Origin of the sequence: Brevibacterium sp. HMSC22B09, assembly GCF_001806795.1 — a bacterium.
GTDB classification, from domain to species: Bacteria; Actinomycetota; Actinomycetes; order Actinomycetales; family Brevibacteriaceae; genus Brevibacterium; species Brevibacterium ravenspurgense.
The window spans coordinates 1-57,671 of the sequence record NZ_KV785992.1 but is presented as its reverse complement, the minus strand read 5'-3'; the positions used below and the strand labels follow the sequence as shown (position 1 = coordinate 57,671).

General features: G+C 63.0%; 48 protein-coding genes (1 of these 48 running past the window's edge). 26 read left to right on the top strand and 22 right to left on the bottom strand.

All coding sequences use genetic code 11. The annotated features are described in order from the left end of the window. Nucleotides 1–753, top strand: the 3' portion of a protein-coding gene (locus tag HMPREF3087_RS00240) for a peptide MFS transporter (RefSeq protein WP_256172971.1). It extends 429 nt beyond the left edge of the window; 753 of the gene's 1,182 nt are visible here — the last part of the coding sequence; its start codon lies beyond the left edge, outside the window; its stop codon occupies nt 751–753. 104 nt (nt 754–857) lie between these two features. Here the strand turns inward: HMPREF3087_RS00240 and HMPREF3087_RS00235 are convergent, their stop codons facing one another. Next, nucleotides 858–2,159 (bottom strand): MFS transporter, encoded by a 1,302-nt coding sequence (locus tag HMPREF3087_RS00235; protein ID WP_070424837.1) that lies wholly within the window; start codon nt 2,157–2,159, stop codon nt 858–860. Nucleotides 2,160–2,297: 138 nt separating this feature from the next. Between HMPREF3087_RS00235 and dxs the strand changes: the two genes are divergently transcribed. After that, nucleotides 2,298–4,229, top strand: coding sequence for a 1-deoxy-D-xylulose-5-phosphate synthase (gene dxs / locus HMPREF3087_RS00230; RefSeq protein ID WP_062020902.1), 1,932 nt, complete (start codon nt 2,298–2,300; stop codon nt 4,227–4,229). Nucleotides 4,230–4,283: 54 nt separating this feature from the next. On the opposite strand, the gene HMPREF3087_RS00225 is transcribed toward dxs, so the two are convergent. Both HMPREF3087_RS00225 and HMPREF3087_RS00220 read right to left on the bottom strand, forming a co-directional pair. Further along, nucleotides 4,284–5,516: an HRDC domain-containing protein gene (locus HMPREF3087_RS00225; protein ID WP_070427638.1), complete on the bottom strand. Its 1,233-nt coding sequence runs from the start codon at nt 5,514–5,516 to the stop codon at nt 4,284–4,286. Then, complete coding sequence (locus HMPREF3087_RS00220) at nt 5,513–6,121, bottom strand: DUF3000 domain-containing protein (protein ID WP_019175226.1); 609 nt, start codon at nt 6,119–6,121, stop codon at nt 5,513–5,515. The genes HMPREF3087_RS00225 and HMPREF3087_RS00220 overlap by 4 nt, the downstream gene beginning before the upstream one ends. Nucleotides 6,122–6,224: 103 nt before the next feature. Here HMPREF3087_RS00220 and HMPREF3087_RS00215 point away from each other — a divergent pair, with 103 nt between their 5' ends. The 4 genes from HMPREF3087_RS00215 (at nt 6,225) to hemQ (ending at nt 9,956) form a co-directional block, all read left to right on the top strand. Beyond that, nucleotides 6,225–6,710 carry a flavin reductase family protein gene (locus HMPREF3087_RS00215; RefSeq protein WP_062020911.1) on the top strand — a complete coding sequence of 162 codons (486 nt, stop codon included), beginning with the start codon at nt 6,225–6,227 and terminating at the stop codon, nt 6,708–6,710. Between the two features lie 77 nt (nt 6,711–6,787). Further along, a complete protein-coding gene (gene hemE, locus HMPREF3087_RS00210; protein WP_070427637.1) occupies nt 6,788–7,831 on the top strand; it encodes a uroporphyrinogen decarboxylase in 1,044 nt (347 codons plus the stop codon). Next, nucleotides 7,828–9,243 (top strand): protoporphyrinogen oxidase, encoded by a 1,416-nt coding sequence (hemG, locus tag HMPREF3087_RS00205; protein ID WP_070427636.1) that lies wholly within the window; start codon nt 7,828–7,830, stop codon nt 9,241–9,243. The genes hemE and hemG overlap by 4 nt, the downstream gene beginning before the upstream one ends. A gap of 2 nt (nt 9,244–9,245) precedes the next feature. Continuing rightward, nucleotides 9,246–9,956 (top strand): hydrogen peroxide-dependent heme synthase, encoded by a 711-nt coding sequence (gene hemQ, locus HMPREF3087_RS00200; protein ID WP_061941214.1) that lies wholly within the window; start codon nt 9,246–9,248, stop codon nt 9,954–9,956. 138 nt (nt 9,957–10,094) lie between these two features. Here the strand turns inward: hemQ and msrB are convergent, their stop codons facing one another. Further along, nucleotides 10,095–10,496 (bottom strand): peptide-methionine (R)-S-oxide reductase MsrB, encoded by a 402-nt coding sequence (gene msrB, locus HMPREF3087_RS00195; RefSeq protein WP_070427635.1) that lies wholly within the window; start codon nt 10,494–10,496, stop codon nt 10,095–10,097. 128 nt (nt 10,497–10,624) lie between these two features. Here msrB and HMPREF3087_RS00190 point away from each other — a divergent pair, with 128 nt between their 5' ends. Beyond that, nucleotides 10,625–11,854: an alpha/beta hydrolase family protein gene (locus tag HMPREF3087_RS00190; RefSeq protein ID WP_070427634.1), complete on the top strand. Its 1,230-nt coding sequence runs from the start codon at nt 10,625–10,627 to the stop codon at nt 11,852–11,854. Here the strand turns inward: HMPREF3087_RS00190 and HMPREF3087_RS00185 are convergent. Together HMPREF3087_RS00185 and HMPREF3087_RS00180 are read right to left on the bottom strand one after the other, a co-directional pair. Continuing rightward, nucleotides 11,798–12,568, bottom strand: a complete 771-nt coding sequence (locus HMPREF3087_RS00185) for a dihydrofolate reductase family protein (RefSeq protein ID WP_062020920.1) — start codon at nt 12,566–12,568, stop codon at nt 11,798–11,800. The genes HMPREF3087_RS00190 and HMPREF3087_RS00185 overlap by 57 nt on opposite strands. Before the next feature lie 10 nt (nt 12,569–12,578). Further along, on the bottom strand, nt 12,579–13,385 hold the full coding sequence (locus HMPREF3087_RS00180) for a L,D-transpeptidase family protein (RefSeq protein WP_070427633.1): 807 nt from the start codon (nt 13,383–13,385) through the stop codon (nt 12,579–12,581). Between the two features lie 113 nt (nt 13,386–13,498). Between HMPREF3087_RS00180 and HMPREF3087_RS00175 the strand changes: the two genes are divergently transcribed. From HMPREF3087_RS00175 to HMPREF3087_RS00160, 4 genes are all read left to right on the top strand, one after another. Next, nucleotides 13,499–14,578: a DUF6636 domain-containing protein gene (locus HMPREF3087_RS00175; RefSeq protein ID WP_070427632.1), complete on the top strand. Its 1,080-nt coding sequence runs from the start codon at nt 13,499–13,501 to the stop codon at nt 14,576–14,578. A 171-nt stretch (nt 14,579–14,749) separates the two neighbouring features. Further along, on the top strand, nt 14,750–16,510 hold the full coding sequence (gene leuA, locus HMPREF3087_RS00170) for a 2-isopropylmalate synthase (protein WP_070427631.1): 1,761 nt from the start codon (nt 14,750–14,752) through the stop codon (nt 16,508–16,510). A 73-nt stretch (nt 16,511–16,583) separates the two neighbouring features. Continuing rightward, nucleotides 16,584–17,309 carry a DNA repair protein RecO gene (gene recO / locus HMPREF3087_RS00165; RefSeq protein ID WP_061941201.1) on the top strand — a complete coding sequence of 242 codons (726 nt, stop codon included), beginning with the start codon at nt 16,584–16,586 and terminating at the stop codon, nt 17,307–17,309. Nucleotides 17,310–17,334: 25 nt separating this feature from the next. Next, nucleotides 17,335–18,117 carry an isoprenyl transferase gene (locus HMPREF3087_RS00160; RefSeq protein WP_070427630.1) on the top strand — a complete coding sequence of 261 codons (783 nt, stop codon included), beginning with the start codon at nt 17,335–17,337 and terminating at the stop codon, nt 18,115–18,117. 88 nt (nt 18,118–18,205) lie between these two features. Here the strand turns inward: HMPREF3087_RS00160 and HMPREF3087_RS00155 are convergent, their stop codons facing one another. Next, nucleotides 18,206–19,978: a DEAD/DEAH box helicase gene (locus tag HMPREF3087_RS00155; RefSeq protein ID WP_070427629.1), complete on the bottom strand. Its 1,773-nt coding sequence runs from the start codon at nt 19,976–19,978 to the stop codon at nt 18,206–18,208. A gap of 301 nt (nt 19,979–20,279) precedes the next feature. Here HMPREF3087_RS00155 and HMPREF3087_RS00150 point away from each other — a divergent pair, with 301 nt between their 5' ends. After that, on the top strand, nt 20,280–21,656 hold the full coding sequence (locus tag HMPREF3087_RS00150; protein WP_070427628.1) for a glycine--tRNA ligase: 1,377 nt from the start codon (nt 20,280–20,282) through the stop codon (nt 21,654–21,656). 77 nt (nt 21,657–21,733) lie between these two features. On the opposite strand, the gene HMPREF3087_RS00145 is transcribed toward HMPREF3087_RS00150, so the two are convergent. After that, the gene (locus HMPREF3087_RS00145) at nt 21,734–22,405 is read right to left on the bottom strand and encodes a TenA family protein (RefSeq protein WP_070427627.1); all 672 of its coding nucleotides are present in this window, start codon (nt 22,403–22,405) and stop codon (nt 21,734–21,736) included. Nucleotides 22,406–22,482: 77 nt separating this feature from the next. Then, the gene (locus tag HMPREF3087_RS00140) at nt 22,483–23,919 is read right to left on the bottom strand and encodes an L-lactate permease (protein ID WP_070427626.1); all 1,437 of its coding nucleotides are present in this window, start codon (nt 23,917–23,919) and stop codon (nt 22,483–22,485) included. 56 nt (nt 23,920–23,975) lie between these two features. On the opposite strand from HMPREF3087_RS00140, the gene dusB reads away from it, so the two are divergent. The 3 genes from dusB (at nt 23,976) to dnaG (ending at nt 28,557) form a co-directional block, all read left to right on the top strand. Continuing rightward, nucleotides 23,976–25,199, top strand: a complete 1,224-nt coding sequence (gene dusB, locus HMPREF3087_RS00135) for a tRNA dihydrouridine synthase DusB (protein WP_370919308.1) — start codon at nt 23,976–23,978, stop codon at nt 25,197–25,199. Between the two features lies 1 nt (nt 25,200). After that, nucleotides 25,201–26,484 (top strand): deoxyguanosinetriphosphate triphosphohydrolase, encoded by a 1,284-nt coding sequence (locus HMPREF3087_RS00130; RefSeq protein WP_019175207.1) that lies wholly within the window; start codon nt 25,201–25,203, stop codon nt 26,482–26,484. Between the two features lie 93 nt (nt 26,485–26,577). Next, nucleotides 26,578–28,557 (top strand): DNA primase, encoded by a 1,980-nt coding sequence (dnaG, locus tag HMPREF3087_RS00125; RefSeq protein WP_070427624.1) that lies wholly within the window; start codon nt 26,578–26,580, stop codon nt 28,555–28,557. A gap of 9 nt (nt 28,558–28,566) precedes the next feature. Here dnaG and HMPREF3087_RS00120 read toward each other — a convergent pair whose 3' ends face one another. Both HMPREF3087_RS00120 and HMPREF3087_RS00115 read right to left on the bottom strand, forming a co-directional pair. After that, the gene (locus tag HMPREF3087_RS00120; protein WP_070427623.1) at nt 28,567–29,175 is read right to left on the bottom strand and encodes a response regulator transcription factor; all 609 of its coding nucleotides are present in this window, start codon (nt 29,173–29,175) and stop codon (nt 28,567–28,569) included. Continuing rightward, nucleotides 29,172–30,431, bottom strand: a complete 1,260-nt coding sequence (locus HMPREF3087_RS00115; RefSeq protein ID WP_070427622.1) for a sensor histidine kinase — start codon at nt 30,429–30,431, stop codon at nt 29,172–29,174. Before HMPREF3087_RS00115 ends, HMPREF3087_RS00120 begins: the two co-directional genes overlap by 4 nt. A gap of 142 nt (nt 30,432–30,573) precedes the next feature. On the opposite strand from HMPREF3087_RS00115, the gene HMPREF3087_RS00110 reads away from it, so the two are divergent. Beyond that, a complete protein-coding gene (locus HMPREF3087_RS00110) occupies nt 30,574–31,194 on the top strand; it encodes a TetR/AcrR family transcriptional regulator (RefSeq protein ID WP_070427621.1) in 621 nt (206 codons plus the stop codon). After that, entirely contained in the window at nt 31,191–32,804 is a 1,614-nt protein-coding gene (locus tag HMPREF3087_RS00105) for an MDR family MFS transporter (RefSeq protein WP_070427620.1), read from the top strand. Before HMPREF3087_RS00110 ends, HMPREF3087_RS00105 begins: the two co-directional genes overlap by 4 nt. A 30-nt stretch (nt 32,805–32,834) precedes the next feature. Here HMPREF3087_RS00105 and glpK read toward each other — a convergent pair whose 3' ends face one another. The 6 genes from glpK to HMPREF3087_RS00075 form a co-directional block, all read right to left on the bottom strand. Continuing rightward, nucleotides 32,835–34,310: a glycerol kinase GlpK gene (gene glpK / locus HMPREF3087_RS00100; RefSeq protein WP_070427619.1), complete on the bottom strand. Its 1,476-nt coding sequence runs from the start codon at nt 34,308–34,310 to the stop codon at nt 32,835–32,837. A 2-nt stretch (nt 34,311–34,312) separates the two neighbouring features. After that, nucleotides 34,313–35,746, bottom strand: a complete 1,434-nt coding sequence (locus HMPREF3087_RS00095; protein WP_070427618.1) for a glyceraldehyde-3-phosphate dehydrogenase — start codon at nt 35,744–35,746, stop codon at nt 34,313–34,315. 39 nt (nt 35,747–35,785) lie between these two features. Further along, complete coding sequence (locus HMPREF3087_RS00090) at nt 35,786–36,466, bottom strand: DNA-3-methyladenine glycosylase (protein ID WP_070427617.1); 681 nt, start codon at nt 36,464–36,466, stop codon at nt 35,786–35,788. Further along, nucleotides 36,466–37,503, bottom strand: a complete 1,038-nt coding sequence (locus tag HMPREF3087_RS00085) for a YhjD/YihY/BrkB family envelope integrity protein (protein WP_062020970.1) — start codon at nt 37,501–37,503, stop codon at nt 36,466–36,468. Before HMPREF3087_RS00085 ends, HMPREF3087_RS00090 begins: the two co-directional genes overlap by 1 nt. Nucleotides 37,504–37,513: 10 nt before the next feature. Next, on the bottom strand, nt 37,514–38,623 hold the full coding sequence (gene ppk2, locus HMPREF3087_RS00080) for a polyphosphate kinase 2 (RefSeq protein WP_218078840.1): 1,110 nt from the start codon (nt 38,621–38,623) through the stop codon (nt 37,514–37,516). A gap of 86 nt (nt 38,624–38,709) precedes the next feature. Next, entirely contained in the window at nt 38,710–40,512 is a 1,803-nt protein-coding gene (locus HMPREF3087_RS00075) for an AMP-dependent synthetase/ligase (RefSeq protein ID WP_062020972.1), read from the bottom strand. 135 nt (nt 40,513–40,647) lie between these two features. Here HMPREF3087_RS00075 and leuS point away from each other — a divergent pair, with 135 nt between their 5' ends. Together leuS and nadE are read left to right on the top strand one after the other, a co-directional pair. Then, nucleotides 40,648–43,521, top strand: coding sequence for a leucine--tRNA ligase (leuS, locus tag HMPREF3087_RS00070; protein WP_070427616.1), 2,874 nt, complete (start codon nt 40,648–40,650; stop codon nt 43,519–43,521). A gap of 119 nt (nt 43,522–43,640) precedes the next feature. Then, complete coding sequence (gene nadE / locus HMPREF3087_RS00065; protein WP_070423556.1) at nt 43,641–44,468, top strand: ammonia-dependent NAD(+) synthetase; 828 nt, start codon at nt 43,641–43,643, stop codon at nt 44,466–44,468. A 19-nt stretch (nt 44,469–44,487) separates the two neighbouring features. Here the strand turns inward: nadE and HMPREF3087_RS00060 are convergent, their stop codons facing one another. Genes HMPREF3087_RS00060 through HMPREF3087_RS00050 form a run of 3 tightly spaced genes read right to left on the bottom strand, consistent with a single transcriptional unit; the run spans nt 44,488 to nt 45,955 of the window. Next, a complete protein-coding gene (locus HMPREF3087_RS00060; protein WP_070427615.1) occupies nt 44,488–44,847 on the bottom strand; it encodes a fluoride efflux transporter FluC in 360 nt (119 codons plus the stop codon). Beyond that, on the bottom strand, nt 44,844–45,263 hold the full coding sequence (locus HMPREF3087_RS00055; protein ID WP_070427614.1) for a CrcB family protein: 420 nt from the start codon (nt 45,261–45,263) through the stop codon (nt 44,844–44,846). Before HMPREF3087_RS00055 ends, HMPREF3087_RS00060 begins: the two co-directional genes overlap by 4 nt. Beyond that, nucleotides 45,260–45,955: a hypothetical protein gene (locus tag HMPREF3087_RS00050; RefSeq protein WP_070427613.1), complete on the bottom strand. Its 696-nt coding sequence runs from the start codon at nt 45,953–45,955 to the stop codon at nt 45,260–45,262. The genes HMPREF3087_RS00055 and HMPREF3087_RS00050 overlap by 4 nt, the downstream gene beginning before the upstream one ends. Before the next feature lie 72 nt (nt 45,956–46,027). Here HMPREF3087_RS00050 and HMPREF3087_RS00045 point away from each other — a divergent pair, with 72 nt between their 5' ends. The 5 genes from HMPREF3087_RS00045 (at nt 46,028) to holA (ending at nt 52,525) form a co-directional block, all read left to right on the top strand. Then, entirely contained in the window at nt 46,028–47,383 is a 1,356-nt protein-coding gene (locus tag HMPREF3087_RS00045) for a UDP-glucose dehydrogenase family protein (RefSeq protein WP_083271934.1), read from the top strand. A gap of 109 nt (nt 47,384–47,492) precedes the next feature. After that, complete coding sequence (locus HMPREF3087_RS00040) at nt 47,493–48,455, top strand: DegV family protein (protein WP_070427611.1); 963 nt, start codon at nt 47,493–47,495, stop codon at nt 48,453–48,455. A 109-nt stretch (nt 48,456–48,564) separates the two neighbouring features. Then, on the top strand, nt 48,565–49,281 hold the full coding sequence (locus HMPREF3087_RS00035; protein ID WP_061941152.1) for a ComEA family DNA-binding protein: 717 nt from the start codon (nt 48,565–48,567) through the stop codon (nt 49,279–49,281). A 46-nt stretch (nt 49,282–49,327) separates the two neighbouring features. Then, nucleotides 49,328–51,529 carry a ComEC/Rec2 family competence protein gene (locus tag HMPREF3087_RS00030; RefSeq protein WP_070427610.1) on the top strand — a complete coding sequence of 734 codons (2,202 nt, stop codon included), beginning with the start codon at nt 49,328–49,330 and terminating at the stop codon, nt 51,527–51,529. Nucleotides 51,530–51,538: 9 nt separating this feature from the next. Beyond that, on the top strand, nt 51,539–52,525 hold the full coding sequence (gene holA, locus HMPREF3087_RS00025) for a DNA polymerase III subunit delta (RefSeq protein ID WP_070427609.1): 987 nt from the start codon (nt 51,539–51,541) through the stop codon (nt 52,523–52,525). 115 nt (nt 52,526–52,640) lie between these two features. On the opposite strand, the gene rpsT is transcribed toward holA, so the two are convergent. After that, nucleotides 52,641–52,907 (bottom strand): 30S ribosomal protein S20, encoded by a 267-nt coding sequence (rpsT, locus tag HMPREF3087_RS00020; RefSeq protein WP_061941135.1) that lies wholly within the window; start codon nt 52,905–52,907, stop codon nt 52,641–52,643. Nucleotides 52,908–53,156: 249 nt separating this feature from the next. Further along, nucleotides 53,157–53,888 (bottom strand): type II toxin-antitoxin system PemK/MazF family toxin, encoded by a 732-nt coding sequence (locus HMPREF3087_RS00015; protein WP_070427608.1) that lies wholly within the window; start codon nt 53,886–53,888, stop codon nt 53,157–53,159. A gap of 71 nt (nt 53,889–53,959) precedes the next feature. Between HMPREF3087_RS00015 and lepA the strand changes: the two genes are divergently transcribed. Both lepA and hemW read left to right on the top strand, forming a co-directional pair. Continuing rightward, complete coding sequence (gene lepA / locus HMPREF3087_RS00010) at nt 53,960–55,822, top strand: translation elongation factor 4 (RefSeq protein WP_070427607.1); 1,863 nt, start codon at nt 53,960–53,962, stop codon at nt 55,820–55,822. 15 nt (nt 55,823–55,837) lie between these two features. After that, on the top strand, nt 55,838–57,052 hold the full coding sequence (gene hemW, locus HMPREF3087_RS00005; protein ID WP_070427606.1) for a radical SAM family heme chaperone HemW: 1,215 nt from the start codon (nt 55,838–55,840) through the stop codon (nt 57,050–57,052). Nucleotides 57,053–57,671: the final 619 nt, after the last annotated feature.

Here is a 57,671-nt window from a genome sequence, read left to right as displayed (position 1 = left end):
CTGGCCAGACGAGACGCGGGATTCTCCTATTTTTACATGGCCATCAACACCGGTTCCGTCATCGGACCGCTCGCGACGGGCTTCGTACAGGAGGAATGGGGCTTCCACCCGGGGTTCGCGCTTGCGGCAGTCGGCATGATCGCCGCCGTGATCCAGTACGTCTTCTCCTCCCGCCGCCTGCCCAAGAGGGCCGACCAGGTCACGCGGCCGCTCTCGCCGCGGGGTGCGCGCACCGCCGTCGTCCTCACCGCGGCTGCCATCGCAGTCGTCGGCATCGCCGCATGGAGCGGACTGCTGCGCGCGGAGATGCTCTCGACTGTCGCTACGGTCGTCGCCGTCGTCGCTGCTGCGGCGTATTTCGCCGTCATGCTCACGTCGAAGAAGGTCACTGCGACCGAGAAGCGCCGCGTCGCGTCCTTCATTCCCCTGTTCTTCGTCTCCGGCCTGTACTTCGGCTTCCTGTTCCAGAAGTTCACCGCCGTGTCGATCCTCATCCAGGAGAGAGTGGACCGCAGCCTCGGCGACTGGTCCTTCCCCGTCGGATGGGTCTCGATGTTCAGCCCGCTGGCCGCGGTCAACTTTCTGACTCTGGCGCTCGGCTCGTCGCTGTCCGGTCTGCTCGGGCAGCTCTACGCCGCGATTCCGAACAGCGCCTACTTCGTCATCATCGGCGCCTCGGCGGTCCTCGTCGGCGTGTGCCTGCTGCTCGTGCGCAGGCCCCTACAGAGGAGCCTCTACGCCGGCCTGAGCTGACCGGCTCTGCACACGAGCCGCCGCTCAGGTGAGTTCGAAAACTCACCTGAGCGGCGCCTCGTCATATGGGGAAGCTCAGCCCCGCAGGGGCTGCGGCGCTGCCGTCAGTGGCTGAGGTCTGAGCCTGCGGTTTCCTTCATGGTGGAAATCGTGATGCACGAGACGATCAGCAGGAACACCGAGTATCCGGCGAAGATCCAGGGGTTGCCAACGGCGGCGAGAACCATGCCGGCGGTACCGCCGAACGCTGCAATGGCCACGGCGTAGGGGATGCCGAAGCCCGCGGTGCGCTGGGCGGTGGGGAACATTTCGGCGTAGGTGGCCGGGGCGTGCGAAAGGAATCCCGCCAGCAGGATCAGCTGCGTGCACACTGCTGCGACCAGCAGCGGGAACGATCCGGTGGCGATGATGCCGATGGCGGGGAAGTACAGAAGTGCACTTCCGCCCAGGCCGATGAGCATAGTGGGTTTGCGGCCCCACTTGTCAGACACCCAGCCCCATACCGGAAGTGCGAAGCAGAAGACGATATTGCCGATCAGGCCGGCAACGAAGCCCTGCTGTTCCGTGAAGCCGAACGACTTGTGCGAAATAGATGCGATGGTGACTGACCAGATGTAGTACGAAACCGTCAGACCGGCGGTCATGCCGATGACACGCAGGCCGATGGGCCAGTTCTTGAACACTTCGATGAAGACGTTCTTTGACAGCTCTGGTTTGGGCTGTTCCTGTGCTTTCCTGCGCTGCTCTTCGAAGATTTCGGATTCTTCCATGTGGCGACGGATCCACAGCGCCACAAGTCCGAGCACGGCGCCCAGGGCGAACGGGATTCGCCACCCCCATGCGCTCATGGCCTCCGGTGACAGTGTTGCCTGCAGGGTCAGGCCGAGAGCCAGGCCGATAAGCTGGCCGCAGGTGCCGGACACGTAGATGCTGGAGGAGTACAGGCCCCTGTGCTCACGAGGTGCCTGTTCGGCAAGGTAGGTCTGTGCGGCTGGGAGCTCACCGCCGTGGGCGAGACCCTGAATGAGCCGGGCCACAAGGAGCAGTGCTGAGGATAGCCAACCCACCGATTCATAGGTCGGGCAGATCGCGATGAGCAGTGAGCCGCCGGATGCGGCGACGACTGACAGGGTGAGTGCGTGTTTGCGGCCGATTCGGTCGCCGATCCAGCCGAAGACAACACCGCCGAATGGCCGGGCGACGAAGCCGACGGCGAAGACCGCCATAGTCTCCAGGAACGCTGACTGCGGGTTGTCGCTGTTGAACAGCTGGCTGGACAGGTATACGGCGAAGCTGGCGTAGACGTTCCAGTCGTACCATTCGAGCGCGTTTCCAACACTCGTGCCGATGATGGTTTTGGCGTTTGTATGCGGACGTGCTGTTGCTGATGTTGGTGGTGTGCTCACGGGCACCTACTTCGAATCGTGTTTTTTGATGTGAGCCAGACTACGCCCATTGAAAGGTGCTGACGGGCAGTTTCTGTCATTTTTCTGTAGGCGGTTAGACTGGACTGCTGACACCTACACGCACTGGAGGACCACGCGGTGACTTTTCTTGAGGGGCTGAGAGGCCCTGATGACCTGCGGGAACTCAGCGACGCAGAATGTGACGTTCTGGCCAAAGAGATCCGCGACGAACTGATTTCGAAAGTCTCAGCCGTCGGCGGACATCTGGGTCCCAACCTCGGCGTTGTCGAACTGACCATGGCGATTCACCGCGTGTTCAAGTCCCCGCGTGACACCGTGCTGTTCGATGTGGGCCACCAGTCCTACGTCCACAAACTTCTCACCGGCAGACTCGCCGGCTTCGACACGCTGCGCCAGTGGGGCGGCATGTCCGGCTACCCCTCGCGGGAAGAAAGCCCGCACGACGTCATCGAGAACTCGCACGCTTCGGCCGCGCTGTCATGGGCTGACGGCATCGCCAAGGCGAATCAGCTGCGCGGCAAGAACGACCGCCATGTCGTCACCGTCGTCGGCGATGGTGCGCTGACGGGCGGTCTGGCGTGGGAAGCGCTCAATACAATCGCAGCGGACGAATCGACCCCACCGCGCAAAATGGTCATCGTCGTCAACGACAACGGCCGCTCCTACGCGCCGACCGTCGGCGGCTTCGCAACGCACCTCGATTCCCTGCGCACTTCGTCGAGCTACGAAAAGATCCTGTCCTGGGGCAAGGAACGCCTGCAGGAGGGCGGGATCCCCGGCCGCTACGCCTATTCGGCCATGCACGGTATGAAAAAGGGTCTGAAGGACATGGTGACGACGCCGTCACCGCAGGCCGGCATGTTCGACGAACTGGGGATCAAGTACATCGGCCCGGTGGACGGGCATGACCTCGAAGCCCTCCAGCGGGCGCTGACTCTGGCCAAACAGTACGATGCCGGTCCCGTCATCGTGCACGCGCTCACCCAGAAGGGTCACGGCTACGCTCCGGCGTATAACGACGACGCGGACCAGTTCCACGCCGTCGGCGTCATTGACCCTTCAACGGGCAAGGCCAAGCCGACAGTCGGCACCTCGTGGACCGAGGTGTTCGGCAAGGAAATCGTTGAGATCGCGCGCAAGCGCGACGACATCGTGGCAATCACCGCCGCCATGCTGCAGCCGGTTGGACTGAAAGAATTCGCAGACGAATTCCCCGACCGCGTTTTCGACGTCGGCATTGCCGAACAGCATGCAGTGGCCTCGGCCGCCGGTCTGTCCTTCGGGGGGCTGCACCCCGTGGTCTGCCTGTACGCAACCTTCCTCAACCGCGCCTTCGACCAGGTGCTCATGGACGTTGCACTCCACAAACAGGGTGTGACTTTCGTCCTTGACCGCGCCGGCGTGACAGGCCCGGACGGAGCAAGCCACCACGGCGTGTGGGACATGGCGATGCTGCGGATCGTCCCAGGACTGCAGCTGGCAGCCCCGCGTGACGCCACACGACTGGTTGAAGAACTGCGCGAAGCCGTCGAAGTGGAAGACGCCCCGACGGTCGTGCGTTTCTCCCGCGGCAAAGTCGGCCGTGAATTCGAAGCGCTGCGCCGCACAGAAGACGGCGTTGACGTGTTGGCCGACGTGCCTGAGGACTGCAGTGAAGACGTTCTCATCGTGTCGGTTGGGGCTCTTGCCGACCGAGCCCTGGCTGTGCGTGACGAACTCGCCTCCCGCGGCATCGGCGCCATGGTCGTCGACCCCCGGTGGGTGCTGCCGGTCCCGCAGTCCGTCATCGAACGCGGCGCTGAGTTCAGCCTCGTCGCTGTGATCGAAGACGGCATCAAGATCGGCGGCATCGGATCGCAGATCCGACAGGAGCTGCGCGAAGACCGTTCGCGCACGGGCGTTGTCGAACTCGGCGTGCCGGATGAATTTCTGCCGCAGGGAACGCGCGAAGAAGTCCTGTCCTATGCCGGCATGGATGTTTCGGACATGGTCGACGACATTCTGCGCATGCTTCCCGGTGCTGAGCGTCACCTGCGCGAAGCTCGCTGACTCAGCCGGCTGACCAGCAGAGGCAGGAGACTGCAGCCTGCAGCCGGCCGGCACTCAGGCGCGCACGCCGCGATGCTGATCGATCACCCGGCACAGCAGCGGTGCAGCCTCGGCAATCTGCCATTCGCGCGCACCGCGCTCCCGCAGGAAGTCTTCGACAGCATCGACATCGGCCGGGTGGTCGCCGTCAAGGGCAGCCCGCGATGCCAGTTCCCGCACCAAAGCCGGAGTGATGAGAAGGTCGTGCGGCACATCGAGCTCTTCTGCCCGCGCGTTCACGGCACTCTTCATGTGCGTCAGGATGTCCTTTGCCGCGTCCCGCTGTTGCCTGGTCAGCCGCGGTGTTGACTTCTGCGGATCGCGCACCGTGGGCATCATGTCCTCTGGCAGGCGGTTACAGGCCTGCACGGCGCTGAAGAGCTCACGGGCATCCGCGGGTGTCGGGCGGCCTCGACCGGGAAGTCGCAGCAGCTCTTTGGAAGATCTCAGCTGTGTTCCCGCTGCCTGCACCATAGCTCGGTCCGCGATGATGCGACCGGGAGCGACATCGCGCTCTTCGGCGATATCGTCGCGCACCGCCCACATGGCGCGCACACGCCCCAGACCGCGGCGATTCTTGATTGCACCCAGACCGTGCACGCGCCGCCAGGGCTCCGGGTACACCTTCGGGGTGAACAGTGCAGCGTGTGCGAACTCCTGCTGAGCGATTTCCCACTTGTCGGCTTCACGCAGCTTCTGTTCGAGAATGTCGCGCAGTTCAATGAGCAGTTCGACGTCAAGAGCGGCGTAGGCCAGCCAGTCGTGGGGGAGTGGACGCTGCGACCAGTCGACGTAGGAGTGCTCCTTTGCCAGGCGAACTCCCAGGTGGGCGCCGATGAGTGAAGCCAGTCCGAATTTCGGTTCACCCAGCAGGCGTGCCGCGATTTCGGTGTCGAAGACGCGGGTGGGAACCATGCCGGCTTCAGCCAGACAGGGCAGGTCTTGGCTCGAAGCGTGCAGAATCCATTCGGCATCCTGCATTGCGCGGCCAACCGGTTCGAGACTGTCAAAGGCTTCCGGGTCCAGCAGGAGGATCCCCGTTCCTGCGCGCTTGAGCTGTATGAGGAAGGCGCGGCTGCCGTAGCGGATGCCCGAGGCGCGTTCGGCATCGACGGCTACGGGGCCAGTTCCGGCCTCCAAAGCAGCAACCGCGTCGGCGAGCGCTTTCGGGGTGCTGATGACCTCCGGCACGCCGCCGGCGGGTTCGTCGAGGAGTGGAAGGTTGGGGTCGACGTCAGATGAGCTCATCGCCTGCGTCCCGGGAAGGGACTGACTCCTTCGGGCATGGGTGGAAGGCCCGCCACGGTCATGATGAGCTCGACCCACGCTTCAACGTGTTCGGAAATGTCTGCGGGATCCTCAAGCACTGGGGTCCACGATGCACGCAGCTCAAGGTCGACGGTCGTCGGTCGCTGCGCGAGGGTTCCGAAGCTTTCGGATATGACTTTCGTGGTTGTGCCGCCGACGGCGGTCACATTGCAGTCGCGCCCGTCCAGGGCGTCTGTCAGCCACGTCCACGCAACGTGGCCGAGCATCGGCTCGGCGGCCAGTTCGTCTTCGAGTTCGGCACGGATATAGGACACGACCCTGAACGGCCCCTGCCATTCTTCCGGTGCTGCCGGGTCGTAGAGGACGACGATTCTGCCGGTTGCGAGGTCGTCAACGGCGTCGTCTTCGAGGAACGTGCCCTCGGCTGTGACCTGGGCGGAGAAAGCGACGGCCCACGGTGCCAGCCGGCCGGGTGCGGCGATTTCTTCGATCCTCACCTGCGGGGTCGACTGCACGGCCCGGAGAGCCTCGGCGAGTGTCGCGAAGGCCTTGGGCGTGCGATTGATGGGAACAGGCTGGACCACGCCCTCAACGGTAGACAGCGCGGCGAGGCAGGCGAAGCTCCCACGCCGGGCGGATGGAATACTCGGGGGTCGAAGTGCCTTGAACCGTCGGAAGGAGTACACAGTGTCTGTTGAACCGGAAGACTTCAAAAGCGCTTTCGCCGATCACCCGGCCGGAGTGTGCATCATCACCGCAGACAGCGGTGACGGTCCGTTCGGGCTGACGGCATCGTCGGTGGCCAGCGTGTCGCTCGACCCGCCTTCACTCCTGTTCTCCGTCACGAAGGCCAGGGGAGCGGCCGGTCATGTTCTCGACGCTCCGCGCTTTGCCGTCAACATGCTCCACGCGGGGCATTCGGAGCTTGCCGTTCAGTTCGCCATGCCCGGCGGGGAGCGCTTTTCGGCCCGCCAGAACTGGACGTATATGGATGATGGGGTCCCGGTGCTCGATGACGCGCACTCCGTGTTTGTGTGTTCCCACTACGGCAGGCTGCCGGTTGGGGAATCGACGGTGGTCGTGGGAGAAGTGGAAGACATCGTGCGCAGGCCACAGGGCATTCCCATGGTCTATCACCAACGCCGCTTCCACGACCTCGGCAAACTCCTGTGACGAGGTGCCGGTCACACCTTCGCGGTATGACCGTGACCGGTGTCCCGGATGGGCTCAGCATCTGAGACGATAGGGGCATGGCTACAACTTTCGAGCGGGCGGCAACCGGCCGTCCTGTATCGCGCACACCCGTCTGGTTTATGCGGCAGGCAGGCAGGTCTCTGCCGGAGTACCTCAAACTGCGTGAGGGCACCTCGATGCTGGAGTCGTGCCGCCGCCCAGACATGGTCGCCGAAATCACGATGCAGCCGGTCCGCCGTCACGGCGTTGACGCTGCGATCTTCTTTTCCGACATTGTCGTTCCGCTGCAGGCGGCTGGTGTTGGCGTGGAGATCAAACCCGGTGTTGGACCGGTCATGGATCAGCCCATCCGTCGGGCTGAGGACATTGACGCCCTGCCGGAGCTGACTCCGGATGACATTCCCGACATTGTCGAATCGGTGCGCGGAATTGTTGAGCAGCTTCCCGAAGACACTCCGCTCATCGGCTTTGCCGGCGCACCGTTTACGCTGGCCAGCTACCTCATTGAGGGCGGTCCGTCGAAGAATCACGAAAAGACGAAAGCCATGATGGTCGGCGCTCCTGAACTGTTCGACCGTCTGCTGAGCAAGCTCGACGTCATGTCGGAGCTGTTCATCCGCACGCAGGTTGAAGCGGGCGCGAGTGCCTTCCAGGTGTTCGACTCCTGGGCGGGCTACCTGTGTGAGGAAGACTACCGTCGTTATATTCTGCCGCACACGCAGCGTCTTTTCTCCGGCCTTTCTGATCTGGATGTTCCCAGCATTCACTTCGGTGTGCAGACCGGTGAGCTGCTGACCGCTATGTCGGAGGCCGGTTCGACCGCCGTCGGCGTTGACTTCCGCGTTGACCTGGCCGAGGGCATTAAGCGAATCCAGCCTCACCAGGCCGTGCAGGGCAACCTGGATCCCGCGATGCTGTTCGCCCCCTGGGAGGCTCTGCAGGAGCGGATCGAGTCGATTGTCCGCAAGGGCCTTGAAGCTCCCGGCTTTGTGTTCAACCTGGGTCACGGCGTGCTGCCGAACACCGATCCCGAGGTGCCGGGCCGGGTTGTTCGGGAAGTCCACCGGATCTCGGAACAGGTTCTGGCTGAAAAGGCATGACCGGACGCCGCGCTGTCGTCATTGGGGCCGGGATCTCCGGCCTGACCGCCGCCTATGAGTATCTGCAGTACTCGCCGGGCAGTTCTGTCACGGTGTACGAGGCGTCTTACCGCTTGGGCGGTCTGCTGAAGTCCTCGACACTGGGCGGGGCTGTTGAGTCGGCAGACGTCGGTGCCGAGGCGAGCCTCTATGTGCGGCCGGAAACCCGGGGCCTTGCCGAGGCCCTCGGCCTGGAAGCCGTCTATCCCTCCCGCGAGCACTCTTCGCAGCTGTTTGTGGGCGGTCGGATGCAGGCTATGCCCAAAGGCACCCTCATGGGCGTGCCGGGGGATCCCCGCGCGCTTGATGGAATCCTGAGCGCCGATGAGATCGCCAGGGCTGAAGCCGAACAGCTGACCCCCGCCGGTGCTGACGATGTGTCGGTCGGCGATTTCATTGCCTCCCGCCTGGGTGATGCGGTTGTCGACAAAGTGCTCGACCCACTCATCGGCGGCGTGTATTCGGGTCGCTGCCGCGACCTGTCGATGCAGGCGACCGTCCCGGCGCTGCTGCAGGCACACCGCGAGGGCACCTCGGTGCTTGAGACCGTCAGGGACGCGCTTGCCGCCCGCACCGCCACCTCGGGAGCGAATGTTCCCGGAACCCAGAAGAAGTCCGCACCGCCTGTGTTCATGACTCTGCGCGGCGGGATCAGCGCTCTGATCACGGCACTTGCCGAAGATGTGCGCAGTCGTGGCGGGCAGATCAATACGGGTGCACAGGCTGTGTCCGCGAACAGAGCAGACGACGGCTGGCAGGTGCTGTTCGCCGATGGCGAGCAGGTGCGCGCCGACGATCTCATCATTGCCGTGCCCGCTTACGCGGCAGCTGAGATTCTGCGCGCAGAGGCACCTCGGGCCGCGCAGCTGCTGGCGGAGGTTCCCTACGCCAGTTCGGCTGTCATCACGGCGGTCATCGACCTGGTTGAGCCCCTAAACGGCAGCGGGTTCCTCATCCCGCCTACGGAAGACCGCTTCATCAAGGCCTCCACCTACGCGTCAAACAAATGGCCGTGGCTGGACGACGTCCTGCCTGAAGGCCGTGCGGTTGTGCGCATGAGTGTGGGCCGCTTCGGCGATGCCCCCGATGTATGGGAGCAGTTGGACGATGACGAACTTGCCAGCCGCGCGTGGGCGGACTGGCTCGACATCACCGGCAGGAACGACACCGCTGAGCACCTCGAAGTCCAGCGGTGGCAGGACAGTCTGCCTCAATTCACCCCGGGACACTTTGACCGCGTGGCGGACATCGACCGCGCGACATCTGAGATCCCCGGCCTGGCGCTGGTCGGAAACGTGTACGAAGGTGTAGGACTGCCGGCGTGCATATCCCGAGCGCAGAACGAAATCCATCGCATGAGCGAGAAAGGCTGATAATGCGCGAATATCAAGAACCCTCACAGGAACAGATCGACCAGGCCAACGACGAAATCCGCTACCTCGGCTATTCCGTCTTCGCCGCCAGCGGTGACCTCCCCGAGGGTGACCGCCAGCAGCTTGCCGGTGAGGTCCTTGAGCAGCTGGACGAACTCAAAGCGGAAGGCCTGACCGTCCGCGGAACCTACGACGTTTCGGCACTGCGCGCTGACGCCGACATCATGTTCTGGTGGATCGCACCGAAGGTCGAAACCCTCCAGAAGGCCTACTCGATTGTTCGCCGCTCAACACTCGGCGCGATCCTCGAACCCGTGTGGTCGGTTGTCGGTCTGCACCGCCCCGCAGAGTTCAACCGCCGTCACATCCCAGCGTTCATGACGGACGAAACACCGCTGGACTACCTGTGCGTGTACCCGTTCGTGCGCAGCTACGACTGGTACATCCTCAAAGCCGAAGACCGTTCGAAGATGCTGCGCGACCACGGTATGGCAGCTGCGGGCTACAAGGACATCAAAGCGCACACGGTGTCGTCGTTCGCTCTGGGCGACTACGAATTCCTGCTGGGCTTCGAAGCCGACCAGCTGCACCGTCTGGTCGACATGATGCGCGACCTGCGCGCCACCGAGGCTCGCCTGCACGTGCGCGAAGAAATTCCGTTCTACACGGGACCGCGCCGCGAACTGGCTGACATCATCGCCGACTGGCGCTGATCCCCGTTGACCCCAAGCAGCGCCAAGCGCTGACCGAATGACTGTGGCCGCCGGATACTCCGGCGGCCACAGTCATTCCCACAGCCCAACCCGGCCCCAGCACCGGAGGCCAGCCAGAACCAGGTGAGCTCCGCCTCGTCAGTCCTCCACGAGTTCCAGACAGATGGAGTTGATGCAGTACCGCGCATCGGTCGGGGTCGGAAAGCCCTCACCGTAGAAGACGTGGCCCAGGTGGCTGTCGCAGGCGGCACACCGCACCTCGGTGCGGACCATTCCCATTGATTCGTCGCGGATGTAGCGCACGCGGTCTTCAGCCAGCGGTGCATAGAACGCCGGCCAGCCGCACTGGGCATTAAACTTCGTATCCGAGGTGAACAGCTCCGCCCCGCACGCCCGGCACAGATAGCGGCCTTCGCGGAACACCCCGTCGTACTCACCGGTGAACGGCCGTTCCGTTCCACCCTGGCGAAGCACAGCGAACTCCTCCGGGGAGAGAATCTCCTGCCAATCCTGTTCTGTTCTGTTTGCTGCGTCAGCCATGTCAGCTCCTGTTCTTTGTGCGCCGGTGATGACTCAACTGTAGAAAACTGTGTTCGGCGCGAAGAATTCCGGCCACGTTGGCACACCGGCGTCAGCCGACCCTAAACTGTTCTGCAGGAGGTAACCAGGTGGCACAGCCTATCCAGTCCAAGACAGCACGAGCCCTGGCAGCGGGGCTCGGCATCGGCATCGGGATCGGTGCTCTTGTCTCGATTGCCTCTTCCGGGCTTGCCGTCTACTTCGCACGGAAAGTCGTCACACCCGGAAAAGCCAAAAACGATGTGCGGATCCTACACGTCGAGGGTTTCGACGACGACATGATCATCCACCTGGAAGCAACGCCGGACACTCTGGTTCCCGGAACATACGGCCTGTACTTCGGCAACGGCACCGACGAAGGCTTCGCCCGCATCGGCGATCTCATTGAATACGACCCCGTTTCCGCAACCGTCAGCCGGAAAGTCGACACAGTGCTGCGCGGGGACATCCGTCACGCTTCCGTGGGTCGGTGGACGGGAACCGTCCACATGGGGCCAGAAGACCTCTACCTTCCGTGCGAAAACATCGTCATCAGCTCTGATGTTGGGGCGCTGCCGTCGTGGTTCCTGCCGACCACCGCGGCACAGCCGTCAGACACGTGGGCCATCCTGGTCCACGGCCGAGGCGGAACTCGCCGGGAAACGCTGCGTGCGGCTGCCGTTCTTGACCGGGTGGGGATTCCGTCAATCGCCATGTCCTATCGCAACGACCCGGAAGCTGAACGCCACCAGACATACGGCCTGGGGGATACCGAATGGCTTGACGTTGACCGTGCAATTGACTTCGCCCTGGCCAACGGGGCGCGCAGGATCGTGCTGTTCGGATGGTCGATGGGTGCCGCAATTGCGTTCCAGACCGCATCCCGGGGCCGTCACGCAGACAGCATCGTCGCCATGGTGCTCGACGGACCCGTGGTCGACTGGTATGACGTTCTGGACCACCAGGCCCGGCTCAACCTGCTGCCCACCCCGATTGCCAGGCTGACGCTGCAGATGATCACCCAGCCGTGGGCGCGCAGACTCACCGGTCTGGAAACGCCTTTGGACCTTGACCGCATGGACTGGGTCAAGCGCGCGGCCGACCTGAGAGTCCCCACACTGCTCATACACTCCGAAGATGACGAATTCGTGCCGGTGGGGCCGTCGCGTGCGCTCGCCGGCTTCCGTCGGGACCTCGTGACAATGCCGCGCTACACAAAAGCGCGGCACACTAAGGAATGGAATGTGGATCGGCTCGCGTGGGAAGACGACGTGGCGCGTTTCCTACGCAGTCTGGAAACCCAGGCGCAGCATGAGGGTGCTGTCGCCTTCGACGGCTGACAACAGGCGCAGGTCGGCGGGGCCGTCCAGTTCGACCTGACCGAGGATGCCCGGCCCATCGCCGCCCACCAGCAGCGGGCTGGTGGTCACGCACATTTCATCAATGGCGCCCGCGGCTGCCCATGCGCCCAGCAGAGACGGGCCGCCTTCACACAGGGCGCGCTTGAATCCGCGCTGGGCCAGTGCCGTCAGCACTGTGTGCGGGTCAGCGGTGTCAACGCGGATGACTTCGTCAAGACTGCTGCGCAGCCGCTGCAGAACCTCGGCATCCTCAGTTGTTGTGAACACGATGATGCGGCCGCTGCCGGCAGAGACCAGGTGTTCGATGTCGAGGTTCCCTGAGCCGGTGATGATCGCCAGCACCGGGGCTGGTTCCTGTCCGCGGGCCTGCCGGGCTTCAGCAAAGCGCTGACGCGCGGGCAGACGCGTGTAGCCCTCTTCGCGGACAGTGGACGCACCGACGATGACAACATCGGCCAGGGAGCGCAGGACGGCAAAGACGCGTTTGTCGGAGGGGCTGGAGATGGTTCCTGACAGTCCGTCCGCGCCTGCGATCTTGCCGTCGAGGCTTTGCACCATGTTCGACTGTACGCGTGGGCGATCCGATGGAATCGCGGTCGAATCGTAGAGTTCGGTCAGGACTTCTTCCTGCGGGTCGGGTGCGAGGTCGACAGGCGAGGGGAAGATCTGCTGCAAGTGCTGTGAGGCGGCCACGAACAGACTCTTAACGTGCGAGGAAGTCAGCGCTGCCCATGGCGATCATGGGGTTCTTGTCGGGGTCGAGTGCCTTGAGGATGGTCCCCATGTTTTCGCGGTCGACGGTCACGCAGCCGTGGGTGCTGTTTCCGTGGTCGACGTGCAGCCAGATGCCGCCGCCGGGGGCTTTGCCCTGCGGGCGGGTGCGGTCGGTGGGCGGAACCCCCGTTTTGCGGTTGTAGTCGATTGCGAGCACGTAGTCGTAGACCTGCGTGTAGTCGTCTCCGTAGACGGCTTCCGCGCTGCCGCGCAGACTCTTGTCCTGTGTGTAGGGCATCTTCGTGCCCGGGTCGGGCAGGTAGCCGCCGGCATCAGTGAGCGTGAAGACTCCCGCCGGGGTCGACAGGTCGCCTTCTTTGCGCTTTTCCTTCCACCCGGCTTCGCCGTTGTGTCCGGTAAACGACAGCTTCTGCTGCCAGCCGCCATCAGTGCGTTCATACAGGGTTGTCGTGACGGCGGTGTCTTTGTTCTTCGGACTTGAAGACACGATCACCTGTTGGGTGTCCTGGGGAATCTGGGCGGCCGTTTTGGGGCCCAGCTGGGGGATTGAGGTGTGGACTTCGCTGCTGTCACCGCCGCGGATGTGCAGAACGGGTGCGGAAAAATCGCCGGGTGTGCGCAGGGTGGGCGCGGTGAGCTGATCACCTTCGGCGATCGCCGGGGTCGACTGGTTGGCGGCTGCTACAGCCAGTGCAAGCGCACCGGCAAGAACACCGGCCGCTGGAATTATCCACCACGGCTTCGCGGATGGCGAGTTCGATCGCGCGTTGTCCATGCAGCCCAGTATCTCATTCCGAACGTGCAAGACGGTGGACCGGGCGTGTCTGCAGTAGGTGCGCGGTTCTGCCGAAAGCCTGCCGTACGGCAGTGTCGGCTAGACTGCACCGCATGAGCAAACCGTCCGACGCCGGTTCCAACGGCACACCGTCCAACGGCAGCCCAGGCTTTTCATCCGAAAACAGCTCTGGGGCCGGGAGCCTGCACCGAGAGATCTTCGACAGCGAGGTCGATGGCGATTCGACTCGCCAAATGAGCCTGGACGAAATCAGCGAAATCGGTCGGCAGCGCTCTTCCGAAGCAGAGCGATTCACACCGCCTCCACCGCCGGCAGCACCGCCTCGGTCCGGTTCGTCCGCGCCGTCAGCCCCACCGGTTTCGCCAGAGCGGCCTGCCATCCGCGCGCAGTCGGACGTTGACGCTTTTCCGCCTCCTCCCGTGCCTCCGACAGCTCCGACTGTAGGTGCCCAACAGGTGCACCACGGGGCACCGCAGGCAGCTGGGCAGATGAGTCCGCAGGCGGGTTACGCGGGTTATGCGCCGGCCGGCCACGCACCGGCGGGTTATGCGGCTGCCGGTTACGCAACAGCCGCGCCGCCCCAGGGGCCTTACCAGGACGCGCAGCAGCAAGAAGAGCCCAAGAAGAAAAAGTCGAATCTTCCGTGGGCCGCTATCGCCTTCACCACCGTGCTGGCGCTGTTCCTCGTCGGCGGTGGCCTGTACATCTTCTTTGACATGCGGTCCTCTGATGACCAAGTCGAAACAACTGCACCGCCGGAGGTGGGCGGCGCGTCGTCTGAAGCGCAACCCGAAGAGAGCGAACCAGCCGAAAGCACCCCGACCTTCGATGCTTCGGATGCGAAGGCGTTCATCACCCCGTCGGGCAATATCTCGTGCGTCATCTACAAGGACCGTGCGCGCTGCACCGTCTACAGCTTCGACTATTCGCCCGGTGAAAAACCGGAGAACTGCTCTGACGATGTTGAGTGGGGAAGCGTTGCGGAAGTGACCAAGAAGGCTTCCGGCTTTTCGTGCAAGAACGTGGGCGAAGGTCCAAGCCCGGAAGAGCTGGGCTACGGCAAAACCATCAAGGCCCACGGTTTTGAGTGCTCATCGCAGAAAGACGGTGTGCGCTGCAAGGGACCGGGCGGCAGCTTCCACGTGCGCAAGGCAGAGTTCAAGTTCGACTGACACGGGTCTGTCTCAAACACTAAGACAGTAATTCGAGACCCGACGGGGCGAGAGTAGGGTCACAGTATGCGTCTGCTTCTCCTTAGCTGCCGCGGCGAGTCCTGAACAAGGCCGACCCTCGTCGCGGAGTCAGTGCTGTTCGGTCGCCTGAAGACCACCCAAGGAGATCACATGACGAATCTGCAGAAGCCAAGCCCCATGCCGTTCACGAAGTACAAGTCGTTCTTCGACCGCATTGACCTTGACATGTCCGACCGCACGTGGCCGGACCAGCGTCTGACCCGCGCCCCGCGCTGGCTCTCGACCGATCTGCGTGACGGAAACCAGGCTCTCATCGACCCCATGACGGTCGAACGCAAAATCAAGATGTTCGAACTGCTGGTGAAGATCGGCTTCAAGGAAATCGAAGTCGGATTCCCCTCAGCCAGCCAGCCGGACTTCGACTTTGTCCGCCACATCATCGAAAAGGACATGATCCCGGATGATGTGCGCATCTCGGTTCTGACCCAGGCGCGCGAAGACCTCATTGAGCGCACCGCCGAATCGCTCATCGGCGCGGACAAGGCCACCATCCACATGTACAACGCGACGGCCCCGGTGTTCCGCTCGGTCGTCTTCGGCTTTGACGGCGACGGCCGCGCACAGACGAAGGACATTGCGCTGCGCGGAACCCAGGCCGTTATGAAGGCAGCCGAATCCGTCCTGCCGAACACCGATTTCGGTTACCAGTACTCGCCGGAGATCTTCGTCGACACGGAACCCGATTTCGCTCTTGACGTCGTCGCGGGAGTGCTCGACATGTGGCAGCCGGAAGAGGGCCGCGACACTGTCGTCAACCTGCCGGCCACTGTTGAGCGCGGCACCCCGAACACCTACGCCGACCAGATCGAATGGTTCTGCCGCCACATTCCGCACCGCGATCAGGTTGCGGTGTCGCTGCACCCGCACAACGACCGCGGCACGGGCGTCGCAGCGGCAGAGCTGGGACTCATGGCCGGTGCCGACCGCATTGAAGGGTGCCTGTTCGGCAACGGGGAGCGCACCGGCAACCTCGACCTCGTGACGGTTGCCATGAACCTGTACACGCAGGGTGTTGACCCGGAACTGGACTTCTCCGACATCAACGAAGTCATCCAGACGGTTGAGCACTGCAACCAGATCGGCGTGCACGAACGCCACCCCTACGGCGGTGACCTCGTGTTCACCTCGTTCTCCGGTTCCCACCAGGACGCCATCAACAAGGCCTTTGCCGAACGTGAGCGTCGGGCGCGTGAAACGAGCACCCCGATCGACCTCATGGAATGGGACATGCCGTACCTGCCGGTCGACCCGAAAGACCTCGGCCGCAGCTACGAGGCGATCATCCGCGTCAATTCGCAGTCGGGCAAGGGTGGGGTCACGTACCTGCTCAAGACCGAATACGGGCTGGATCTTCCGCGCCGCATGCAGGTGGAGTTCTCCAAGGTCATCAAGAACGTCACCGCGGGTGGTGGGGAACTGTCCGCCGAGGCCATCTGGTCTGCCTTCAGCGACGAGTACCTGCCGACCGACAACGCGTGGGGCCGCTTCCGCATCACGGGCCTGCGCACTGAATCGCTGGGCGATGACGAGGCCGGCCGCCACGCCGAAAAGGTCGAGGTGGCACTCAGCATCGACGGTCAGGACCGGGAATTCGAGGGGCAGGGGACCGGACCACTCAACGCCCTGGTCAACATCCTCAATGACAACTTCGACCTCGACATGCGCGTACAGGACTACTCCGAACACGCGGTCGGCGCGGGTGCGGACGTCGAGGCCGCCGCCTACGTCGAAGTCATGATCGGCGACCGTGTCATGTGGGGTGCGGGCATGCACCCGAACATCGCGAAGGCTTCGCTCAAGGCCGTCATTTCGGCTGTCAACCGCTACCTGCGGGACAACAGCGACGACTGACCCCAAAGAACGAGACAAGCTCACGAGGCGGTGCCGACGCACCGCCTCGTGGCGTGTGGGGGACAATGGACAGGTGAGGAAATATCGTGACGCGGGTGTTGTCCTGGGCACCCATAAGCTCGGCGAAGCCGACCGGATCGTCACGATCCTCACGCGCGGCAACGGGGTAGTCCGCGCCGTTGCGAAGGGGGTTCGCAGAACTTCGAGCCGCTTCGGTTCGCGTTTGGAACCGCTCATGATGATCGACCTGCAGGCCAACCGCGGCAGAAACCTCGATGTTGTCACTCAGGTGGAGCTCATTGAGCCCTTCGCCCAAGGGCTCATCTCCGACTACGACTACTACACTGCGGGTTCCGTGATGGCAGAAACCGCTCTGCGGTTGACGGAAGACGATCCGCACACGGAAGACCAGTTTCTTCTGCTGGTTGCCGCTCTGCGCTCTATGTGTCGGCGCGAACATCCTGCGCGTTCGTCGCTTGACGCCTATTTGATTCGGGCGATGTCGCTGGCCGGTTGGGCGCCGAGTCTCATCGACTGTGCCCGCTGCGGGGCTCCCGGTCCGCAGCGCGCGTTCTCCCTTGAAGCAGGAGGTGCCGTATGCCGGGCATGCAGGCGGGGAGGGGAGCACCTCCCCGGGCCCGATGCGTTGGCATACCTGCACAGGATCAGCACGGCAGACTGGCCTGAGCCGGGCACGGTTGCCGACTATGACGTGCAGGCGGCATCAAAAGTGGTGACCGCTTTTGTGCAGTGGCACTTGGAGAGGCGTGTGAAATCGCTGGCGCTGTTGGAGCGCTGAACGGCTGTCCTGCCATAATGGCGGCGTGAAGCATCAGCCGATTCCCCCGCACCCGCAGGGCGCCCAGCCGCCGGCGATCCCGTCGAAGTTCATTCCAAAGCACATCGCCGTTGTCATGGACGGCAACGGCCGGTGGGCGAATGAGCGCGGTCTGCCGCGCACAGAAGGCCACAAAGCCGGCGAGGCCTCGCTGATGGAGGTCATCTACGGCAGCCTGGAAATGGGCGTCGAGGTGCTGTCTGCTTATGCATTTTCGACGGAGAACTGGAAGCGCTCCCCTGAAGAGGTGCGCTTCCTCATGGGCTTCAACCGCGATGTCATTCGACGCAGGGTTGATGAACTCGATGCCCTGGGTGTGCGCATGGTGTGGTCGGGCAGGGAAGGCCGTCTGTGGCGCTCGGTCATCAAGGAACTTGAGGTTGCGCGTGAGCGCACGAAGAACAACACCCGCATGACCCTGCAGTTCTGCGTCAACTACGGTGGGCGGGCTGAAATCCTCGATGCGGTCAACGAGATCACGCGGGAGGTCGCTCAGGGCAAGCTCAAGCCCGGCAAAGTGACCGCGAAGTCAATGGCTGCACGGCTCTACGCACCGGACCTTCCCGATGTCGATCTGTTCCTGCGCTCTTCCGGTGAGCAGCGCACCTCGAACTTCCTGCTGTGGCAGTCGGCCTATGCCGAACTGGTCTTCCAGGACGTCCTGTGGCCGGATGTCGACCGGACCACGCTGTGGAGGGCGATCGAAGAGTATGCCAGCCGCGACCGGCGTTTCGGCGGAGCCGTCGACAAGGTTGCCGGCAAGCGCTGAGAAGACAGAAGAAGCGGGCCCGAAACTGGTCTCGGGCCCGCTTTGCTGTTAAGCGTGAACGCTGACCGGTTCAGCCGGGACTCCGCTCTCAGCGGCGGCGGTCACCGCCGCGCTTGTCATTGCGGAAACCACGGCCGCCGCGCTTGAACGGACGGTCGGAGCCGGCTTTGCGGTCTTTGCGCTTAAACGGGCGGCCGGGGCGGCCGGTATCAACGCGGATGTCGATGCGCTTGCCCTGAATCTTGGTGTTCTTCAGGCGGTCGAGAACCGCCGGGTCGAGGTCTTCCGGCAGGTCGATCAGCGAGTGGTTTGATCGGATGTTGATGTGGCCGATCTGCTTGTTCGTGATGCCGCCCTCGTTGGCGATGGCGCCGACGATCGCACCGGGGTTGACGCGCTCGTTGCGGCCGACTGCGATGCGGTAGGTGGTCATGCCCTCTGCGGTGCGGGCGCGTTCATTGCGGTCGGGGCGCGCCTTCGGTTCGGGCAGCGGTTCCGGTTTCAGGGTTGAGGTGCCCAACACGAGTGCCGCCAGTGCCGCAGCGATGTCGGCAGCTGGGACATCGTGTTCGAGTTCGTAGGCGTCGATGACGGGACGCAGCTCCGACAGGTCGGTTGAGGCGAGTGCCTCGGAGATCTGCTCCTTGAACTTCTGGGTGCGGGAATCTGCGAGTTCGTCGACCGTCGGCATGGTCAGCGGCTCAACCTTCTGGCGGGTGGCCTTTTCAATTGAACGCAGCATGCGCTGTTCGCGCGGGGTCACGAAGAGGATCGCCTCACCGGTGCGTCCGGCGCGGCCCGTCCGGCCGATGCGGTGGACGTAGGACTCCGTGTCCAGCGGAATGTCGTAGTTGACCACGAGCGAAATCCGCTCGACGTCAAGACCGCGGGCAGCAACGTCGGTGGCGACCAGAATGTCGATCGAACCGGAGCGCAGCGCCTCGACTGTGCGTTCGCGGGCCTGCTGGGGAATGTCGCCGTTGATGGCGGCGGCACGCATGCCGCGGGCCCGCAGCTTTTCCGACAGTTCTTCTGTTGCCTGCTTGGTGCGGACGAACATGATGATGCCGTCGGCTTCCTCGACTTCGAGAATGCGGGTCAGCGCGTCGAGCTTGTTGGAGTGCATGACCGTCAGGAAGCGCTGGCGGATGTTCGCACCGGTTGCGGTGGCCTGCTTGATGCGGACCTCTGCCGGGTCTTCCAGGTACTGCCCGGTGATCCGGTGGATGGACGACGGCATGGTCGCGGAGAACAGCGCCACCTGGCGGGCGGAGCCGGATGCGGCGAAGATCTCTTCGATGTCCTCCTGGAAGCCCATCTTGAGCATTTCGTCTGCTTCATCGAGCACCATGTGACGCAGGTTCTGCAGTTTGAGCGAACCGCGCTTGAGATGGTCGATGACGCGGCCGGGCGTTCCGACGACAACCTGAGCGCCGCGCTTAAGGCCGGCCAGCTGCGGGGAGTAGGACTGTCCGCCGTAGATCGGCAGAACCGAGAAGTCGGGCAGATTCGCCGCGAAGCTCGTGAGTGCTTCGGCCACCTGGATCGCCAGTTCCCGGGTGGGAGTGAGGATGAGCGCGAACGGGCCGTCGTCGGCACGTCCGGCATCAGCCAGGTGAGTCAGCATCGGCAGGGCGAACGCGGCGGTCTTGCCGGTTCCCGTCTGGGCCAGGCCGATGACGTCACGGCCTTCCAGCAGCAGCGGGATGGTCTGCGCCTGAATGGGCGAGGGGGATTCGAAGCCGAGATCCGAGATCGCGGCGAGAACGGAGGGGTGGAGGTCGAATTCGGAGAACTGCGGGCTGTCTTGCTGCGCGGTGCCTGCCGAGGTGTTTTCTGCGTGGTTTTCTGCGCTGTCCATGGGACTCGTTTCTGTGCGTGTGCACGCTTGATCGCTGAGAACTGAATTGGCGATCTGCCCGTTCTAGGCCGGTGTGCACTCATAAACGCACGGAAAGCCCAGAGAGATTAAGCGCCGAGTGCGCAGAAGATGCTGCGCTGCCTGTCGGCGCACACGGTTTGGGTGCAGGTTCAAGTCTAAGCCACACCCGTGCCCGCCGCGTCGCCAATGACCGTGAGTTCGGTAACCTTATGGAGGCTGCGCAATCGCAGCGACCCCGTACCGGCAGCGAACCGGCTGCACAACGCATCAAGGAGCATCTGTGGCATCGACTCTGGATTCCGTCATCACCCTGGCCAAGCGGCGAGGCTTCGTCTTCCAGGCCGGAGAGATCTACGGGGGGTCACGTTCAGCTTGGGACTACGGTCCGCTCGGCGTTGAGCTGAAGGAGAACATCAAGCAGCAGTGGTGGCAGGCCTTCGTGCGCGGTCGGGCTGACATGGTCGGCCTCGACTCGTCGATCATTCTGCCGCGTCAGGTGTGGGAAGCATCCGGCCACGTCGAAACCTTTGTCGACCCGCTCGTGGAGTCCCTGCACACCAACAAGCGCTACCGCGCCGACCACCTCATCGAGGCCTATGTCGCCAAACACGGCAGGGAACCCGAAAACGGTCTGGCTGACATTCGCGACCCGGAAACGGGTCAGGAGGGCAAGTGGACGGAACCGCAGATGTTCTCCGGTCTGGTCAAGACCTACCTGGGTGCTGTTGATGACGGCCAGGGCCTGCACTACCTGCGCCCCGAAACCGCGCAGGGCATCTTTGTGAACTTCGCCAATGTTGTGACTTCCGCGCGCAAGAAGCCGCCGTTCGGCATCGGCCAGATCGGCAAGGCGTTCCGCAACGAGATCACGCCGGGCAACTTCATTTTCCGCACCCGCGAATTCGAGCAGATGGAGATTGAGTTCTTCGTCCACCCCGATGACGCGCAGAAGTTCTTCGAGTCTTGGGTTGAGGACTGCTGGAACTGGTTTGTGGAGCTTGGCATCAACCCGGACAACATGCGCAAGTTCGATGTTCCGGAAGACGAACGCGCACACTACTCCGACGGCACGATCGACCTTGAGTACCGTTTCGGCTTCACCGGCGGTGAATGGGGCGAGCTCATGGGTGTGGCCAACCGAACCGACTACGACCTGGGCCGTCACACGGAGCACTCCAACCAGAAGATGCAGTACTTCGACCAGGCCACGGGTGAGCGCTACACGCCGTACGTGATCGAACCGTCCTTCGGCCTGACGCGCGCGCTCATGGCGTTCCTCGTCGATGCCTACGTCGAAGACGAAGCTCCCAACGCCAAGGGCGGGGTAGACAAACGCACCGTGCTCAAGCTCGACCCCAGGCTCGCGCCGGTCAAGGCTGCTGTTCTGCCGCTGTCGCGCAACGAAAAGCTGTCCCCGCAGGCACGCGAACTGGCTGACAAGCTGCGTCGTCGCTGGAACGTCGAATTCGACGACGCCGGCGCTATCGGTCGCCGCTACCGCCGCAATGACGAGATCGGCACGCCGTTCTGCATCACCTATGACTTCGATTCGCTCGATGACAACGCGGTCACCATCCGCAACCGCGATGACATGAGCCAGGAGCGCGTGGCGCTCGACCAGGTGGAGTCCTACCTGGCCGCTCGCCTGGGCTGCTGACAGTCCTGAACTGACGAGGCGCCGGCCCGGTGATGTGAGTACGTCACCGGGCCGGCGCCTCGTGGTTTTAAGGAGGGTCAGTAGGCTGCGTCGAAAAACGCCCGTTCCACGGCGACACACTCACAGAAGAGGTTCGTCAGACGGTCCTGTTCAGTCTTGTCCGCCGGCCAGACCTCCTCCAGTTCGTCCAGCAGGAACTGCGCCCAGGCGCGAAAGTCCTCGCCTCGGTGCAGGTCAATCCAGTCCAGGTGGAGCCATGAGTCCGGTTCGCCCAGATCAGTGCGCTCGCCCCAGTCCAGGTAGAGCCATTCGGCGACGAGCAGAACGGTGAGCATCTGCGCGTAGTTCTGCGACTGCGCGGCGTCGTGCATGAGGCGGTTGAAGTCCCGCGTCGGCTGCTTCCATGCGTCCTGGCGGCGCTGCAGATTCTCTCCGCCTACCGCCTCGAGTGCGCGTGTGAAGTACGTGTCTTCATCAGCTGCGAGCATTCCGAGCTGGGTGGCGTAGCGGATTTTGGATTCGGGCTTCGGCGCTGTGGCAACACAGCCGCCGAGCAGCGCGACGAAATCGGTGAAGAACGTGTAGTCCTGTTCGACGTAGGTGCGCAGGACAGGCTCGTCGACGGTCCCGGCAAACAGTTCGCGGACGAAACGGTGATCAACTGCGGCAGCCCAGTCGGCTTCGGCGGCAGTGCGCAGTGCATCTCCCACGCCGTGCGGTGAAACGGTCAGTGTTGTGGTGTAGCTCATATGTGAATCCTAGCGCTTGTGTCCGTGACGAACACGCGGCCGACCAACGGGTCAAGGGCAGCGGTCCACGCGGCAGATCAGGCCGCGACGAACGTGAGTGCGACAGCAAGGACCGCGGTGAGAATGAGCGTGTTGACGCTCACCGCGACACTCAGGGTTCGGGTCACGGGACGCTGATCGGTGGCGGCATTGGCTCCGGCCATCTGCATGCCCAGCAGAATGCGCGGGGGAGAAGCGATGATTGCCAAAGAACCGGCCACATTGGCCGCAGCGATCGTCACAAGCACATTCGCACCGCTGCCAGAGGCCATCGCCGCGATTGTCTGGGCGAACATCGCGTTCGAACCGGTGGTGCTGCCCACCAGATAGGCCCCAACAGTGTTGAGCGCCGGAGCTGGCCACACCCCGAGAACAGAAGCCGCCTGGCCCAGTGCGGTGCTCATTCCGGTGACAGTCATGATCCAGCCGAGAACCATAAAACCGGCCGTTGAGACTCCCACCGGAACCCAGCGGCGGGCAGCTGCGGGCACCTCGGGAAGCAGAGCGCGGCCCCGCCAGATGAAGAAAACGGTCGCACACGCCGCAGCCAGCCACACGGGCGGCCAAATGAGAACAGCGGTCAGCGTGTTCTCCCACACTCCGTGGGCGGCGTAGGAGACAAGCAAGCCGCCGGTGAGAACCGCGTAGGGCACACCCGCAATTGCCGTGGCCCGCGTTGCCGGAAGCCTGCCGGTGCGAATCCGGAAGAACACAAACAGCGCGAGCAACACCGCAAGACCGCCGAGAACACCGGCAACGGCGGTGCCGATGAGCAGATTGACCGTCAGCACCGAAACCCACAGGAGCGCGGCTGAAGCTAACACGGCGAGCGCGCTGCCAAACCCGGGACGGTGGTCGGAAGACTGGCCGGGCTCACCGCCGGCAAACCGCATTGTCAGCCACACAAGTACCGCAACAAGCAGGAGAGTCGGTCCGTTGAAAAGAGCGGAGAACACACCGACGTCCTGAAAAGTCTGTCCCGAAAGCTGCGCGGCGATTGACGTGCCGGGGCCCAGTGCGCCCCACGCCACCGCATTGAGACCCAGCATGCCCAAGACCACCGCTTTTGCCGGGGCAAAGCCCAAAGCACGCAGAATCGGCACGCCTACTGTCACGCCGACCCCGTAGCCGGTGACTGACTCGGCAAAGGGCACGACACCGAACACAACGGCTGCCGCCCCCAGTGTTGGGGTAGGCACAGACTCAGAAAGGAAGCGGGAAAGCTCCGCCATGGCCCCCGAACGCTCCAGCAGTGCGGCCAACAACATGCCGAACAGCAGAATGAGCAGCACCTGAAGAGTCAGCAGGCCATACTCGCCGGCCTCGCCCAGGTGGTGCCACGACAGCCCGCCCGTGGCCACCCCGATGACGACAGCGACAGCAGCAGAAGCCAGGGCAGCGGTGACAGCGCCTCGTCCCAGCAGAAGAATGCCGACCGCGGTGAGAACGGGAAGGGCCATGAGGAAGAGGGACATAGCGTCACACTAGTCCTCCCGAAGTCTGCTGAACAGAGAAAGCGCACGACTCAGTCATGTTTCGCCCCCTCCGGCACACACCGGAGGTGCCGTGGATTTGCCCCGCCTGGGATAATGTGCCCGTGACTGTGACTGAGAAGACGAAGCTGCGAATCGGCGACATCGAACTGGACTCCCCGGTGGTGCTCGCCCCGATGGCCGGCATCACCAACACCGCGTTCCGCAGGCTGTGCCGCGAATACGGTGCCGGGCTGTACGTGACCGAAATGGTCACCAGCCGCGCCCTCATCGAACGCAACGACAAGAGCATGCGGATCATCCAGCACGAAGATTGGGAAACCCCGCGCTCAGTCCAGCTGTACGGGGTCGATCCCGAAACCATGGGTGCGGCCGTAAGGATGCTCGTCGAAGAAGACAGGGCGGACCACATCGACCTCAACTTCGGCTGCCCCGTCCCGAAGGTCACCCGCAAGGGCGGCGGATCCGCCCTGCCGTGGAAGCTCGACCTGTTCAGCGACATCGTCCACACCACCGTGCGCGAAGCCGACAAGGGCGACATCCCGCTGACCATCAAACTGCGCAAAGGCGTTGACGCCGACCACCTGACATACCTCGACGCGGCGCGCATCGGCATTGACGCGGGCGTGGCAGCCATGACGCTGCACGGACGCACCACCGCCGATCTCTACTCAGGAAAAGCCGACTGGGACGCCATCGCTAGGCTCAAAGACTTCGTCGGCGACCGCGTGCCGGTGCTCGGCAACGGAGACATCTTCGCCGCTGAAGACGCCCAGGCCATGATGGCCACAACCGGCTGCGACGGCGTCGTCATCGGACGCGGCTGCCAGGGACGGCCGTGGCTGTTCGGCGACCTGCAGAACGCCCTGAACGGCTCCGATGAACGTCACCGCCCCACCCTGGGGGAAGTCGCCGACATCGTGTACCGCCACGGCGAATACCTGCGCGACTACTATGACGACGAATTCTTCGGCGTACGCGATCTGCGCAAACACATGGCCTGGTACTTCAAGGGGTACCCGGTTGGCGGAACCCTGCGCACCCGCCTGGCCATGGTGTCCAGCCTCGAAGAGCTGCGCAGCTTCCTTAACGAACTCGACCATTCCGCGCCCTACCCGGGGGCTGCTGCAGAAGGTGTGCGCGGACGCACCGGACGCGCTCGCCGCCCCCACCTGCCCGACGGCTGGCTGGACGACCGGATCTTCGACCACGAAGCCCACGCGGACATTTCCGAAGCTGAACTCGACATTTCCGGAGGCTGATGTGTCACTGACCGGCGGTGTTGCCGAATACGACGACCACTCGCGCGAACGGTGGGTTGTCGAACCCCGAAAGAACCCGCGCCGTTCGGCCTTTCAGCGCGACCGCGGACGGCTCCTGCATTCGTCGGCACTGCGCCGGCTGTCCGCAAAAACCCAGGTCGTCTCACCTGGAACTGATGACTTTGTGCGCAACCGACTGACCCACTCCCTCGAGGTGGGGCAGGTGGGCCGCGAACTGGCCCGGTACCTCGGGTGCGACCCCGACATCGTCGAAACAGCGTCACTGGCCCACGACCTCGGCCACCCGCCGTTTGGGCACAACGGCGAAACGATCCTCGATGACTTCGCAAAGGACATAGGCGGCTTCGAGGGCAACGCGCAGACACTGCGGATCCTCACTCGCCTAGAGCCGAAGGTCTTCACCGACCAGGGCGGACCGGCGGGACTCAACCTGACGCGCGCAACCCTTGACGCCTGCATCAAATACCCGTGGTCGCGGGAGAACGCGCCCACACCGGACAAAGCGGGTGCCCCCGTGCGGAAGTTCGGAGCCTACGAAGATGACAGCACGGTCTTCGAATTCATCCGCGACGGCAGAACGGGAACACAGCGCTGCATTGAGGCCCAACTGATGGATCTCGCCGATGACATCGCGTACTCCGTCCACGACGTCGAAGACGCAGTGAACTCCGGCCACCTGGTGTTCGAAGCCTACGAAAACGATCACGCCATGGCCGGCCTGATCGACATCACGCGGTCCTGGTATCTGCCGGGGGCGCGCGACGAAGACATCATCGATGCGCTCGACCGCCTGCGCTCCACCGCCTACTGGCCTAGGGAGCGCTTTGACGGGTCCCGCCGTGCGCAGGCTGCCATGAAGCACCTGACAAGCCAGCTCATCGGCCGGTTCGTCGGTGCGGCAGAAGCGGCAACCCGCGAAGGCTACGGCTGGGAGCCGCTGGGCCGCTATCAGGGCAACCTCGTCGTGCCGCAGACGACCGAACACGAAATCGCGGTGCTCAAAGGTCTGGCAACCGTCACAGTCATGGTTGCCGAAGAGCGCATGCAGACCCAGCGCATCCAAGGCCGAGTGCTGAGTGCGCTGTGCGAATACTTCAGCGAAAAACCCGAAGCCATGGACACCATGTTCTGGATGGACTACCGGGATTCCGACAGCGATGACGGGAAAGTCCGCGCCGTCATCGACCAAGTGGCTAGCCTGACCGACCACTCAGCGTGGGCGTTCTACCATGCAATGCAGGAGGACACCGGCAGCCTTCTGTAAGCCGCCGTTCAGGTCTGCTGCGCAGGTACGCTGCCCGGTTAGGTGAGCGTGTAGGCGGGCGCCGGGGACAGGATTCTTAAGGGGGAGGACGCAATGGCAGGGCTGATAGTGCGCGAGGACATCGACGAGGTGCGCTCGCGCGTACGGATCGACGATGTTGTCGGTGAGTACGTCACCCTGCGCAGTGCGGGAGTCGATTCGATGAAGGGCCTGTGTCCCTTCCACGACGAAAAGACCCCGTCCTTCCACGTCAGGCCGAGCTCGGGGTACTACCACTGCTTCGGCTGCGGCGAAAGCGGCGACGCCTACACGTTCCTGCAGAAGATGGACGGCTGCACATTCACAGAAGCCGTCGAACGGCTGGCTGAGCGCGCCGGCATGCAGCTGCGCTACGAAAAGGGCAGCGGACCGGACAGACGCGAGGCCGGTCAGCGGGCCCGGCTGTTTGAGGCGCACAAAGAGGCTCAGGACTTCTTCCGGGCGAACATCCGCTCACCCGAAGCTGAAAAAGCCCGCCGCTACATGGCTGAGCGCGGCTTCGACGAAGGCGCACTCACGTCCTTTGGCGTGGGCTATGCGCCGCGCGGTTGGGACAATCTCAGCAAGCACCTGCGCTCACGCGGTTTCCTCGACAAAGAGCTGACCGCGGGAGGGCTGGCCGCGGAAGGCCGCCGAGGCGGAGTCTACGACCGCTTCCGAGGTCGCCTGATCTGGCCGATCCGGGATGTGACGGGACGTGTGATTGGCTTTGGGGCGCGCAAACTGTACGACGATGACGAAGGTCCCAAGTACCTCAACACCCCCGAAACTCCGCTCTACCGCAAAAACCAAGTGCTCTACGGGCTGGACCGGGCGAAAAGGGCGATCGCCAAGGACGGCCGGGCGGTCGTCGTTGAGGGGTACACGGATGTTATGGCCGCTCACCTGGCCGGCATTGACTGCGCGGTTGCAACCTGCGGTACGGCGTTCGGAGCTGAGCACACCAAGATCATCCGCCGCCTCATGGGGGATGCTGCATCGAAAACGGGTGAGGTCATCTTCACCTTCGACGGCGACGAGGCGGGCCAACAGGCAGCTCTGCGCGCGTTTCGCGAAGACAGCGAATTCACTGCAGACACTTTTGTTGCGGTCGAGCGCTCCGGACTCGATCCTGCGGACATCCGTCTACAGAAGGGCGACGGCGCGCTGCGCGACCTCATTGAGTCCCGCCGACCGCTTTTTGAATTCGCACTTTCGAAGGCAATCGCCGACTACGACCTCGACACTGTTGAGGGGCGCGTGAAAGCTCTGCGCGAAGCCGCACCGATTGTCGCTGCTATTCGCGACCGTGGTATGCGGCCGGGCTATGAGCGCTGGCTCTCGGGCCGGCTGGGTATGACCTTCGACGAAATCCGCGACGCCGTGCAGCGTGCCGCCGCGGCGAACCGACCTTCCGCCCAGCCGGGACGCGATCAGCAGAACCGCGGCTGGCAGCAGCAGGCGCCTCGCGGGGGAGGCCAGCAGGCGGGCAGCTACTCCAGTCAGCAGCGCGGCTACGCGGAGGATCCAGGCGCCCGGATTGCCAGTGATGTCGAGTCCTATCAGCGGGAAATCGGCGGGACCGAACAGGACTCGACCGGTTTCCGCATTGAGCGCGGCGCACTGCAGGTGGCGCTGCAGAAACCGGACTTCATCAACGTCAGGCTGTTTGACCGGCTCAAGCCCGAAGCGTTCAACGATCCGGGCAGCCGCGCCGTCTTCCAGGCCATGCAGGCCGCCGGCGGTATGGCCTGGGCAGTGCAGAATCCGCAGAACTGGCCCGAGCGCGTGATCGAAAACGCTGATGAACGGGCAAAGCAGATCGTGGCGGAACTCGTGGTGCGAGCTCTTCCGGCACAGAAGGAAGACGAGGTGGAGCGCTACTGCCGCTCGATTGTTGCGCGGCTTTTCGACAAGGACATTGTGCGCATTGCCGGGCTTCTGCACTCGCAGCTGCTGCGCACCGATCCGAGCGATGTCGAAACCTCGGCCAAGCTGCTGGAACAGCTGCAGGTGCTCGAACGTCAGCGGGCAAGGCTGCGCCAGCACATGTGATGTACAGCCTCAGCTGATGAGGCCCAACTCCCGGGCTCTTTTCGCGGCAGCAGTCCGGTTGTCGACGTCGAGCTTGTCGAAAATGCGGCTTACGTGGGTTTTTACGGTTGCCAGTGAAATGAACAGCTCACCGGCGATATCGCTGTTGGTGCGCCCGGCTGCCAGCAGGCGGACGATCTCGGTTTCGCGTTCGGACAGTTCACTGTGGGACATGCGGGTGCGCTGCATGAGCGCTGTTGCCGCGGCATCGGACATGACCGGCTGCCCCGCGGCGGCCCGCCGGATGCCATCCAGAAGGGTCTGTGCGGGGGAGTCCTTGAGCAGATAGCCCGCCGCACCCGCATCAACCGCCCGGTACACCAGCGACTGGGTGTCGAAAGTCGTGAGAATGAGCACGGGAGGGCCGGCGGGCAGGGCTTTTATGAGCTCGATGCCGTCACCGTCAGGCATCTGCAGATCAGAGACGACCAGGTCCACATCGACAGTGCGCAGGCGGGCCAGAGCATCTGTGCCGGATTCGGCGACGTCGACAACGTCAATGTCGTCAGCGCTGGAAATGACGGCAGCCAGCCCGGCGCGCACAACAGGGTGGTCATCAACCAGAAGAACGCGAATCACGATGTTCCCTCCTGCCGGACGGTCTGGGCATTCCGGGGAGCCGAGGTGGCTGCCGGGCGGGCGAGAGAATCTCCTGTGATCGGGACGAAGACGCTCACTTCGGTGCCCTCACCGGGCGATGAGCGAACAGTCATGGAACCGCCGAGTTCGTCTGTGCGCTCATTGAGCGAATTCAGTCCGTAGCCGTAGTGGCTGCCGGCGAATCCCTTGCCGTTGTCAACGACATCGAGGCTGACAGCCGATCCCCAGTAGTGCAGGCTCACGGATACGTAGTCGGCTTCGGAGTGCAGAAGAGCATTCGACAGAAGTGACTGCCCGGCACGCGAAAAGAAATACTCAAGCGATGGAGCCAGGCCGATTTTTGCGCCCTCGGAGGAAAACTCGGCGCGCAGGGGAGTGCCGATGGCCGCAGCGGCGGCCTCGACGGTGGAGCAGGCTTCCGCGAGTTCTGCTTCGGCGGAGCCCCCGCCCAGTTCTTCACCCGCGAGGAAACCGCGGACTGTTGTGAGGCTGTGCGAGGCTGTGTTTTCGATTGTCGACAGGTCGCCCTGCAGTTCCTGCACGTCGTTGCGGTTCTGCCCGGCGCGGGAGATGAGCACAATCGACAGTAGGCTCTGAGCAATTGTGTCGTGGAACTCTGCGGCAACTTTCTGCCGCTCAGCCAGGCGGCCCTCCTGCTGCTGAGACAGGGCGAGCTTCGCCTGCGCGGCGCGCAGCTCATCAAATGCCGCCCGCGTGCGCACGGCTTCGTCGACAAGCTTTGCGTACACCGCCGAAATGGTGACGGCGACGATCGCGCCGACGAGCGGTCCGATGATGACTCCGGGGGCGAATGCGGAGTGCAGAACGCTGCTGCCGGCGATGACGACGAGCATCCCCACAATGGCTGCTGCCGCGCCGATTGGAGGCCACGCGTAGAGGACGAGGAAGAACAGCGGAAAGGACACCCATACAAAGCTTTCGCCCGACATCGCCAGCCCGGCCCACAGGACGAGGATGGAAGCCAGCCACCAGGTGGTCAAAGACCGCGGGTCAAAGGATGACTGCCCTTTGGCGAAGCGGATTTCGCTGAGAGTCCCCACAAAGTACAGGCAGGCGGTGAACGCTGCTGTCAGAAGAATGCAGATGATCGGCGCAAGCTGGGTCTGTTCGATGAACGTCCGCAGGATGCCGACGCCCAGCAGCGCCGCGAAGCTCAAATGCAGGATGATGCGCAGCATCGAAAGAATGTGGGGAATGGAGGACTCTTGAGCCATGTCCCCAAGAATACGGGAGTGCTATGTGAGCATCCTGGTGCCCAAGGAGAGGTGCTGAGCGCATCCCCATCAACTCGCCTCGTGAGCAATATCCAAAAAGTTGCAGTTGATGTAACTTTGCAGTGAGTGCATAATTGTCTGTGTGACTGAACAGGATTCGCTGCGCGTACGCAAACAGAACGCCACCCGATCAGCGCTGCATGCAGCGGCAGTCGAACTCGTCTACGCGGGGTCCTTGGAAACGGTGACGACCGCGCAGATCGCCGAAGCCGCAGGCGTGTCACCGCGCACGTTCTTCAACTACTACGACACAAAAGAAGACGCCATCATCGGGCTGAGCGATCAGACCCTCAACCCGCAGCGGCTGGCTGAATACGTCGCAGACTGTCCACTGGCGGGCAGCCCGCTGGAAGACGTATCAGCGGTCATGCGGTCGGTATACAGCCGCATTGGCGGTGATGACGTCGACAAAGACAAGCGCAAGGCGATTCTGCGCCGCTACCCGATGTTGGTGCGGCGCAACGTCGAGATTGCCCGCGGCATCGAAAAGCACTTGGCAGAACAGATCGCGGATCGCGTTGAAAGCCTCGGCGTGCAGCTGCCCGACGGTGATCGCACGGTTGTAGGCCGCATGATCATCCGCGTGTGCTCTGTACCCCTGGCTCTGGCCTACCAGCTCAGCGGAGAAGGCCAGGAGGAATTCGACCGGACTTTCGCCGACACGGTGGACCTGTGCAGACAGCTTTTGGAAAGGATGAAATGACAGACGACATGACCGTCGCCGGTGCCGACGCGAACCCCGCTGAGCCCATGTCGCGGGGCGCTGTTCTGTGGGTGTTCGTCGGACTGCTCGTGTCGATGTTCATGTTCTCGCTGAACCAGACGGTGCTGGCGACAGCGCTGCCGACAATTGTCGGTGAACTCGACGGCTGGGACAGCATGCTGTGGGTCTCAACCGCCTTCATGCTCGCATCGACCGCAACGATGCCCGCCTACGGGAAGATCGGCGACCTCTTCGGCCGCAAACCCCTGTTCCTCGTGGCCATTTCGATCTTCATACTGGGCTCCGTCATCGCTCTGTTCGCAGATTCAATGGCAATGCTCATCACCGGACGCGTTTTTCAGGGCCTTGGCGGGGGAGGGCTCATGACGCTCTCCCAGGCGATTATCGCAACCATCGTGCCTGCGCGCAGCCGCGGCAAGTACATGGGCATCATGGGTTCGGCCTTTGCTGTGTCCTCGGTTGCCGGGCCGTTGCTGGGTGGCTGGATCACGGAAGGGCCGGGCTGGCGGTGGGCTTTTGCCATCAACCTGCCGCTGGGAGCGCTCGCGATTCTGACGGCCGCTTTCCTGCTCAAGCTGCCGCACCAGAAAGCAGACGAACGTCCCCGCATCGATGGGGCCGGCATGATGCTCATTGCCGTGTTCACCACCTGCCTCGTGCTGATGTCGGCGTGGGGCGGCCACCAGTACGAGTGGACCGATCCGGTCATCATCGGCCTGGGAGCCGCATCGCTGGTTTCAGCGGTGACCTTCGTATTCGTCGAACTCAAGGTGACCGAACCGATTGTGCCCATGTCGCTGTTTGCGGACCGCAACTTCACGCTGAGCACAATCGCCGGTGTATTCATCGGCGTGGCAATGTTCGGCGTTCTGTCGTACATGCCGACCTACCTGCAGATGGTGCACGGTGTCGAGGCCGCCCGCGCAGGGCTCATGATGACGCCGATGATGGGTTGCATGCTCATTGTGTCCACCGGAATCGGCTTCGTCGTGTCCCGCTGGGGGCGCTACAAGATCTACCCGATCATCGGGACTGTCATCATCGGGCTGGCGCTTTTCTTCATGTCGCGCATGCATCCTGACGACTCCGCCGTCATTCCGATTGCGCTGCTGGCACTGCTGGGCCTGGGCATTGGCCTGTCGATGCAGCTGCTGGTGCTGATCGTGCAGAATTCCTTCCCCGTGAGCATGGTCGGCACTGCAACAGCGTCGAATAACTTTTTCCGTCAGATCGGCGCGACACTGGGCATGTCGGTCATCGGATCAGTCTTCACCGCCAGGCTCATGACGAACCTCGCCGATTCCCTTCCCGCCAAGGCTAAGGGTGCGGCAGACGCTTCGGCTCAGCTGACTCCAGCGAAAGCGGCTGAACTTCCCGCACCCATCCACGATGCGGTCATTGCGTCCTACAACGATGCTTTAGTGCCGATCTTCCTGTGGGTTGTTCCGCTGCTGGCCATCGCCGCGGCCATCCTGCTGTTCATCAAGGAGATTCCGCTGGCCACAACGGTGGGCAAACAGGGAAGTACACGCACAACCCTCGAAGACAGCTCCGAGGTGAGCTCCGCCTCGTCAGCGGGAGCGCGCTGACCGAAGATCAGCGCGCACCCAGCCGAAAGATCAGACCCAGCCGAGGGAGCGCTCGACTGCCTGAGACCAGCGGGTCATCCGGGCCTGTGCCCAGTCCCGATCGCGTTCCGGTTCGAATGTCCGGTCAGCTGACCACAGCTGAGTGAGTTCGGCAAGATCCGAGTAGAGACCACAGCCGAGTCCCGCTGCGAACGCAGCTCCCAAGGCGGTCGATTCCGAGGTGGAGGACCGGATGACGGGGGTGCCCAGGAGGTCCGCTTGGAACTGCATGAGCAGATTGTTCAGGCTCATACCGCCATCAGCCCGGATTTCGCTGATGTCATAGCCGGAATCAGCGCGCATGGCATCGAGAACTTCCGCTGTCTGGTAGGCGGTTGACTCCAAAGCGGCGCGGGCAATGTGGCCGCGGCCGGCAAAGCGGGTCAGCCCCACAAGAACACCGCGTGCATCCGGCCGCCAGTGGGGAGCCAGGAGACCGGAGAAAGCCGGCACCAGGTAGACGTCGCCGTTGTCGCTGACAGAGCGGGCCAACGGCTCGATTTCATCTGAGGAGCGCACCAGGCCCAAATTGTCACGCAGCCACTGAATGAGCGAACCCGCCACCGCAATGGAGCCTTCCAGCGCGTAGGTCAGCTCACTGCCTTCGCGTCCGTAGGCGACTGTGGATACGAGTCCGCTGTCCGAGCTCGGGATGTCGGTACCGGTGTTGGTCAGCAGAAAACCACCGGTGCCGTAGGTGTTCTTGGTGTCGCCGGGCTGATAGCAGCACTGGCCGAAAGCGGCGGCCTGCTGGTCGCCCAGAACACCGGTGATCGGCGTGCCGCGCAGCAGCTGGCCCTCAGAGACCTCGCCGAAGAAGCCGACCGACGGTTTGATCTCCGGAAGCATAGCCCGGGGAATTCCCGTGAGCTCAAGCATCCTGTCTGACCACTGGCCTGTGCGCAGATCCATGAGCATGGTGCGCGAAGCATTTGTGACGTCCGTTGCGTGCACCCCGCCGGTCAGATTCCAGATGAGCCACGAATCAATCGTGCCGAAGGCCAGTTCCCCAGCTTCGGCACGGCCCCGCAGGCCGTCGTGCTCGCGCAGCATCCACATGAGCTTGACGGCCGAAAAATACGTGTTGACGGGCAGGCCCGTGATGGCGCGGATTTCATCGGTGTGTTCAATGAGTTCTTCGGCGATGTCGGTGCCGCGGCCGTCCTGCCAGACAATCGCGGGGCCAACGGGAACACCCGTCTGCCGGTCCCACACGACCGTGGTTTCACGCTGATTGGTGATGCCCACAGCGCGGATATCGTCTTTTGTCAGACGCGCACGGCCCAAAGCTGCGCCGATCACCTGACTGGAGGTCAGCCAGATCTCCTGGGCGTCGTGTTCAACCCAGCCGGGCTGCGGGAAGCTTTGCGTGAATTCGGTGGACGCAGAAGCGACCGTGCGGCCATCTTCAGCGAAGATGACCGCACGGGTGCTCGTCGTCCCCTCATCGAGGGCGAGCAGGTACATGATCAGTCGTTGCCGGGCAGCGAGGGTGCCTGAACTCCGGCCATGACGGCGAGGCAGCGAACAACCTGCCACGAATAGCCGTACTCGTTGTCGTACCAGATGTAGACGACGGCGCGGTCGCCGTCGACGATCGTGGCCAGGCCGTCGACGATGCCGGCGCGGTGCGAGCCGACGAAGTCAGTCGAGACGACCTCGGGGCTTGCGATGTAGTCGATCTGGTTGCGCAGCGGCGAATCCAGTGAAACATCGCGCAGGTGGGTGTTGAGTTCGTCCTTGGTGGTGGCCTTGTCCAGGTTGAGGTTGAGGATGGCCATCGAAACGTCCGGGGTGGGAACGCGGATGGCGTTGCCGGACAGCTTGCCCTCGAGTTCCGGCAGGGCCTTGGACACGGCCTTTGCGGCACCGGTTTCGGTCAGAACCATGTTCAGACCGGCTGCGCGGCCGCGACGTGCTCCCTTGTGGAAGTTGTCGATGAGGTTCTGGTCGTTGGTGAACGCGTGCACGGTTTCGACGTGGCCGTTGCGGATGCCGAAGCGGTCGTTGATGACCTTGAGCGTGGGCGTGATGGCGTTCGTGGTGCACGATGCTGCCGACAGGATGGTGTCGCCCTCTTCGATGTCTGCGGTGTTGACACCGTAGACGATGTTCTTGATGTCGCCCTTGCCGGGAGCAGTGAGGATGACCTTGCTGACACCCTTCGACTTCAGGTGCTGGCCCAGGCCGGCCTCGTCGCGCCACACGCCGGTGTTGTCGACGACGATGGCATCGTTGATGCCGTATTCCGTGTAGTCGACGCTGGCGGGGTCAGACGAGTAGATGACGTTGATGAGAACGCCGTTTGCCTGGATGGTGCTGTTCTCTTCGTCGACGACGATGTTGCCGTCGAACTTGCCGTGAATCGAGTCGCGGCGCAGCAGCGAGGCGCGCTTGATGATGTCGTCATCGGATCCCTTGCGGACCACGATGGCGCGCAGGTTCAGGCCGTTGCCGCCGGCCTGCTGGACGAGGATGCGGGCCAGCAGACGGCCGATGCGGCCGAAGCCGTAGAGCACGACATCACGCGGTGCGGGTGACTTGCCTGCCTTGCCGACGGCGTCGGCGAGTTCGCTGCGGAGGTATTCTTCGAGGTCGCCACCCTGGAAGCCTGCGGTCAGGCGGCCCAGGTCGATGGTGCTTTCACCCAGTTCGAGGGTTTCGAGGACGCCGGCGATTTCAGCTGCGGTGCTGAGGTCGAGTTCGACTCCGTTGTTGTGGTGGCGCGCGTAGCGGGCGGCTTTGATGATGCCGTTGACCGACTTGTTCTGCAGTGTGCGACCGAAGATGGTCAGCTGTACGCGGTTGTTCCGGTAGAGGCGGCCGACAGCGGGAAGAAGCTGCTCAGCTGCTTCTGCTTTTGCGTTCCATTCGCTCAGGCGCTTCTCGGTAAGCTCACTCACCCTGGGGGTTCCTTCCTTTGGCTGATGATCGCCCCCATTCTACTGGGGATGCGGTCCTATCGCCCAGCGGCTCGCAGGGCGGATGTCGCGTCCGGGGCGGAATTGTGAAACCGTCGGTTCGTCCTCAAGCCAGAAGCGCCACGGGAACACCTCCGGGTCGCCTCCTTCGCCGCCGACTCCCACGCGGGGGCCGTGTCTTACGAGGTGCCGGTCGGGTTGGTCGATTCCCATGTGCAGGTGCCACGGGCCGGGGCTGAGCAGGTCCGCTCCGTCGTCGCTGCGGTCTGCTCCGAGTGCCTGTGCGAGGTTGCCGGGGCCGGAGGCCAGGAGCCGGTGGGCGACGGGTGTGGTTCTGCGCGCCATGCGGCGCTGCCCGGCGAGGTCTGTGCCTTCGAGGATTTCGCCGGAGCGGATGAGCACCCCTGTGCCGCATCCCGCACGGTCGGCCACGATGTTGATCGAGAAGTGCATTCCGTAGATGAAATAGCAGTACAGGTGCCCACCGGAGCGGAACATGGTCGCATTGCGCTGTGTTCTGCCGCGAAAAGCGTGAGAACCGGGGTCGGCGCTGCCGACGTAGGCTTCGACCTCGGTGATGCGCAGTGCAACGGTTCCGTCGGTACTCGTGTTGATGAGAACTCGGCCAAGAAGATCCGGGGCGAGGGAAAGGGCAGGACGGAGGAAGAAGCCTTCCTCCGCCCTGGATCCGTATGTGTTGATCAGTGCTTCTCTTCGTAGCGTTTGAGTCCCAGAATGGTTGCTGCGACGATGCCGGTTCCGACGACCAGAGCACCCAGGTGGGCGGCTGCCGACGGCGGTTCGACGTTTTCACGTTCAGCAACTGCCTGCGGGTCTTCGCTGACGCGGCCGAAGACGGGAGCTTCAGCGGTGGTTCCCATCCAGGCTGCGACCACCAGGATGATGCGGGCAAACAGGTTCATCGACAGCATGATTGCGATGACCGGTCCGAACAGTGCCGCGGTGGGCGAACCGGAGAACATCGAGATGAGCACGGTAGCCAGGTTCAGCAGAAGCGTCAGGGCGATTGCACCGAACAGGGAGCCGAGCATGAGCGTGTTCTTCGGCAGAGGCTTAGCCGGGATCGACCAGAAGATGAACATGAACAGCACCCAGCCCAGTGCCAGGGTCAACACGATCGTGACGATGTTGAGCACCGGTGCCGCCCAGCCGGGAAGCTGGAACAGCTCAGCGATGAACGACTGCAGGCCGGTGCCGATCACGGTGCCGGCGATCGTCAGTCCCGTGAGGATGAGAATCCCGATGAGCGTTCCGATGTTCGTGATGACGCGAACGGGGAACGACTGCTTGGGAATCTCGTCCATGTCGGCAGCCAGCTGCGAGCGGATCGCGTCTTTGAGGTTGCCGATGAATCCCTGGGCGGTGTACAGCGCCGAGAGGATACCGACGATGCCGACGGCCTTCCAGTTGGAGATGAAGTTCGTCAGCATCGCGGCCATTTCATCACTGGAGCCCAGCGAGCTTTCGATGTAGTCGTTGACGGTGTCGACCAGTTCTGGACGGACAACATCGAGGAAGAACCCGAGTGCGGAGAAGGCGAACATGAGGATCGGGATCATGGCGAGCACGAGGAAGTACGTGATCGCAGCGCCGAACTGGTTGCCCAAACGGGCTCCGAAACGGCTCATCGCCCGAATGAGGTGGGCGATGGCCGGACGGGCCGTCAGCGGGACCGAATATTCGTCTTCGCTTTTCTTGTCCGTCAGAAGCTGAGTCATAGGTTCCTAATCAGATTTCGAGGGTGTCGAACCGCACGCCGGGAGTTTCACCCGAATCGTAGATGTCGAAGCGGGACCCGAGGATGAGTGGGTCGGGTGCGGTTGCGATCTCTTCGTCCTTGCCAGGGTAGTCAAACTGGTTGAGAACGTGGCGAATAGCCTCGAGGCGGGCGCGCTTCTTGTCGTTGGACTTCACAACCGTCCACGGTGCTGCGGCGGTGTCGGTGTAGAAGAACATGGCCTCCTTGGCCTCGGTGTAGGAGTCCCACTTGTCGAGGCTGGCGAGGTCAGTCGGGGAGAGCTTCCACTGGCGAACCGGGTCGTTGCTGCGCGATGCGAAGCGGTGCAGCTGTTCTTCACGGCCGACGGAGAACCAGAACTTGACCAGGTGGATTCCGGAGTTGACGAGCATGTTCTCAAACTGCGGGGCCGAGCGGGTGAACTCGAGGTACTCTTCCGGCGTGCAGTAGCCCATGACGCGCTCAACGCCGGCACGGTTGTACCAGGAGCGGTCGAACAGCACCATTTCGCCGGCTGCCGGCAGGTGGTAGACGTAGCGCTGGAAGTACCACTGGGTCTGTTCGCGCTCAGTCGGCTTTTCCAAGGCGACGACGCGGGCACCGCGCGGGTTGAGGTGCTCCATGAACCGCTTGATGGTTCCGCCCTTGCCGGCTGCGTCGCGGCCTTCGAAGATGATGACGAGCTTCTGGCCGCTTTCCTTGATCCAGGTCTGCAGCTTCAGCAGTTCGATCTGCAGTGCGCGCTTGGTCCGCTCGTATTCCTTGCGGCCGAGCTTTTCGTCGTACGGGTAGTTGATCTTCCACGCGTCCGACTTCGGCCCCTTGCGCTTTTCCAGGCTGTTGCGCAGCGAGCGAATCGAGTCGATTTCGTTGGCGAAGTCCGGCACACCCTGGGGTGTGAGTTCGAACTTGGCATCAGCGTCAGACTTTGCGGCCTGTGCCGTTTCGGTCGACTGCGACTTGTCAGCCGCAGGGGCCGAGGTGTCGGGCTTGTCAGCGGCTGCTGCGGGCTTCTTGGCGGCCGGCTTCGCGGTGGCGCCTTCCGGTTTCTGCACGGGAGTGGCGGAGGGCTTGCGCGGGTCTTTGTTCTGAGCGTTCATAGTTCCATCTTAAGAGAATTCACAGGGTTCATGGAGCGTCTGTTCATGGATCAGAAGCGTGCGTCTTGCCGCGTGATCTCAGATGATCATTCGGCTGGTTTGTGCTGTGCGTAGATGTCGTCGATGGCCTCAGCGAAGTCGCGCGTGACCAGGTGGCGCTTGACCGACTGCTTGGCCGACAGGTAGCCGTTCTCGACAGTCAGTTCGACCGGCAGAATACGGAAGGAGCGAATCGACTCCGCGCGGGACACCGTCTTATTTGCCCGGTCGATAACCTTTTGAACAGCGTGCTGCACCCGTTCGTGCTTGGCTGCTTCCTCAAGGCTCATTTCCGGCAGGCCCTTGCTTTCGAGCCAACCGGGAAGCATTTCCGAATCGAGGAAGATGAGCGCGGAAACGAACTTCTGTCCCTCGCCGATGACGACCGGCTGGCCGACCACAGGGTGGCGCCTGATGATGTCTTCCAAGGGCGCCGGTGCGACGTTCTTGCCGCCGGCGGTGACGATGAGCTCCTTTTTGCGGCCGGTGATGGTGATGAATCCGTCTTCGTCAATCGATCCCATGTCCCCGGTGCGGAACCAGCCGTCGACGAAGCTGTTCTTGGTGGCTTCGTCGTTGTGCAGGTAGTCCTTGAACACGCACACGCCCTTGGCGAGCATTTCACCGTCGGGTGCCAGCGCGACAGAACAGCCCGGCAGGGGAGTGCCGACCGTGCCGATACGGCTGCGCCCCGGGGTGTTGACGCTGATGGGCGCCGTGGTCTCCGTCAGACCGTAGCCTTCTAGGACATCGATGCCGACGCCGGCGAAGAAGTGACCCAGGCGAGAGCCCAGCGGGCCCCCGCCAGACACGGCGTGTGCCGCCTGGCCGCCGAGGATGTTGCGCAGCTTGCTGTAGACAAGCTTGTCGAACACTGCGTGCTGCAGTTTCAGGCCCAGTGGCACCTTGCCTTTGGACTTGGCCTCCGAGAAGGCGACGGCGACGTTTTCGGCAGCGCTGAAGATCTTTCCCTTGCCGGAGGACTCAGCGTTCTGCAGGGCGGCGTTGAACACCTTTTCGAAGACGCGGGGCACGCCCAGGATGAAGGTGGGGCGGAACAGGCCGAGCGATTCGGTGAGTTTGGTCAGATCGGCTTCGTGAGCCAGTACGACGCCCTGGATGATGCACGCCGTCTGGATGAAGCGGGCGAAAACGTGTGCTGTGGGCAAGAACAGCAGGCAGCGGGCTCCGGTGTAGAAGACTTCCGGAACGTGGGCGCGGGCCGCCTGCACCGTCTGTACGAAGTTGGCGTGGGTGAGTTCGCAGCCGCGCGATTTGCCGGTGGTGCCGGAGGTGTAGATGATCGTGGCGACATCAGCCTGCTGGACTGCGGAGCGGTGCTGTGTGAGTTCGTCGTCGCTGACCGAACGGCCTTCGGCGACGAGCTCGGGGCAGCCGTTGTCCCAGACGACGACCTCGATGTCACCGGCTGCGGCTTCGCGCAGGCGCTGGGCGTATTCCTCGTCTTGTGCAGCGGCGATCGTGACGCCGGCGTCTTCGAGGATCCATGCGACCTGGTCACGGCTTGACGTGTCGTAGAAAGGGACCGAAATGCCGCCGGCGAAGCTGATGGCGAAGTCCATGACGGTCCAGTCGTAGCTGGTGGGCCCGAAGATGCCCACGCGCACGCCGGGGCCGACTCCGCGCTTCATGAGTCCTTTTGCGCGCGCCAGGATGTCGGACAGGAATTCGCGGGCGCTCACTTCTTCTTCGCGGCCGCTCTCAAGACGGCTGAGCAGATGCGCGTGGGGGTCGATTTCCACTCGTGCGATCAGGGCGTCGGGGATGGTCGACACGGTGTCAAGCTCGAACTCGAGCGGCGTCGACGACATCGGCATCATCAGCGTCATGCAATCTCCTTCGAATTGTTACTGCCATCGTATTGGTGATCTCGCGCCTGTGCACCTTTCGGACACGCTGAGCGTTCGCTTGCGCCTGTGCATAGAATTGGCCGCGACCCACCCTGTTCACCTGGAAGGACCCCGATGACGTCTACGTCGCCCAAGCCCGCCTCTTTTCGATACGACGCGGCTCTTGCCGAAAAGATCGAACAGAAGTGGCAGCGTCGGTGGCAGGAGCAGCAGACCTTCGCCGCTCCGAACCCCACGGGTGATCTCGCCGAGCCGATCAACGGGTTTTCGGCGAAAGACCGCGAACCGGTCTACATCATGGACATGTTCCCGTACCCGTCGGGCGCTGGCCTTCACGTGGGACACCCGCTGGGCTACGTGTCGACTGACACCTACGGCCGGTTCCTGCGCATGCGCGGCAAGAACGTCATGCACGCCCTGGGCTATGACGCCTTCGGCCTGCCGGCCGAACAGTACGCACTGCAGACAGGTCAGCACCCGCGTGTGACGACGGACGCTGCCATCGCCAACATGCAGAAGCAGCTGTTCCGCATGGGCCTGGCACACGACCCTCGCCGTTCTTTTGCCACGACGGACCCGGAGTTCGTCAAGTGGACGCAGTGGATCTTCCTGCAGATCTTCAATTCCTGGTACGACCCTGAAGCTGAGGGCGGACGAGGTGCCGCCCGCCCGATCTCGGAACTGGTCGCTCAGTTCGAGCAGGGGCGCGACACCGGCCGCGGACCGTGGGCCGAGCTCAGTGCCGCCGAGCGTGAAGGCGTGCTGCAGGAATACCGCCTGGCCTATGTTTCGGAATCCCCGGTCAACTGGTGCCCGGGCCTGGGAACAGTGCTCGCGAACGAAGAGGTCACGGCCGAAGGCCTTTCGGAGCGCGGAAACTTCCCGGTGTATACCCGCAGCCTGCGGCAGTGGAACATGCGCATCACCGCCTATGCCGACCGTCTGGCTGATGACCTTGACAAGGTCGACTGGCCGGATGCGATCAAGGCCATGCAGCGCAACTGGATCGGCCGTTCGACGGGTGCTTTCCTGCGCTACGAACCGCAGACAGAGGGCCTGGAGCGCATTGAGGTCTACACGACCCGCGCCGACACGGTGTTCGGCGGAACGTTCCTCGTTCTGTCACCGGAGCACCCGCTCGTCGAGTCCTACACTGCCGAGCAGTGGCCCGCTGACACTCCCGACAGCTGGAAGGGCGGTAAGGACACTCCCGCTGCGGCGGTAGAGGAGTACCAGCGCTGGGCAGCCGGGCGCACCCCCGTGGAGCGACAGCAGGACAAGAACAAGACCGGTGTCTTCACCGGCACCTATTCAACGAACCCGGCAACGGGCAAGCGCATTCCCGTCTTCATTGCTGACTATGTGCTCATGGGCTACGGCACGGGCGCCGTTATGGGTGTTCCCGCTGAAGACCCCCGTGACTGGGATTTCGCGAAGGTGTTCGACCTGCCCTATATCCGCACCGTCCAGCCGGATGCCGACCACGACGAAGACTCGGCCTATCAGGGTGAAGGGGAGAAGATCAACTCCGCCAACGCCGACATCGATGTCAACGGCATGGAAGTCGAAGCTGCCAAGACCGCTGTCGCCGAATGGCTGGCCGGCCAGGGCCTGGCTGAAGAGACCACGCAGTACCGTCTGCGCGACTGGCTGTTCTCCCGTCAGCGCTACTGGGGTGAGCCTTTCCCCATCGTGTACGACGAAGACGGCGTCCCACACGCACTTCCGGAAGACCAGCTGCCGGTCGACCTGCCGGAAATGGACGACTTCTCGCCGCGCACCTTCGATGCGGACGACGCTGCTTCGGAACCGGAACCGCCGCTTGGACGCAAGGAAGAGTGGGTCAACGTTACCCTCGACCTGGGTAATGGGCCCAAGCAGTACCGCCGGGAAACCAACACGATGCCCAACTGGGCCGGATCGTCTTGGTACCAGCTGCGCTACGCGGACCCGAAGAACGACAGTGTTCTGGTCGACCCGCAGAACGAGGCGTACTGGCTTGGCCCGACAGCGGAGCGGCCTGCCGGCGGTGCGGGTCTTTACGTCGGCGGTGTTGAACACGCAGTTCTGCACCTGCTGTACGCCCGCTTCTGGCACAAGGTGCTGTTCGACCTTGGCCACATTTCCTCGTCTGAGCCGTTCCATCGTCTGGTGAACCAGGGCTACATTCAGGCTTATGCCTACACGGATTCCCGCGGGGTCTACGTGCCGGCCGCGGAAGTCGAAGAGCGTACGGATGAGGCCGGTGAAACCACCTACTGGTTCGACGGCGAAGAGGTGAACCGCGAATACGGCAAGATGGGCAAATCGCTCAAGAACGTCGTCACTCCGGATGAAATGTATGCCGCTTTCGGTGCCGACACCTTCCGTGTCTACGAAATGTCGATGGGCCCGCTCGTCATGTCGCGACCGTGGGAGACCCGCGCGGTTGTCGGCTCGCAGCGCTTCCTGCAGCGCCTGTGGCGTCTGGTTGTGGATGAGGACTCCGGTGAGCTGCTGGTCACCGATGACGCCCCGGACGAAGAGACCCTGCGCGCCATGCACACGGCGATCGCCGGTGTCACGGAAGACATGGAGAACATGCACTTCAACACCGCGGTGGCGAAGCTCATTGTTCTCACCAACCACCTGACCAAGGCGGGGAAGGCGCCTCGGGAGGCTGTTGAGGCCCTCGTGCAGATGACCGGCCCGCTGGCACCGCACATTGCGGAAGAGCTGTGGGAGCGCCTCGGTCACGAAGAAACCCTTGCCTACCGCGCCTTCCCGGAAGCTGACGAACGCTATCTGAAGGCCGAAACCGTGACTGCAGTCGTGCAGGTCAAGGGCAAAGTCCGCGACCGGCTCGAAGTTCCTGCAGACATCACGGAAGAAGAGCTTGAGAAGCTCGCCATCGAATCGCCGGGGGCCCAGCGGGCACTGGCCGGTACAGGTCTGCGCCGCGTGATCGTTAAGGCCCCCAAGCTCGTCAACCTGGTGCCGGACGCCTAAAGCTTCCGACGCCCTTTTGTGACGCAGGCCGTCTGCTGTTGTGAAACTCACACCTGCAGACGGTCTGTTTGTGCGCTGTTTAATTGGTGTGAATTCTTCTTCGGGCTACCGTGGAGTTCATGACTAGGCTTGCTGATGAGATCCGGGCTTCCCTGGTAGTAAGGCCGACCATTGAACCGCGCGACGAAATCGCTGTGCGCGTGCAGTTCCTTGTCGACTACTGCCTGACAACGGGGGCCCGCGGTTTTGTGCTGGGCATTTCCGGCGGCCAGGATTCCACGCTTGCCGGCCGTATGTGCCAGATGGCAGCGGAGAAGCTGCGCTCGCTGGGCGAAGACGTCACCTTCACCGCTGTGCGGCTGCCCTACCGCGTCCAGTCAGACCACGAAGACGTGCAGCTGGCCATGGAGTTCATCCAGCCTGACAAAGACGTTGACTTCAACATCGGCAACTCCGTTGATGCTCTCGCAGACGAATTCACTGAAACTCTCGGCGAACCGATGAGCGATTTCAACCGCGGCAACGTGAAAGCCCGCATCCGCATGACCGCCCAGTACGCAATCGCCGGTGCTGCTGGCCAGCTGGTTGTCGGCTCCGACCACGCGGCAGAAGCAGTCACGGGCTTCTACACGAAGTTCGGTGACGGAGGAGCGGACGTCATGCCCCTGTACGGGCTGACCAAACGCCAGGGCCGTGCCCTTTTGGAAGAAATGGAAGCTCCCGCCCGCCTGTACGAGAAGACGCCGACAGCTGACCTGCTGGACGACGCGCCCGGACAGTCCGACGAAGACGCGCTCGGTGTGAGCTACGAGGAGATCGACACCTACCTCGAAGGCGGCGAAGTCCCCGACGACGTCGCGATGAAAATCGAACAGCTCTTTATGCGCAGCAGGCACAAGCGCACCGTGCCGGTAACACCGCAGACCGACTGGTGGATTCGCTGCTGAGTTCGCGTGCCCAAAGGCCTCAGCCGGACAGCAGGTAGAACACCCAGGCGCCGGCACCGCAGAAGATCGCGGTGGCCGCGAGGTAGCTGACCGCTAGAGCAATCCGGCGAGTAGACAACATCTGCACGACTGACACCATGAGTGTTGAGAACGTTGTGAAGCCCCCGAGGAAACCGGTCGAGATCAGCGGCACCTCGTTCCCAGTAAGACCGGCCGCGGCGGCTCCGGCAGCACAGCTGCCGACCAGGTTGACAGCAAAGATGCCGACAGGCCACGCGGGAGAGCGGAACAGGCGCGTGAGAGCGCTGTCGAGCAGATAGCGCGCGACCGCACCCAGGCCGCCCGCGGCGCACACGGCGAAGAAAACAAGCCCGGTCATGCTCGCCCTGAGAATCGGCGGCCGATGATTATTGCGGCGACCGCTGCCGCAAGCCCCGCCGCGATTGACAGCAGTGGGTAGAACGCGGATTCGGTCAGCCCACTGTGCACGGCGATTGCGGACGTGCTTGACAGCGCGCCAGCCAGTCCCGTGCCGAGGGCCAGGCGAACAAGCGGGTGCGCGGTTAAGCGCGATGTCAGGGCGAAGCCAAGCAGACCGCACGCCACGGTATTGGCGGCAAGCAGTGCTGGGCCTTCTGCAAACAGCAGACCCAGTCCTGCGCGAAGAGCAGTGCCGGCCATACCGCCGATGAAAACCGCCGCCAACCTGCTCAGCAGGTGCGGAGGCACGGCCTGTGCGGTGGCGCCTGGGGGTTCAGATTCAGACGGTTCGGCTGCGTGGGCAGCGGAAGTCACAGGAGATCGGCTTCGAGCGCGGCTCGTTCAAATGCCGAGCGTGCTGTCAGCAGGTTCTGCGCGAGAGTGTCACCCTGTGCTGCGGCCGCCGAGAATTCGCGCCATCCGCCTTCCCGCGCATCGCCGGGGGTGATCGACAGGATGCCGTCGGCTTCCACGGTTTCAGCCTTGAGCCATTCGCGCAGATCGCGGGCGGCACGGAAAACGCTCATAAAAGCAGAGTGGACCGCGGCATCAGAGAACGACTGCTTGGCTGACGAACTGAGAAAGCCGTCAAGCTGAGCTGCGCCTTGGGTCGGGAGGTCCTGACCGCGATCGATGCGGAGATTCTCCATCAGCGGGCTGTCAGCGGCGAAGACTTCGAGCAGCTTCTGCGCGGCGGGGGCGTCGGGCTGGTCTTCTTCTGGCAGTTCGGCCGCGTAGTAGACGGTGTTCTCGGCACTGCGGGCTTCCGCGACTTCGGCGTTGAGCGCGTCAATGCGGTTCTGCGTGCGTGCCCACTCTGCGCCGATGCCGACAGTGCCGGCCAAAACGACCAGGCCTGCGACGACGATGATGAGGCCGATGACAACAGCTGCGGTACCGGGGAAGATGACAGCCGCGACGATTCCCACAGCCACGATGACAACAGCGGCGACCGCAATGAGCAGTGCCGGCAGGGAATTCACGAGAAAGTCGGTAAAACGCTTCACACCGTCAACCTTAGTACGGTCACCCGTGGGACTATGGGAGGCAGAACTGATCACCTGCGAGGAGAGGGTCAATTGACTCACATTTCGGTCATCGGCTGTGGTTATCTCGGAGCGGTGCACGCCGCCGCCATGGCTTCCGTCGGACACACCGTTGTCGGTGTCGACACCGACAAGCAGAAGGTGCAGAAGCTGGAGAACTACCAGCCGCCGTTCTTTGAACCCGGCCTTGCTGAGCTGCTGGAAGCGGGGCAGGCGGATCATTCAGCCGGACAGAAAGGCGCGGACGGAACAGCGCAGCGCCTGCTGTTCACATCGGATATCTCCCGTGTGGCGGCGGCCACGGTCCACTTCATCTGTGTGGGCACGCCGCAGTCGAAAGACAGCAACGCGGCCGACATGACCTACGTGAACTCTGCGATCAGCGATCTCATGCCCCACCTCAAGCCCGGCGACCTGGTTGTGGGCAAGTCAACCGTGCCGGTGGGTTCGGCAGCTGAACTGGCGAAGAAGATCGCACCGACGGGAGCGAAACTCGCCTGGAACCCGGAGTTTCTGCGCGAAGGCCACGCGGTCGAAGACACCCTTCGCCCAGACAGGATCATCTACGGGGTCGAAAGCGGCAGCGAAGACGACCCGGCTGTGGCAATCCTCGATGAGGTGTACGCGCACAACCTGCGCGAAGAAGAAGCAACCCCACGGCTCGTTATGGACTACCAGACGGCTGAACTGGTCAAGACTGCCGCGAACTCGTTCCTCGCGACCAAGATTTCGTTCATCAACGCCATGGCCGAACTGTGCGAAACAGCCGGTGGCGACGTTGCCGTGCTGGCTGACGCCATCGGCATGGACAAGCGCATTGGGCGCCGGTTCCTCAACGCCGGTCTGGGCTTCGGCGGCGGCTGCCTGCCGAAGGACATTCGCGCCTTCATCGCCCGTGCCGACGAACTCGGAGTCGAACAGGCCGTGAGCTTCCTGCGGGAGGTTGACAGCATCAACATGCGCAGGCGCGCCCGCATGGTCGACCTGACGTGCGAAGCACTCGGCGGCGACCTCACCGGCAAGCGGATCACGGTGCTGGGCATTGCGTTCAAACCGAATACCGACGACGTCCGAGACTCTCCTGCACTCGATGTTGCTGAACGCCTGGAACAGGCCGGCGCACAGGTCGTCATCACCGATCCCGAGGCGATTGAAAACGCACGCCTGCGCGATCCCGAGCTGACCTACACGCCGGACCTGACAGAGGCCCTTACCGGAGCCGACGGTGTCGTTCTGCTGACCGAATGGCAGCAGTACAAGGACCTCGACCCGGTGGCTGCCGGCGAACTCGTTGCGCAGAAGGTCATCGTGGACGGCCGCAACGTCGTCGACCGCAAGGCCTACCGCGACGCCGGCTGGACGGTCCGCGGTCTGGGCAGGCAGGAATGAGCTTGGGTTCTTTCAGCGGGCGCGGCAGCTGTGGGGTCGGTCGCGGGAATCGCGGGAGTCGTGGCTGCGAGGTGGATGGTCTCAGAGTGGACGGTCTCGGGGGTGCGCTGTGATCGGTCTGGTTCTCGATTCCACCGTGCGGCTGAGCGACTCTGACCGCACAACGATCACCGAGGCGTTTGCCGGGCGGGTTCGCACAGTCGACCTCACGGTCACGATTGACGATGACGAGTTCCGGGATTCACAGCTGGACCCGTCTGAGCTGTGCTCGCGTATGCGCAATGGAAGCACCGCGCGGACTTCGATGCCCGCCGTCGAAGACTTCGCCGCTGCGATTCGCGAACTGCTGGACGACGGGGCTGACGGCATCATCATCATCACGCTCTCGTCAGAGATGTCCGGCACCTATAAAGCCGCGGTGGCCGCGGCTGCACAGGTTGCTCAGGAACGGAGGCTTGCTGCTGACGATGATGGGGCGGACGGCGGTATTGGGGCGGACGGCGGTCGGCCGGGCGAAGCCGTGGGCATCCGGGTGATTGATTCGCGCACCGCCAGCGCCGGCTCCGTCGGCATCGCCCACTGGGCGGCCGCATACGCACAGCAGGGTGTCGCAGCTTGCGGCGATGCCGCAGAAAAAGCCGCCGCACAGTACAGCGCAACCTTCTTTGTCCCCGAAACACTCGAGTACCTGCACAGGGGAGGAAGAATCGGCGGCGCGGCGGCTTTGTTCGGACGCGCACTGAAGATCGTGCCCGTCTTGCAGGTCGACGAAGGCCGCGTGGAACCAGCGGCCAGGGTCCGCACCACCGCAAAGGCCGCACGTCGCGCAGTCGACGAGGCCGTGGCCGCCGTGGACGCGATGCGGACGCATGACGGGGCGGAGAACCTGCGGGTGCAGGCGACCGTTATGCACCCCGAAGCCACAGACGGTGAAGCGAGCACGCTGTTCCAAGCCATCCTTGAGGCCGCACAGGCTCAATGGGATGACGTGGACACGGCGGTTCTGTCGACTGTTGTGACAGCCCATGTGGGTCCAGGCGCTGCTGGCGTAGAAGTGCGACTGGTTCCCTAAACAGCTCCTGCAACTTCAGGCGGGCACTTCTGTGTCTGCCGCTGTGGATGGTTTCACACTGTCCACAGGCACCCTCCGCTGGGCTTGGCGACGGGGTTGAATGCGGTGCATGAAACGCTCACCAGAAGACAGACTGGGTGCCCTGCGGGAAAACTCAGCGCAGGGCTGGCAGCCCGACGACGACGTCGATGACATCGCCGACCTGCTGCCCAAAAGCCGCCCGCTCCCGCGGCGGATGGTTATTGTGTCGCTTATGATCATCGTCCTCATCGCCCTCTGTGTTTTCGGTTTCCTCAGGACACGCGGAACCAGCCAGCCTGAGGCAGCGCAGATCACTGCGCAGCCGACCGAAAAGGCAAGCGTGCAGGTGCACGTCGCAGGGGCTGTGAAGAAGCCGGGTGTTGTCACCCTCGACGGACAAGCACGGGTGGTTGATGCTCTCGACGCCGCCGGAGGGACGAAGAAGAACGCTGATCTCACCCAGGTGAATCTCGCCAGGGTCGTCAAAGACGGTGAACAGATCGTTGTACCGGAAATCGCTGACGATGCCGGTGCAAACGCACCGCAGACGGCACAGGGCACAGCCGGAGGCGGCACCGGTTCCGCGGCCGGCGGCACAGCGGCGGGTGCGGGCCAGAAGATCAACATCAATTCCGCCTCGGCAGCTGAACTTGAGAACCTGCCCGGTATCGGACCGGTTACGGCAGCCGCGATCGTGGCGTACCGCGAGGAGAAAGGGCCTTTTGCCTCGGTGGATGCGCTGACAGAGGTGTCAGGCATCGGGGAGGCCACCCTTGAGAAGATCAAGCCGAACGCCACCGTCTGAGCATCTTTTTCGATATGCGCTGAAGTATCCCGTCACACTCCGCCTGGTGGCAACGGCTGCGGCCGTGTGGGTGTGTGCTGCTCTTCCCGGCCCCGATTGGACGATCCTGCTGGGCTCCGGGGCATTTGCACTCATTGCTGTTGGCCTGTGGGCGTGGACTGCGCGGTCATCCGGCGGCGTGCAGAAGACAGCGCTCGTAGCGGTGACGTGTGTTGTCGTTGGGATGGCCGCAGTGGGTGTCAGCACGGTGCGCATGCTCGGCACACCAGACGGAGGCGACCTGTCGGGGCAGGTCAAGATCGTCAGCGATCCGGTCCAGAGCGCTTCGGGGTGGTGGCGAGCGGCGGCCTCAACAGATGACGGCCCGGTCACCCTGTTGTCACGTGAAGAACTCCCCGAAGCCGGCAGCACAGCCCAGGCGGAACTGTCGCTCAAGCGCGCAGGGGCGCAGGCAACCGGTTTCGTCACCGCGCTTGAAGATGTGCGCGAACCGGTTGGCGCGTGGCGCATCAGGCGGGACGTGCGACAGGAGTTCCACGCGGCGGTGTCAGCAGGCAGTGAAGGTGCGGGGTTGGTGCCCGGTCTGGTGGTCGGCAATCGGACCACGGCCGATGACGCGCTGTTGGAGGACATGAAGATCGCCTCGCTGACCCACGTGTCGGCGGTCTCGGGTACGCACTTGGCGATTGTTGCGATGACCGCACTGTGGCTGGCCCGCTGGATCAGCCATCGTCCGCTGGCATCGACTGCAGTGGCCGTCGTGATCGTGGCAGGGTTCGTCTTCATTGTGGGTCCGGCGCCGTCGGTCATCCGTGCCGCGGGTATGGGGCTCGTGGGAGCCTACGCCGTTGTGCGCGGAACCGGTAAGCGCAGTCTGGCGCTCATAGCGGCGGCAGTCATCGGCGTCATCATCATCCGACCAGAGCTGTCCACATCGATCGGCTTCATCTTGTCGGTGTGTGCTGCCGGTGCGCTGATTGTGCTGAGTCAGCCGATGACAACCGCGCTGTGTCGGTTCATGCCGTCCTTTGCCGCGAACCTCCTCGCAGTTCCGGTGTGTGCTCAGCTGGGTGTTTTCCCGGTCCTGCTGACAATCGACAGTCAGCCGAACCTGTGGTCTATACCGGCAAACATCGTGGCGGTTCCCGCACTGGGGCCGATCGTCATCGGAGGGCTTGCGGTACTTGCATCCGGGGGACTGCACGTACTCACGGGCTGGGCCGTTTTCGGATACTTCGCTGATGGTGTGGGCTGGCTGCTCCAGTGGCCTGCCCAGTGGATTGTGGTGGTCTCCCACACCGCTGCCGCTTTGCCTGGTTCTGTGCTGCCGTGGGCGGCGGGAATCGCGGGTGTCATTCTGGCCGCCCTACTTGGAATTGCCATTGGTGTTGCTGTCCTCGGCTTTCGGAAAACCAGGGTCCGCCGCATCGCCGTGGCTATTGCTGTCTGTGCGCTGGCAACCGGGATGGGACTGCCTTTTATTCACCGTCCCGCTGGTGACTGGACGGTCGCGTTCTGCGATGTCGGGCAGGGCAGTGCGACAGTGGTCCGGCTCAGTGCCGCACACTCCCTGCTGATCGATGCCGGACCGGACGAGGTGAAACTCGCCGACTGCTTGTCTGTTCTGAGAGTGCGGCAGACGAGTGTCATCATCAGCCACTTCGACGCCGACCACTACGCGGGCCTGCGCGCTGCCACGACGGGTGGGCGGACAGTCGAAGCAGTGTGGACATCCGCTCCGAGCCTCGCGGACCCCAGAGTAAGCGAAGTGCAGACTCTCACGGGTCACGAGGTGCAGGGGCTTTCAGACGGCATGGCCTTTTCAGCCGGTGATATCCGGTGGGAAGTGCTGTGGCCGCCGCCTGCGATGACAGCACAGGCCGACGGGCGCAATCAGATCTCAGCTGTCATCAAGGTCGAAACCGCCGAAGTCTCAGTTCTTGTCACAGGCGACGTCGAAGAAGACGGACAGAGAGCCATGGCGGCTGAGAACATAAGCGCCGACATCCTCACCGCACCCCACCACGGTTCCCGGTTCATCGATGAGGGTTTCTTCACCCAGGTGGGAGCCTCCGCCGGGATAGTGTCTGTCGGAGCTGACAATCGCTACGGCCACCCAACACAACAGGCGCTTGACGCATTCGGCCCCGTGCCGGTGCTGCGCACAGACGAATGCGGCACCGTCGTACTCCGCCGAGACGGACAGCTGACAGGCCTCGGCGGGTGCACAGCAGCCGTGAACCGCTAGGCTGATCCCGTGGCAGCGAAGAAAACCCTCACCCCGTGGCACCGGGCCAAACCGGCACCCATCGTGCTGATTTCCGGGCCGGAAGCCGTTCTTGCCAGAAAAGCCCAAGACACCGTGCTGCGCAAGGCGAAGAAAACCCACGGGGATGACATCACCCACCTCGATGCCAGTTCGTACCAACCGGGTGAGCTTGCACAGGCGGCTGCACCGTCGCTGTTCACTACCCGCGGGATAGTGGTGGTCGAAAACTGCGCCACCATGAACGACTCCTTCTTAGACGACGCGCTCGCCTACGCGGCTGAACCCTCCGATGACATGGTCGTCATCCTCAAACACTCAGGCGGCAACAGGGGAGCACGGCTGATCAAGGCGCTCGAAAAAGCAGAGTTTCCCCGCATTGACGTATCGGCCCTGAAATCAGAAGCCGACAAGAACGCCTTTGCCGAAGGCGAATTCAAACGTGCCGGACGTTCCATTCGCCCGGATGCGCTCGCGGCCCTGATGGATGCACTCGGATCAGATGTTTCTGAACTCGATCAGGGTATCCGCCAGCTGCTTGCAGATACGGAAGGCGAGATCACCCACCAGATCGTCGACCGCTACTACGGCGGACGGGTCGAAGCGACGGGCTTCAAAGTCGCTGACGCGGCATGTTCCGGCAATACTGGGCAAGCGCTCGCGCTGACCCGTCACGCACTGTCAACGGGAACTGATCCCGTGCCGATTGTTGCAGCGATTGCGCTGAAGCTCCGTCAGCTGGCGAAGGTGCAGGGGCTCAGCGGTTCGTCGGGACAGCTGGCGGCGGAACTCAAGATGGCGCCGTGGCAGGTGGATCGGGCGCGCCGGCAGGTGCGCCAGTGGAACGAGGCGGAACTCGGCCGGGCTCTTCTCAGTGTGGCTGCCGCTGACGCAGCCGTGAAGGGCGGGGGACGGGACCCCGAGTTCGCCGTCGAAACCCTCGTGCGGGAAGTCGCCCAAGCAGCCCGCAGGCGCTGAAGCGAACCCCGGCACTGAACTACGACTGTCGACGCCCGCAACCCACCCCAAGCACCCCAAAAACAGCACGAAAAAGGGGACGAACCACACGGTTCGTCCCCTTTTGTCGGCTTTATCAGGCCTTGAGCGCGTTCACAGCCTTAGCCAGGCGCGACTTGCGGTTTGCTGCGTTCTTCTTGTGCAGCACACCCTTGCTCACTGCCTTGTCGATCTTGCGCGAGGCAACCTGCAGGGCTGCCTGTGCTTCGTCAGCGTTGCCAGCTTCGATAGCTGCGCGGACGTTGCGGATGTGACCGCGAACTTCGCTGCGCACAGCGCGGTTGCGCAGGCGAGCCTTTTCGTTGGTCTTGTTCCGCTTGATCTGAGACTTGATATTTGCCACTTCAACACTCTTCTGTCGAATTCAATAGGTCGTGAGGGCTTCCCGATAATCGATGCGCCCTCAGCGGGGAAAGCGTCCGGCGCCTGAATATCAGGAGTACATCCGCCCGACCATGGTGAGACACACACCTTGGCGGACATACGGCCAAAAGCTTAGCGGTTTGCGGGTCCGAACGCTAATTCCTGCGGGACGTTCGTGCGGTTGTCTTCACCACACGCGGGGCTTCTTCTCAGCCCCACAGCGCTGCTGTCAGCCTTGCCCGCCGGTGTCGATGTTCTCCACGATCTTCGAATACAGCGTCATGGGTATGATGGAGCCCTCGCGTCGCACAGCATTGGGGGCAATGCGGATGACCCGGTCCAAGCGGATTTCCGACGGTCGGTTTTTAGAGTCCCAATCGCCGGAGCCGATGTTGATCCACGGTGTTCCGTCGTTCTGCCGGATTTCGCCAACATTGCCGGGCACGTGGTCTTGTGAGGTGAGCATGAGCCCCAGCAGCCATGAACCGTCGTGGCCAACAAGCAGAACGGGGCGGTCTTTGCCCTTCGTGGAGTCCTCTTCGTAGGGAACCCACGCCCACACGACTTCGCCGGGGTCGGGATTGCCGTCAAGGTCAGGGGAGTAGACGGGGCGGACCGTACCGGTGAAGTCACCGGGGTAGCCGCCGGAGGGCCGTTTGGGGAACCCCTGCTTGATCGGCTGCTTCTCAGCCCGCCGGGCGATCGAAAAGTCGTCGCGTTTCTTCTGACTGCCACCGCGCTTCTGCGGGCTTGTCTTCTGCTTATCGGCCCGCCCGGGCGAGCTGCCGGGACCGCGGTGAGTTCCACCTCGTGAGTCTGGCGAGGTGGAGGTCCCGCCTCCCAGGAGGAGGTCGGCTGCCAGCCGACCCACCTGTTCTTGGTCGACGCTGCGGCTGAGCGCGTTGATTCCTGCGCGCAGCCCCCTGCGGATGAGGCGCTGTGAGAAGTTGGAGTTCGCCATGTGTCAACGATAAGCGCTGACTGGGCGTATGAGACAATGAGGAGCTGTTTGAGACCCACAAAGGAGCGTTCATGCCTCAGGTGAGCGATACTGCTGCCCAGCGGATTCAGGTGGCGTCCACCGACCCTGCGAATATCCGCAACTTCTGCATCATCGCCCACATCGACCACGGTAAGTCGACTCTTGCCGACCGTATGCTGCAGATGACCGGGGTGGTGCAGCCGCGTGAAATGCGCGCCCAGTACCTCGACCGGATGGACATCGAGCGCGAGCGCGGCATCACGATCAAGTCGCAGGCGGTGCGCATGCCGTGGATGACGGATGACGGTGAACCGTTTGCACTCAACATGATCGACACTCCCGGCCACGTGGACTTCTCCTACGAGGTTTCGCGTTCGCTGGCCGCATGTGAAGGTGCGCTTCTGCTGGTCGACTCGGCGCAGGGCATTGAAGCCCAGACACTGGCGAACCTCTACATGGCGATGGAGCACGACCTGACGATTGTTCCCGTGCTCAACAAGATCGACCTGCCGGCAGCGAACCCGGACAAGTACGCGGAGGAACTGGCTAACCTCATCGGTGTTGAACCCGAAGACTGCCTGCGCGTGTCCGGTAAGACCGGTGAAGGTGTGGAGGATGTTCTCGACCGGATTGTCAGCGACATTCCCGCACCGGAGGGCAACAAGGACGCTCCTGCCCGCGCAATGATCTTCGACTCCGTCTACGACACCTACCGCGGCGTTGTCACCTACGTTCGCGTGGTCGACGGCAAGTTGGCTCCGCGCGAAAAGATCCAGATGTTCTCGACCGGATCGACGCACGAAACCCTCGAGATCGGCGTGTCCTCGCCTGAGCCCAAACCGTCGAAGGGTCTGGGTGTTGGTGAGGTCGGCTACCTCATTACGGGTGTGAAGGACGTGCGCCAATCGAAGGTCGGTGACACGATCACGACCGCCGCGGACCCTGCTGAAGAGGCGCTCGAGGGCTATCAGGAGCCCAAGCCGATGGTGTTCTCCGGCCTGTTCCCGATTGACGGTTCGGATTACCCGGTGCTGCGTGATGCACTGGAAAAGCTGCAGCTCAACGATGCTGCGCTGACTTTTGAGCCTGAAACGTCTGCGGCTCTTGGCTTCGGCTTCCGCTGCGGCTACCTGGGTCTGCTGCACTTGGAGATTGTGCGCGACAGGCTGGAGCGCGAATACGATCTTTCGCTCATTTCGACCGCACCGTCTGTTGTGTACCAGGTGACGATGGAAGACGGCAGCGAGTACACGGTGACCAACCCCAGCGAATACCCGGAAGGCAAGATTAAGGAAGTCCGCGAACCGATGGTTGCGGCAACGATCCTCACGCCGTCGGATTTCGTTGGTCCCGTCATGGAGCTGTGTCAGAGCAAGCGCGGTCAGATGAACGGCATGGACTATCTGTCGGAAGACCGTGTGGAGCTGCGCTATCGCATGCCCCTGGCTGAAATCGTGTTCGACTTCTTCGACCAGCTGAAGTCCCGCACCCGCGGCTACGCATCCCTTGACTACCAGGATGACGGCGATCAGGCCGCCAACCTCGTCAAGGTCGACATTCTGCTGCACGGTGATCACGTGGATGCGTTCTCTGCGATTGTCCACCGTGATGACGCCTACCATTACGGCGTGAAGATGGCTGGGAAGCTCAAGGAGCTCATTCCCAGGCAGCAGTTCGAAGTTCCCGTGCAGGCGGCGATCGGTTCGCGCATCATTGCGCGCGAGACGATTCGCGCTATCCGCAAGGACGTTCTTTCTAAGTGCTACGGCGGTGACATCAGCCGTAAGCGCAAGCTGCTTGAGAAGCAGAAGGAAGGCAAGAAGCGCATGAAGATGGTCGGAACCGTCGAAGTTCCGCAGGAAGCGTTCATTGCCGCACTGTCGTCGGATGCTGCCGGCGGCGGGAAGAACTGACGGAAGAGCTGATCGGTGCCGGCACAGCCTGACGGCGACGTTCCTCCGCTTGACGGTTCTCTGCCTGCCTCCGCGCAGGCTGGGGCCGAATCACGCACACTCAGTGCCTATATTCACGTGCCCTATTGTCGGGTGCGCTGCGGCTACTGCGATTTCAACACCTATACGGCCGAGGAACTCGGTCCGGGTGCCAATCGTTCCGATTGGGCTGGGAATCTAGCTCACGAGGTGGAGCTCGCCTCCCGCGTTCTGGCTGACTTCCCGGCCAGGGCTGTGAGCACCGTATTCTTCGGCGGCGGGACGCCGACTCTTCTGCCGGCCGCTGATTTGGCCTACGTGCTTGAGCGTGTGCGGGACGCTTTCAGCCTGGCGGATGACGCCGAGGTGACGACGGAGGCGAACCCCGACACTTTAAGCCCTGAATATGTGGCCAAGCTGGCTGAAGCTGGGTTTACGCGGGTGTCCATGGGCATGCAGTCGGCTGTGCCGCACGTATTGGCGACACTGGATCGCACGCACAATCCAGAGCAGGTACCCAAAGCTGTTCAGTGGGTCAAGGACGCCGGTATGCAGGTGTCAGTTGACCTCATTTATGGCACACCGGGCGAATCAGCCGAGGACTGGCAGCGGTCTGTTGAGGCAGCCGTTGCGATGGAACCGGACCATATTTCGGCGTATTCGCTCATTGTCGAACCGGGCACCAAGATGGGTGCGCAGGTTCGCCGTGGTGAGCTTCCCATGCCCGATGAGGACGATCTGGCAGATAAGTATGCAGCGGCTGACGCTGCTTTTTCTGCCGCTGGCCTGAACTGGTACGAGGTGAGCAATTGGGCGCGCACTGCCGACCATGAATGCCGCCACAACAATGCCTACTGGACGGGTCAGGACTGGTGGGGCTTCGGCGCTGGCGCGCACTCGCACATTGGGGGAGTGCGCTTCTGGAATGCCAAACACCCGCGAGCATGGGCTGATCGGCTGAGCCAAGGGCAGTCGCCGGCCATTGGCCGCGAAGGGCTTGACGTGGATACTCGCAGGCTGGAAGACCTCATGCTGCGGGCCAGGATCCGGCAGGGCATGAGGCTGGCTGAGCTGCCTGCGGGTACTGAACTTCTGCTGGAGCAGTTTGCCCAGCAGGGTCTTGTAGAACCTGATGAGGAATGGCTCGCGCTGACATTGCGTGGGCGACTCATGGCGGATTTCATTGTCCGTGAGCTGTCGGAATACCTGTAGTCACAGCGGCAGGTGAGCGGCGCCTCGTGCCCCTGACAGTTTTGGAACCAGGCTTGGCGTATTAGGCGTCAGCCTTAAGTGCTGGATCAACCTTGGGCTGAGCCGCCACGTGAGAATGAACTTGGGGCGATCAGTTCTAACCAGTACATTAGCGTTCTGCGGACGTAGGGCACCCACATGGGTTATTCCATGGTTTTGGTGGGCAGCTGTCGCTAGAAGCCGACATCAGTCATTAAGTCAGAATGCCAAAACAATGCCCCGGCGACATGGTAGAAACCAGCGGTCGGTACGGGGCTTACAGGTCGGACTATACGAAACTAACTCCCGACTGGGCAACCTAATGCTGACAGTGGCGGCTGGTCAGGGTCTTAGCAACAGATCCTTGCGGCTGCCCTCAGCAGGAACCTGAAGGTCCAAGACCGGTGCTTACCGCAAGTTCCGGTAGAAGTGACCTGCTTAGATGAGTACATTGGACTTTCGCGTTTGCTGAGCCAGCTTTGGACGCGGTGCAATTCGCGCAGGTGCTCCGTGCTCAGCGCCTGTTAGCCCTAGAATATTACATCCCCACGACTCTCCTGGGAAGCGCGCTTGGGGGGTGTCCCTATGGTGTTTGTCAAGC

Coding starts and splice junctions, on each gene's coding strand:
- HMPREF3087_RS00145 (WP_070427627.1), bottom strand. CDS start 22,405: ATGAGCTACACCACAACACTGACCGTTTCACCGCACGGCGTGGGAGAT.
- HMPREF3087_RS00035 (WP_061941152.1), top strand. CDS start 48,565: ATGAAACGCTCACCAGAAGACAGACTGGGTGCCCTGCGGGAAAACTCA.
- HMPREF3087_RS00015 (WP_070427608.1), bottom strand. CDS start 53,888: ATGGCGAACTCCAACTTCTCACAGCGCCTCATCCGCAGGGGGCTGCGC.
- dnaG (WP_070427624.1), top strand. CDS start 26,578: ATGGCAGGGCTGATAGTGCGCGAGGACATCGACGAGGTGCGCTCGCGC.
- ppk2 (WP_218078840.1), bottom strand. CDS start 38,623: ATGAACGCTCAGAACAAAGACCCGCGCAAGCCCTCCGCCACTCCCGTG.
- hemQ (WP_061941214.1), top strand. CDS start 9,246: ATGCGCGAATATCAAGAACCCTCACAGGAACAGATCGACCAGGCCAAC.
- lepA (WP_070427607.1), top strand. CDS start 53,960: ATGCCTCAGGTGAGCGATACTGCTGCCCAGCGGATTCAGGTGGCGTCC.
- HMPREF3087_RS00105 (WP_070427620.1), top strand. CDS start 31,191: ATGACAGACGACATGACCGTCGCCGGTGCCGACGCGAACCCCGCTGAG.
- HMPREF3087_RS00140 (WP_070427626.1), bottom strand. CDS start 23,919: ATGTCCCTCTTCCTCATGGCCCTTCCCGTTCTCACCGCGGTCGGCATT.
- HMPREF3087_RS00060 (WP_070427615.1), bottom strand. CDS start 44,847: ATGACCGGGCTTGTTTTCTTCGCCGTGTGCGCCGCGGGCGGCCTGGGT.
- HMPREF3087_RS00115 (WP_070427622.1), bottom strand. CDS start 30,431: ATGGCTCAAGAGTCCTCCATTCCCCACATTCTTTCGATGCTGCGCATC.
- HMPREF3087_RS00180 (WP_070427633.1), bottom strand. CDS start 13,385: ATGGACAACGCGCGATCGAACTCGCCATCCGCGAAGCCGTGGTGGATA.
- HMPREF3087_RS00225 (WP_070427638.1), bottom strand. CDS start 5,516: ATGAGCTCATCTGACGTCGACCCCAACCTTCCACTCCTCGACGAACCC.
- HMPREF3087_RS00175 (WP_070427632.1), top strand. CDS start 13,499: ATGAGCAAACCGTCCGACGCCGGTTCCAACGGCACACCGTCCAACGGC.
- leuS (WP_070427616.1), top strand. CDS start 40,648: ATGACGTCTACGTCGCCCAAGCCCGCCTCTTTTCGATACGACGCGGCT.
- glpK (WP_070427619.1), bottom strand. CDS start 34,310: ATGTACCTGCTCGCCCTCGATGAGGGGACGACGAGCACCCGTGCGGTC.
- dusB (WP_370919308.1), top strand. CDS start 23,976: ATGTTTCGCCCCCTCCGGCACACACCGGAGGTGCCGTGGATTTGCCCC.
- HMPREF3087_RS00155 (WP_070427629.1), bottom strand. CDS start 19,978: ATGGACAGCGCAGAAAACCACGCAGAAAACACCTCGGCAGGCACCGCG.
- leuA (WP_070427631.1), top strand. CDS start 14,750: ATGACGAATCTGCAGAAGCCAAGCCCCATGCCGTTCACGAAGTACAAG.
- nadE (WP_070423556.1), top strand. CDS start 43,641: ATGACTAGGCTTGCTGATGAGATCCGGGCTTCCCTGGTAGTAAGGCCG.
- hemE (WP_070427637.1), top strand. CDS start 6,788: ATGGCTACAACTTTCGAGCGGGCGGCAACCGGCCGTCCTGTATCGCGC.
- HMPREF3087_RS00075 (WP_062020972.1), bottom strand. CDS start 40,512: ATGACGCTGATGATGCCGATGTCGTCGACGCCGCTCGAGTTCGAGCTT.
- HMPREF3087_RS00085 (WP_062020970.1), bottom strand. CDS start 37,503: ATGACTCAGCTTCTGACGGACAAGAAAAGCGAAGACGAATATTCGGTC.
- msrB (WP_070427635.1), bottom strand. CDS start 10,496: ATGGCTGACGCAGCAAACAGAACAGAACAGGATTGGCAGGAGATTCTC.
- hemG (WP_070427636.1), top strand. CDS start 7,828: ATGACCGGACGCCGCGCTGTCGTCATTGGGGCCGGGATCTCCGGCCTG.